This is a genomic window from Pseudomonas sp. NPDC086251 (assembly GCF_044746405.1).
Classification (GTDB): Bacteria; Pseudomonadota; Gammaproteobacteria; order Pseudomonadales; family Pseudomonadaceae; genus Aquipseudomonas.
On record NZ_JBIVBY010000012.1, the window covers coordinates 58941 to 114387 of the forward strand.

Sequence of the window (55447 nt, forward strand, 5' to 3'; positions counted from 1 at the left end):
TTTGGGGGTGGGGGCGTCGCCCCGATGGGTTTTTAAAACAAAAATTTTCTCCCCCCCCCCCCCCCCCCCCCCCCCCCCCCCCCCCGCTCCCACATTAGATCTTGGCGCCCCTTACATCGGAGTTCCCCATGCAACGCATCGACCATCTTTTGCCCTGGAGCCACTTGGGTACCGAACGCACACTTAGCGTGTTTCGTTATGGTGCGGGCGCTCGCAAGGTGTACATCCAGGCCAGCCTGCACGCCGACGAATTGCCAGGCATGCGCACCGCCTGGGAATTGAAGAAGCGCCTGACCGAACTCGAAACCCAAGGCCAGTTGCAAGGCACCATCGAGCTGGTGCCGGTGGCCAATCCCATCGGCCTCGATCAACACTTGCAAGGCAGCCACATGGGGCGCTTTGAACTGGGCAGCGGCAAGAATTTCAACCGCTCGTTCGTCGAACTCAGCGCGCCGGTGGCCGAGTTGATCGGTGATCGCCTGGGCCTCGATGCCGAGGCCAACATTGCGTTGATTCGCCAGACCATGGGCCAGGTGCTCGACGACTTGCCCGCAGCGGTTTCGCAATTGGAGGCCATGCATCGCTTGCTGTTGCGCCACGCCTGCGACGCCGACATCACCCTCGACCTGCACTGCGATTTCGACGCGGCAATTCATATTTATGCCTTGCCGCAGCACTGGCCGCAGTGGCGATCGTTGGCAGCGCGGTTGAAGGCCGGTGTTGCTTTGCTGTGTGAAGATTCCGGCGGCAGCTCGTTCGACGAGTCATGCTCGTCGCCGTGGCTGCGCCTGGCACGGGCCTTCCCCGAGGCGGCGATTCCACCGGCCAACCTGGCAACAACGCTGGAGCTGGGCAGCATGGGCGACACCCGCGTCGATCAGGCCCAGGCCAATTGCGAGGCGATCCTGGGCTTTCTTGCCGAGCAGGGCTTCATCAACGGCACCTGGCCGGCGGCACCGAGCGAATGCTGCGAAGGCATGCCGTTCGAAGGCACCGAATATCTGTTCGCGCCGCATCATGGCGTGGTCAGTTTCCTGCGTGATTCCGGAGAGTGGGTGGAGAAGGGCGATGCGCTGTTTGAAGTGGTCGACCCGTTGAACGATCGGGTCACGACGGTGTGCGCCGGAACCAGCGGTGTGCTGTTTGCCATTGATCGCGGTCGCTACACCCAGCCGGGTACGTGGCAGGCGAAAGTCGCGGGGCGCGAGCCGATTCGGGTTGGCAAACTGATCAACGATTAATCCCGGAATTTTCAGCGCACCTCAGGGCCTCTTCGCGAGCAGGCTCGCTCCCACATTTGAAATGCATTCCCCTGTGGGAGCGAGCCTGCTCGCGATGGCGGCATCCGCAGCAATGCAAATGTCCCTGCCTGTCTCGCAGTGTTAGGCTCTGCCCCGAATCCTGCGCGCCGTGAAGGAAGGTTTATGTTGAAGTTTCTCGCTCTGCTGACGCTGCTGGCATCCGCCGCCGTCCACGCTCAAACCCCGCTGCAAACCGATTTACCGCTTCAGTACCTGGAGCAGACCAATACCCAATCGAACAATCAACCCCTGGTGATTTTCCTCCACGGTTACGGCAGTAACGAGCAGGATCTGTTTGGCATCAAGGATGAACTGCCCGCGTCCTACAACTACCTGTCGGTGCGGGCACCGATGGTGATGGAAGAGGGCAGTTACCAGTGGTTTCGCAAGAAAGGCGAAGGTGCCTATAACGGCGAGACGGATGATTTGAAGAGCAGCGGCCAGGCGCTGCTGGATTTCATCGCACAAGCCGCGAAGAAATATCACACGGACCCGGCCAAGGTTTTCCTGGTGGGTTTCAGCCAGGGCGCGATAATGTCCTACGAGGTCGCCTTGCGTCACCCCGAGGCGGTGGGCGGGATTGCCGCGTTGAGCGGGCGGATTTTGCCGGTGCTCAAGTCCGAGCTCAAACCGGATGAAAAACGCCAGCAACTGGCGATTTTCATTGGTCATGGCACGGCGGACAAACGCTTGCCCTACACCGATGGCACCGACGCCGTCAGCCTGTTGCAGAGCCTGTCACTCAAGCCTGAATTCCACGCCTACCCTGGCGTAGGTCATAGCATCAGCGGCGCCGAGATGCAGGACTTGAGCGCCTGGTTGCAGCGCCTCAATCCCTGAGTCTCACTTGCCGCTGACCAGCTGTTTGATCAAGGTTTCGTGGGCGGCCATGTCGCCGGGGCGGGAAATCACCTGAACCACGGCCATGCGGGTGCCGGACGCCGCCATCAGCGTGGTGTTGAGGGTGACGCCGCCACCCTGCGTGGCGGTGCTGTCGACCTGTCGCAGCCCCAGCCCGGTGCCTTTTTGGGTCAGGCTTTTTTCGCTCAGCTTATTGAAATCCGGAAGCGCCTTGCGTTGCGAGGCGTCGAAGTCGGCCACGGTTTCGTCGAGAAACGTGCCGTCGTTGTCCTTGACGGTGACACCGGGCGGGAGGTTGTTTTCGGCGGCGATCACCACGGTCTTGGTGGTCTCGTTGGTGTACATGGTGCCGGTCGCGCCCGTCGGGCTGGCGGGCAATGGGTTGGCAATGAAGCCCTTGGGCAGGGTGAACTTGAACTTGCCGCCCAGCATCGAGACTTTTTGTGCCGGCGCGGAATCGCTGGAAGTGGCCTTGGCCGCTTGCGCATTCAACGCCCCCAGGCTGGCAGCCACCGTCAGCAACAGGACAATGGCGTTTTTACTCAACAGTGACATTCGAAATCTCCAGGGATGGTCGCGCTTTGAGGGCGATCATCCCATGGAATACGATCTGTAGCAGCTCCCGAACCTGCTATAGGGTTACTGCGCCTGGTTCTGCGGGAACAGGTTGCGACGGGTTTCTTCGTCGAATTCAGCCTTCAGCACCAGTTTCTCTTTCAAACCCTGGGCACGTTGGGCGGCCGGGCGGGCGCTGATTTCATCGAACAGGCGCTTGACGTTGGGGTACGCCGCCAATCCGTTTTCGCCGAGGACGTACGGCGCGTAACTGGCCCAGCCCCACAGCGCCATGTCGGCGATGCTGTAGGTGTCGCCGGCCAGGTACTGATGATCGGCCAGGCGCTGGTCGAGTACGCGGTAGTGGCGTTCGACTTCCTTGAGGTAGCGGTTTTTCGCGTACGGCAGGTCTTCCGGGGCGTGGTGCAGAAAATGCACGGCCTGGCCAGAGAATGGCGACAGGCCGGTGGCGATGAACATCAACCACGACAGCAACTCGGCATTGCCGGCAGTGGAGGTTGGCAGAAAGCGCTGATGGGTTTGCGCCAGGTGCAGCAGGATGGCGTGGGAGTCGAAAACAGTCGCGTCGCCGTCAACCAGAGCCGGCACTTTGGCGTTCGGGTTGATTGCCAAAAAGGCGGGCAGGTGCTGCTCGCCCTTGAAGGTGTCGACGCCGATCAGCTCGTAAGGCGTTTGCAATTCTTCGAGCAGCAGGGCGACTTTCATCGGGTTCGGCGAAGGGTGGAAGAACAACTTCATGGTGTAGGCCTCAGTCAGTGATGGGTGTGAACTGAGGTTGATGTTGGCGGAAACCTGTTCGATTGACGTGCAGACTTGTTGTTCTACTCGTTCGAAACAATCGAACGTGTGATCGGCACTTTGGTGGTGGAGCTCGACGTGGCGATCACGGCACCGGCAATGATCAGCAACGCCGGGATGATCAGGATCGGGCTGGCATGGCTGCGACCAACAGTAATCAGCAGCAACGTGGAAATCAGCGGTGCCAGGTAGGACAGTGCCCCAAGCGTCGCCAGACTGCCGTGCTTGGTGGCGTGGTCCCAGGCAAGAAACGCCAGCCCGACCGGTCCGAGGCCGAGGACAATAATCGCCGTCCATTGACTGAAGTCGGGCCGCACCGTGGTTTCGATCGCGAGGTGGCAGACCAGTCCGGCCACGGCGACCAGGCCACAGACCCCGCCGATGGTGCTGCTGGGCACTTCGCTGAAACGGCGGTTGACCACCGAATAACCCGCCCAGATCAGCGCACAGCCGAACGCGGCGAGATAACCGGCGATGGGCAGCGCGACGGCTGCGCTCGGGGTGTGTTGCTGCATGATAAACGCCGTGCCGGCCAGGCCCAGCAGCGCGCCGAGCATTTGCCGCTTGTGCAGTTTTTCTCCGGCCGAGAACGCCGAAAGCAACACCAGCAACAGCGGCCAAAGGTAGTTGATCAGGCTGGCTTCGGCGGCGGGGGCCGCCTTGAGCGCGAAAAAATACAACGCGTGATAAACGAAAATTCCGACGAACCCCGTCGCCCAAACGCTCCAGGGTTGTCGCCAACTGCTGAAGCCGGCCCATCCGCGTCGGCCCAAAATGATCAGGCTCGCCAGGAAGGCCACGCCGAAGCCCAGCGTCATCAGCTCAAAGGGCGGAATGCCTTCGGTGAGGGTGGTCAGCAATGCCAGGGAAGACCAGAGCAAAATCGCAATCACGCCGACAGCCGTGGCCGATCGGGCGTTTCGGAGCTGAGTCATGTCTGTTCCTTCAGCGTAAAGAGCGGGCGACCATCCTGGCCCGATGACATCAAGCAGCTTAGCGTTTGATTGCCGTACGTCCAGCGTCCGCCACCGGGTTCGCCGGTTTGGCCAGCAATCGCTTGGTCACTCCGAGCATTGCCACCGACACCGCGACGCCGAGGGCGAACGCGCTCAGGCCCATGCCGGGCAATGCCAGCGCCACTACCAGGCAGAACGCCGCGAACGAATACATCCCGGTGGCGGTGGCTCGCAGCAACGCGGCGGTAAACGCCGAACCGCGAGTTTGCTGGGAGAACACCGCCATCACGCTGCCGAGCACCGGGAACACCGCGAGCAGGCCACTCCAGCGATCGCCGACGGTGCTGGCGAGCAAGGTGACCGCGAGGGTGAGCAGGGCGCCGGCGACCATGCGCAGCAGCAGTTTGTCGGACTTCGGCGCCGGGCCTGAAACGATAGGCTGCACCGCGGGAAACAAGTAAGGCGCCGCCAGCAGCGCGATGGAAGCGGCGATCACCGAGAACGTCAGGGACGCGGGAATCAATGACAGAACAACGGCCACCGTGGCCCAGACCAGCAACGAAATGATCAACGCCCATGGCCAGCCGGCCCGTTGTGCGACTTGGGCGTAGGTCACGCAGAAGGCAATCATCGCGAACATTGCCGACAGCGCCGCCGTCGCCGATTGGGCGGCGAACACCTCACCCTGTTCGATGGCGAGGAAGAACAGAATCGGCCCGACCACCACTGGCAAGCCCGATAACCAGCCGGCCACGCTGGGCCCCCAGCGCTTACCGGCCAGGGAAATCAGCAGGAGAAATCCTGGAATGACCAGCAGTTTAAGCATCAGCACGCACGCACCTCCGACCTGAGTGAGGCGGCAACGTTAGCATTGCGCGCGAATGATTGCTCTATGGATGTCGCGATTTTGTATACAAAGCACGCTGGTGGCCTCTATCCCTGTAGGAGCCGAGCTTGCTCGCGAAGACGGCGGCACATCCAACATCAAATGGACTGTCGGACCGTCTTCGCGAGCAAGCTCGGCTCCTACAAGGGGTGTGGGTACACCGGGATCGGCGAAACGTCTAAGCTGGGCCCTCCCACCTGTTGACGGATGTTTTGCGTGAAATTCAGTTTGCCCAGAGTCGCCACCGCGCCGTTCTGTCCGCCGGAAGTGGCCGGCAGTGTTGCCGTCGATCCCCGCGCGTCGTTCTTCCAGCGGCTGCTGCGTTTTGCCGGTCCCGGTTTGCTGGTGTCCATCGGTTACATGGACCCGGGCAACTGGGCGACCGCGATCGAGGCCGGGTCGCGCTTTGGCTACAGCTTATTGTTCGTGGTGTTGCTGGCGAGCCTGGCGGGGATGGTGGTGCAGTGTTTGTGTTCGCGCCTGGGCATCGCCACCGGGCGGGACCTGGCGCAGTTATCGCGTGAGCGCTACAGCCCACGGACCGCGCGGACCCAATGGGTGCTGGCGGAAATCTCGATCATCGCCACCGACCTCGCCGAAGTGCTCGGTTGCGCCCTGGCGTTCCATTTGTTGCTGGGCTGTTCGCTGACCGTCGGCATCGCGCTGACGGCGTTCGACACGCTGCTGGTGCTGGCCCTGCAAAACCGTGGATTCCGCCGACTGGAAGCGATCATGTTGGTGTTGGTGGGCACCATCGGCGCGTGTTTCTTCGTCGAGTTGCTGCTGATCAAACCCTACTGGCCGGACGTTGCCCGGGGTTTCACGCCGTCACTCTCCGCCATCGGCGATGCCGCGCCGCTGTACCTGGCCATCGGGATCCTCGGGGCCACGGTGATGCCGCATAACTTGTACTTGCACACCTCGATCGTGCAAACCCGGATGATCGGCAAGGACCTGGCCAGCCAGCAGGACGCGGTGAAACTGGCGCGCATCGACACCATCGGCTCGCTGGCCCTGGCGCTGCTGGTCAACGCTGCGATCCTGATCCTTGCGGCGGCGGCATTCCACACCAGCGGGCATACCGATGTGGTGGACATTCAGGATGCCTATCACTTGCTCGATCCATTGGTGGGCGGGGCCTTGGCCAGCGTGCTGTTCGGCGTGGCGTTGCTGGCCTCGGGGCAGAGTTCGACCTTCACCGGGACCATCGCCGGGCAAGTGATCATGGAGGGGTTCCTGAACCTGCGGATTCCGTGCTGGCAACGGCGTTTGATTACCCGTGGGCTGGCGCTGATCCCGGCGTTCATTGGGGTTTGGCTGATGGGCGATAACGCGGTGGGCAAGCTGCTGGTGTTGAGTCAGGTGGTGTTGAGCCTGCAGTTGCCGTTTGCCTTGTATCCGTTGATTCGCATGACCAACGATCAGAAGCTGATGGGGCCGTTTGTCAATCGACTGCCGACGCGGGTGTTGGCGTGGGGGTTGTTTGGGGTGATCAGTGGGGCGAATAGTTGGTTGATCCTGCAATTTTTGGGGTGATTGTTCGGACCTCTTCGCGAGCAAGCCCGCTCCCACATTAAACCGAGTTCTCACAGAAGAATGCGGTCGAATGTGGGAGCGGGCTTGCTCGCGAAGAACGATAACGCGGTCTACCTCTTAAACGCATCCACCACAAAATCAACAAACACCCGGGTCTTGGCTGGCATCAACGCCCGGCTCGGGTAGTACAGCGAGATCGGCCCCGCATCGCCATACCAGTCAGGCAGCAGGCGCACCAGTTCGCCGCGCTGGATATTGGCCAGCACATCGGGCAACACCAGCAGCGTCACACCCAACCCGAGAATCGCCGCCTCGCGCATGGCCGCCGGGTCATTGAGGACGATGTGTTCGTTGAGGCTGGCCGGCGCGTCATGGCCCGCCCCGTCGCGCATGATCCACTGGCGGATCCGTCCGGTGCGGGTGCCGCGCATCACGATGCCGTTATGCCGTGACAAATCCTCCGGACGCTCGGGCAACGTGCGTGTGGCCAGGTAGGCCGGGGAAGCCACGGCCACCACATGTGCCGCCGCCAATGTTCGGGAGATGACCCCCGGCGTCAATTCGAAGCCGCCGCCGATGGCTGCATCGTAGCCCTCGGCAATCAAATCCACGGGACGGTTTTCGAAGTGCCATTCAGGTCGAATCAGCGGGTAGCGCGCCAGAAACGCCGGCAGCAGCGGCAGGATATGACCGATGCCAAACGTCGGTGCCAGGCTGACCTTGAGTACCCCGGCCGGTTCGCCACGGTCGCTGGCCACGGCGCTGATTGCCGCTTGCAACGCCTGCAAATTGCCGCCGATGCTGGCCAGGAAGCTTTCGCCGGCTTCGGTCAGTGACAATTTGCGCGTCGAGCGCTGGAACAGCCGCACACCGATGTTGCGTTCCAGCATTGCCACGTTGCGGCTGACCGCCGCGGGCGTCAGTGCCAGCAAGCGAGCGGCAGCGGAGAAGCTTCCGGTTTCGGCACTGCGGACAAAGGATTCGAGGTTGGCGAGGGTTTCCATGGCAAACACCTGCTAGCAATGCTTGAAGATTATTCAAGTCATTACCGGCTAACCAAGACCTAATGGCAAGCGCAGTATTCACTCCAACGACAACCCTCGGAGTGAACAACCATGAGTACTATCGGAATCATCGGCGCCGGCGCAATCGGCGCAGCCTTCGCCAGAGCACTCTCGCGTCAAGGCATTGAAGTGGTCATCGCCAACAGTCGCGGCCCGCAAACCCTGGCGTCGCTGGTCGCCGAACTCGGGCCAAAGGCTCGCGCCGGAACCCGTGAAGAAGCCGCCGCACAGCCGATGGTGCTGGTGGCAGTGAACTGGTCGAAGTTGCCGACCGCACTGGCCGGTCTGCCGGATTTCGGCGGGCGAATCGTCATCGACGCCAACAACTCGATCGAGTCGCCATCATTCAAGGCGGTGGATTTGCAGGGACGGACGTCCAGCGAAGTGTTTGCCGAATGGGTGCCGGGCGCGCGGGTGGTGAAGGCGTTCAATCACCTTCAGGCGCGTTTTCTCGACAGCGATCCGGCGGCAGAGGGCGGGAAGCGAGTGCTGTTCTTGTCCGGCGACGATGCCGACGCGAAAGCGCAAGTGGCCGCACTGATTGATCAGTTGGGGTTCTTCGGGATCGATCTCGGGGACTTGAGCGTTGGAGCGAAGCTGGTGCAGTTTCCAGGCGGTCCTTTGCCGACGCTGAACCTGGTGAAATTCGCCTGACACTTCATTCAGCGCCATAACCCGGTGCGACGTGAATCGGACCGGGTGTGTTGCCAGGCTGCGGCGGTTCTTCGTGGGTCCCCGCGCAGTCTGTTGAACGCGGTGGGCTTACGCCCGTTCGATCGCCAATGCCACGCCCTGACCACCACCGATGCACAGGGTGGCGAGGCCTTTCTTGGCGTCACGCTTGATCATTTCATGCAGCAACGTCACCAGCACCCGGCAACCCGACGCACCGATCGGGTGACCCAAGGCGATGGCGCCGCCATTGACGTTGACCTTGTTCAGGTCCCATTCCAGGTCCTTGGCGACCGCCAGGGATTGTGCGGCGAAGGCTTCGTTGGCTTCGATCAGGTCCAGCTGGTCGATGGACCAGCCGGCCTTGTCCAGGCAACGGCGAGTGGCCGAGACTGGGCCGATGCCCATGATCGCCGGATCGACGCCAGCATTGGCGTAGGCCGCGATTTTCGCCAGTACCGGCAGGCCCAAAGCCTTGGCTTTCTCGGCGCTCATCAGGATCACGGCAGCGGCACCGTCGTTCAGCGACGAGGCGTTACCGGCCGTCACCGAACCGTCCTTCTTGAAGGCCGGTTTCAGTTTGCCCAGCGCTTCGGCAGTGGTGCCGGCCCGCGGCTGTTCGTCGGTGGCGAAGGACAGCGGGTCGCCCTTGCGCTGAGGAATCAGGATCGGCGTGATCTCATCGGCAAAACGCCCGGCTTCGATGGCGGCCGTGGCTTTCTGCTGCGAGGCCGCGGCGAAGGCATCCTGTTGTTCGCGGGTCAGGCTGTACTTGTCCGCCAGGTTCTCAGCGGTGATGCCCATGTGGTAATCGTTGAAGGCATCCCACAGGCCGTCGCTGATCATGGTGTCGACGATTTGCGCGTGACCCATGCGCAGACCGGTGCGGGCGCCCGGCATCACATAGTTGGACAGGCTCATGTTTTCCTGGCCGCCGGCAATGATCACCTCGGCATCGCCGCAGCGAATCGCCTGTGTGGCCAGATGCAAGGCTTTCAGGCCCGAACCGCAGACCTTGTTCAGGGTCATGGCGGGAACGGCGAAGGGCAGGCCGGCCTTGATCGACGCCTGGCGCGCAGGGTTTTGCCCGGCACCGGCGGTCAACACCTGGCCCATGATCACTTCATCGACTTCGGCCGGGTCCAGGCCGGTTTGTGCCAGCAGCTGGCGGATGACCGCAGCGCCCAGGTCGACCGCAGAAACATTGGCCAGGGCACCCTGGAAACTGCCGATCGCGGTGCGCGTGGCGGCAACAATGACGACTTCTTGCATGGAATGATTCCTCACTGGGCAGCGAACTGCATTTCCGGCACGTGATCCGGCACGATCAGTTTACCGGCGGTCTTGGCGACAATCTCTTCGACGCTGACGCCCGGTGCACGTTCTTTCAGGATGAACGCGCCGTTTTCGATTTCAAGATACGCAAGGTCAGTCAGCACGCGCTTGATGCACCCGGCGCCGGTCAGCGGCAGGCTGCATTGCGACAACAGCTTGGACTCACCGTCCTTGGACGCGTGGGTCATGATGACGATGATGTTGTCCGCGCCAGCGACCAGGTCCATCGCGCCGCCCATGCCCTTGACCAGTTTGCCGGGAATCATCCACGAGGCGATGTTGCCTTGCACGTCGACTTCAAAGGCGCCGAGCACGGTCAGGTCTACATGGCCACCGCGGATCATCGCGAAGGACTCGGCCGAGGAAAAAATCGACGCGCCGATACGGGCGGTCACTGTTTGCTTGCCGGCGTTGATCATGTCGGCATCGATGGTGTCTTCAGTCGGGAAAGGACCCATGCCGAGCAGGCCGTTTTCCGACTGCAGCATGACTTCCATGCCTTCCGGGATGTAGTTGGCGACCAGGGTCGGAATGCCGATGCCGAGGTTCACGTAGAAGCCGTCCTGCATTTCGCGGGCGACGCGTTGAGCCATTTGTTCGCGGGAAAGTGCCATTGTTGTTATTCCTTCATTCGGTCCGGGGGCAGGGGATCACTTACGCACGGTGCGCTGTTCGATGCGCTTTTCGAACGTGCCGCAAATGACCCGGTCGACGTAGATGCCAGGGGTGTGGATCTGCGCCGGGTCCAGCTCGCCGGGTTCGACGATTTCTTCGACTTCGACCACGGTGATCTTGCCGGCGGTGGCAGCCAGCGGGTTGAAGTTCTGGGCGGTGTGGCGATAGATGACGTTGCCGAAATGGTCGGCTTTCCAGCCTTTGACGATGGCGAAGTCACCGGTGATGGATTCTTCCATCAGGTACTTGCGACCGTGGAATTCGCGCACTTCCTTGCCTTCGGCAACCGGAGTGCCGACGCCCGTAGCGGTGAAAAAGGCCGGGATGCCGGCACCGCCTGCGCGCATTTTTTCGGCGAGGGTGCCTTGGGGGGTCAGGACAACTTCAATTTCGCCTTTCAACAGCTGTTCTTCGAACAGTTTGTTTTCGCCGACGTAGGAAGCCACCACTTTGCTGATCTGGCGGTCTGTCAGCAGTACGCCGAGGCCGAAACCGTCGACGCCGCAGTTGTTGGACACCACGGTGAGGTCACGTGTGCCTTTGCGCTTGATCTCGGCGATGAGGTTTTCCGGGATCCCGCACAGGCCGAAGCCACCGGCGATCACGGTCATGCCGTCTTCAAGACCTGCCAGAGCTTCCTCGTAGGAACTCACACGCTTGTCGAAACCTGCCATATGCACCTCTTTTATTCTTTGTGGGCGGCTGGCTAGCCGAATGGGATGGAGTGTCTCGCCGGAGTATTCATTTGTTAAGTTGATTTTTAAGGTTGATTGATAGATAAACCTCAACAATAACCCCTGTGGGAGCGAGCCTGCTCGCGATGGCAATTTCAAGGAGGCCATCGCGGGTCAGCCGGGCTCCTGATTACTGGAGCAAATCGTACATGACAGTCAAGCAGATCCGCGCATTCCTGGCCGTGGCCCAGAGCCTGAGTTTTGCCGTGGCCTGCGAGCGGTTGCACCTGTCGCAATCGGCGTTGAGCCTGACCATCAAGGCGCTGGAGGAGGGCTTGGGCGGTCGGCTGTTCACCCGCAATACGCGCAACGTGGCGCTGACGCCTGAGGGTGAGTCGCTGGTGCCCTTGGCGCGCCGACTGATCGCCGATTGGGACAACGCCGAGGATGAACTGCGTCAGCGTTTTACCCTGCAACGCGGCCGCGTGACCCTGGCGGCGATGCCGTCGTTTGCCGGCAACCTGTTGCCACCGATCCTGAGGATTTTCCGTGCGCGTTACCCCAAGGTCAATGTCACGGTGAATGACGTGATCAACGAGCAAGTGCTGGAGATGGTGCGGGATCGGCAGGTTGAGCTGGGAGTGGCGTTTGAGCCGACCCAGAGTTCGTCACTGGAATTCACGCCGCTGTACATGGACCGGTTTGTGGCGGTGGTGCCACACGACTCCAAGTTAGCCGAACTGGACGACATCGACTGGCAGACCTTGCTCAAGGAACCGTTCATCACCTTGCAGCGCCCGTCGACGGTGCGGGTCATGCTCGAAGAGCACTTGCAGGCACGGGGGATGAAATTGCCGGTGGAGTTTGAAAGTCACCAGTTGGCGACGGTCGGCAGAATGGTCGCCAGCGGCCTCGGCGTGAGCGCGGTGCCGGCCCTGTGCGCCGGGCAGATGCGCGAGCTGGGCGCACGCTGCATCACCTTGCGCGACCCGGTGGTGGAGCGGGCGATCGGGGTGCTGACCAAACCCGGGGTTGAGCTGTCGGCGGCGGCGCAGGCGTTGTTCGATATTCTCAAGGAAGAAAACCTTGGTATGCACTGAACACAATCCTGATGTTCAACACAAAACCAATGTGGGAGCGGCGGTGCGACGATTCGACTTGCTCGCGAAAGCGGTGGGTCAGTCAATTAAGTGTCGACTGACCCACCGTCTTCGCGAGCAAGCCCGCTCCCACAGGGTTTTAGGTGATCAGGATGAAAGGTGCTGTGCCAGTAATGGCAGCAACCGTTCGCAGGAGCCTTCGATTTTCAGATCAAGGATGTCATCCGCCCGGGTCTTGCCCAGGTTAATCGCCATCAACGGCTTGCCCTGATCCGCCACTGCCCGGCACAACCGAAACGCCGAATACGCCATCAGCGAAGACCCGACCACCAACAACCCGGCCGCTTTTTCCACCGCCGCCATCGCTTTGGCGGCCGTGGCCTGCGCCACGTTTTCGCCAAAAAACACCACGTCCGGCTTCATCCGTTCGCCCGCGCAATGCGGGCAGTGGGGTACTTGAAAGCGCGCTTCAAAGGCGGCGTCGAGCAAGGTGTCACCATCGGGTGCCTGCACCGCATCAACCCCGGCCAGGTAGGGATTCTGCGTTTCCATCAGGCGCTGGATCGAATCCCGTTCGCTGCGCTGGCCGCAGTCCAGGCACAGCACCCGATGCAGGCTGCCATGCAGTTCGATCACGTCGTGGCTGCCGGCCTGATCGTGCAAGGTGTCGACGTTTTGGGTAATCAGCGCGCTGATCTGCCGCGCACTTTGCAAGCTGGCCAGAGCCTCGTGCGCCACGTTCGGCTGGGCCTGGCGCACTCGCGGCCAGCCAAGCATCGCCCGCGCCCAATAGCGGCGCCGGGATTCAGGCGCCGAGAGGAATTCCTGATACATCATCGGTTGCCGGCCACGCCGCACGCCCTGGTTATCGCGGTAGTCCGGAATGCCCGACGGCGTACTGATGCCGGCGCCGGTCAGGACCACAAACGGTTGATCGGCCATCAGCTGCTGGAGCCGATCGAGTTGTTCGCGTAAGGGGCTGTCGAGCATGTTCAACACTCCGCAAGGCCTTGATGGCTTGCAGGGTAACATTTGCCGCTCACTGGGCACATTCACAACACAGTCCCCTGTAGGAGCTGTCGAGTGAAACGTGGCTGCGATCTTTTGATCTTTTAAAAAGCCAGGATCAAAGGATCGCAGCCTCGTTTCACTCGACAGCTCCTACAATAGCCATCAGCGGTTTGCGGTTATTTACGTGCCTCCAGAATCAGGTTGAACGGTGTTTCCGTGGCCCGGCGGAAACTCTTGAAGCCTGCCTCGGTAAAGACCTTGCGCAACCGTGCCTCGCCCGCTTGGGCGCCGAGCCCGAGGCCGACTTCCTGGGACAGCGAGTTCGGTGTGCAAATGAAGGTCGAAGCGGCATAGAACAACCGGCCTACAGGGGTAACGTTGTCATCGAGCGAATCGTTGGCAAACGGTTCCACCAGCAGCACCGTGCCGTCCGGTTTCAGCGAGTCATAGGCGTGCCGCGCCGCGCCCACCGGGTCGCCCATGTCGTGCAGGCAGTCGAAGTAGCAGACCAGGTCATAATCGTCGCCGGGATAGCTTTTTGCCGTGCCCTGGAAGAACCGCGCACGTCCGGACACACCGCCTTCTTCGGCGCGCTGGGTGGCGACGGTGACGGAAGGTGCGTGGTAATCGAACCCGACAAACCGCGAGTCCGGGAACGCCTGGGCCATGATCACCGTTGAGGCGCCATGGCCGCAGCCGATGTCCGCCACTTTGGCGCCGGCTTGCAGTTTGGCGACGACGCCCTCCAGGGCTGGCAGCCACTCGGCAATCAAATGCGCCTTGTAGCCGGGACGGAAGAAACGTTCCGTGCCGCTGAACATGCACGGATGGTGATCGCCCCAGGCGAGGGCGCCGTTGCCGCGCATGGCGTTGATCAGTTTGTCCTTGTCATGGAAAAACGACGCCACCACGCCGATTCCGCCGGCGATGTAAACCGGCGAATCTTCGATGGCCAACGCCAGGGCTTGCTCTTCGGGCAGGCGGAACTGGCCGTCGCGATGTTCCATGTAACCGGAGGCCGCGTGGGCACTGAGCCATTCGCGCAGCAGGCGGGTGTTGCAGCCGGTTTTGTCGGCGAGTGATTCAGGGGTGATTGGCTGACTGTCGGCCATGGCCCGGTACAGTCCGAGCTCTTCGCCGAGGATGACATTGGCCAGCATCGCCGCGCCGCCCATGTCGTTCACCAGCTTGCCCATGAAATCGTTGAGTCTGGCCTCGTCCATCACGTGTGCTCCTTCAGCAGGATCACGGTCCAGAGGCGTGGTTGACCTGGGTGTTCGCCACTGGGCGGTGGTCGTGGGAATGAACAGGACGCTGTGCACGTCCTGCGTGCATTAAGTTTAGTCCGGGCCCCGCGCACCGCAGCCTGGAGCGACGAAAGCCATCACACCAACCCTTGTAGGAGCGAGGCTTGCCCGCGAAGGCGCAGTATCAGGCAACATCGTTGTCGACTGACACGCCGCCTTCGCGGGCAAGCCTCGCTCCTACAAGGGTTGGTGTTGTGTATCTCACTGTATCTAACCGGCCTTTCGATACAGTCTCGCTCAACACAGGGGCACTGCCGAACACAGACCAGATACAAACCTGCGCTGAACTGTGAAGGCCGTTTTGGCGCCCTGCAATCGGGGCGACCGAGACCCTTTCCAGGCCGTCGCAACAGGCGGCCGTTCGCTTCTGCCACTGTTCCGCGCCTGATGCGGTCAAGGGGACCACAATGACAACGCTGGTGTCTCAACCCACCCTCAACGCCACGCCAGTGAATCGCCTGCGGGTCGATCACTACACCAACGGCATCATCGGCCCGAGCCAGCCGATGCTCGGTCCGTTGGCCGACGGCGGCACGCTGATCACTGGCACGCCGCCGGGCTGCTGGGGGCCGATGATCACGCCGGCCTTCGAGGGCGGCCATGAAGTGACGCAACCGGTGGCCATCGCCGGGGCGGAAGTCGGCGATGCGATCGCCATCAAGATCAAAAGCATGCGCGTAACCTCGCTGGCGACCTCGTCCGGGGTCATGCAATTCGTCGAGGGGCGCTACAACGGCGATCCGTTCGTCTCCAAATTCTGCGCCAAGTGCGGCACCGAACACCCGGCCAGCCATGTCGAAGGTATCGGCGAAGAGTCGATCCGCTGTAACAACTGTGGCGCCGAAGTCAGCGCGTTCCGCTTCAGCCACGGCTACGTGATCGTGTTCGACGCGCAGAATCAGGTCAGCCTGACCGTCAATCAGGACGTCGCCAATCAACTGGCCGGCAATGCCTCCGAAATGTCCGCACTGCCGGAATTCGCCGCCCAGCATTCGATCCTGTCCCTGGCTCGCGCTGACATCCCTGGCGTCGCGGCGCACATGCGCCCGTTCCTTGGCAACATCGGCACCACGCCGTCCCGGGACCTGCCCGATTCGCACAACTGCGCCGATTTCGGCCAGTACCTGATCAATGCGCCACACCGTTTCGGCATGACCCGCGAAGCGCTGCACGCGGCCAAGACCGACGGCCACATGGACACCAACTCGATCCGCGAAGGCTGCGTGCTGATTTGCCCGGTGAAAGTGCCGGGCGCCGGGGTGTACATGGGCGACATGCACGCGCAGCAGGGCAACGGCGAGATCGCCGGGCACGCCACGGATTGCTCCGGGGAAACCGAAGTGGTGGTCGAGGTAGTGAAAAACTTCACGCTGGAAGGCCCGATCCTCCTGCAAAACCTCGATGACCTGCCACCGATGGCGCGCCCGATGAACGCTGAGCAACGGGCCAACGTCCGTGAGCTGGGCGAGCGCTGGGGCCAACACGAGATCGAGCAGAGCGGACCGATCACCTTTATCGGCAGCGGCGAAAACCTCAACGTCGCGGTGGAGAACGGCTTGAAACGTGCGGCTTCGGTCACCGGCCTGCCGTATGACGAAGTGCTCAACCGCGCGACCATCACCGGCTCGATCGACATCAGCCGCTTGCCGGGCACCGTGCGCGTGACCTTCCTGTGCCCGATGAACGTGCTCGATCGCATCGGCATCGGCCATCTGGTGCGTGAAAAATACGACCTGGCGTAACCCTGACGGCGGGTCTGTATCACAGTGTGTACAGGCCCGCCGACGATACAACCGCTGCGATTTTCTGCCGGACCGGAACACAGTCCCGATACACCGCTTCGGTTAACTGTGATTCCGAACTGGCAACCCTGAGATCGACATCATGCAGACCTCTCACACATCAACGAAGGCCACCGTCGGGCTCGGCCTGCGTCGCGGTTTAATGAAAGACCTTCAAGCCGCCCCGGTGGGTGACTTCGATTTTCTGGAAGTCGCGCCGGAGAACTGGATCGGCATCGGCGGCGCCCATGGTCATGCGTTGCGTGCCCTGGCCGAGCGTTATCCGTTGTCCTGTCACGGCCTGTCCCTGTCACTGGGTGGCCCGTCGCCGCTGGACGTCGGGTTTCTGCAAGAGGTGCGGGTTTTCCTCGATCACTACAAGGTGCCGCTGTACAGCGAACACTTGAGCTACTGCAGCGATGACGGTCACCTGTACGACCTGCTGCCGTTGCCGTTTACCGAAGAGGCGGTGCATCACGTTGCCGCGCGCATCCGCCAGGCTCAGGACATTTTGGGTCGGCGTCTGGCGGTGGAAAATGTCTCGTACTATGCCGCGCCTCAGCAGGACATGGACGAACTGACCTTCACCAACGCGGTGCTGCGCGAAGCCGATTGCGACCTGCTGCTGGACGTCAACAATGTCTACGTCAACTCGATCAATCACGGTTTCGATCCGCAGACCTTTCTGGCCGGCATTGACTCGGGCCGGGTGGTTGCCATGCACGTGGCCGGGCACTTTGATGAATCCGATACCTTGAAAATCGACACCCATGGCGCCTCGGTCAAACCGGTGGTCTGGTCGTTGCTCGCGGCGGCTTACGCCCGTTTCGGCGCGCAACCGACGTTGCTGGAGCGGGATTTCAACTTCCCGGCGTTTTCTGAACTGGTGGCCGAATTGCAGACCATTCGCCGCCTGCAAGCCGAGGGGGTGAATCGTGGATAAGCCGAGTCTGTTTCAGCAACAAAACACGATGGGGCTTTACCTGCGCGATCCCGACCACTGCGCGCCGCCGGCCGAGATGGACGTGGCGCGGGCACAGGTGTATCGCGACCTGGTTTTCCTGAACCTGTCGACGCTGCTCAGCGGCACATTTCCGGTGCTGATCAAGATTCTCGGGGATGAACAGTGGCGCACGTTGATGCGGGTTTTTCTGCGCGATTACCGTGCGCACACGCCGAAATTCGGTGAGATCGCCAGTGAGTTCGTCGAGTTCCTGGCGTCCGAGCCGCCGGCGTTGAGTGGGGGGGATTGGCCGCCGTTCATGGTCGAGCTGGCGCATTACGAGTGGGTCGAGATGGCGTTGCAACAGTCTGAGGATGAGCCGTTGGCACCCAGCGATATCCGGCTGATCCTGGAGCGACCGTTGCAGGTATCGCCGCTGGCCTGGCCGTTGGCGTATGCCTGGCCGGTGCAATGGGTGGGGCCGGATCATCGGCCCGAAGCACCTCCAGAACAGCCAACATTGCTGCTGGTTCGTCGGTCCGAAGACTGGAGCGTGAAGTTTTCCGAACTGAGCCCGCTGGCATGGCGGTTGTTGCAGCGGATCGGCGAGTTTCCCGAACTGGACGGACGTGCGCAGCTGGAAGGATTGGCGGTGGAGGCCGGGACCACCGGGTCGCCGGAATTTATCGAGAGCGGGTTAGTGTTGTTGCAGCAGATGCATGGGGAAGGGGTGGTGGGCGTAGTCGCTTGACCAAACACAACCTCCCAAACCCCACAACCCCAATGTGGGAGCGGGCTTGCTCGCGAAGGCGGAGTGTCAGTCGATATCCATGCTGGATGTACCGACCCCTTCGCGAGCAAGCCCGCTCCCACATTTGATCTCTGCCGTGCACAAAACCTTTGTTCACTGAAAATCCACTGTGGGAGCGAGCCTGCTCGCGATGGCGGTGGGTCAGGCGACATCGATGCTGGAAGTGCTGGCCTCATCGCGAGCAGGCTCGCTCCCACACTTGATCGCCGCCGTGCACAAAACCTGTGTTCACTGAAAATCTACTGTGGGAGCGAGCCTGCTCGCGATGCGGTGGGTCAGGCGACATCGATGCTGGAAGTGCTGGCCTCATCGCGAGCAGGCTCGCTCCCACACTTGATCTTTGTCGTGCACAAAATCATTGTGCTTTTTGCGCCGGTAACTTTAGCTCTGCACACAACCCGCCCCCTTCACGATTGCTCAACGTCAACGACCCCCCGATCGCCAACGCCAGTTGCTGTGCAATCGCCAACCCTAACCCGGTGCCGCCGGTGCTGCGGTTGCGTGAGTTTTCTACGCGGTAGAACGGTTCCATGACCTGGGCCAATTCTTCTTCGGCAATGCCTGGGCCGCGGTCCATGACTTTCACCGAGACGCTGCCATTGGCCTGCTTTTCGACCCACAGCTCTGCTGCCCCGGCGAATTTCAGGGCGTTGTCCGTCAGGTTCACCAGTACCCGGCGCAAGGCGTGGGGGCGGGTGTCGACGACAGTAGCGCTTTTGCCGCTCAGCTGAACGTCCTTGCCCATGTCCTGATAGTCGAACACCAGGCTGTCGAGGAACGAGTCCAGGTCGGTGCGGCGGCTTTCTTCGGTGGCGCCGTGGACGCTACGTGCATACGCGACGCCTTCACGCACCAGGTGCTCCATCTCGCCGAGGTCGCTCCAGAGTTTTTCCTTTTCCACGCAGTCATCCATGAATTCGGCACGCAGTTTCATTCGCGTAATCGGCGTTTGCAGGTCATGGGAAATCGCCGCCAACAGTTGCATGCGTTCTTTCAGGTAGGCCGCGATGCGCACCTGCATGGCGTTGAAAGCCTTGGCCGCATGGGCCACTTCGGTCGGGCCTTTTTCGTCCAGCAGCACCGGGTGGGTGTTGGGGTCGAGGGTGTCCACGGCTTCGGCGAGGCGGGTGAGGGGGCGAATGGCGATTCTCACGGCCAGCCAGGTGCAGAGGAGCATCAGTGCCAACTGCCCCAGCAACACGATGGGTAACCACGGCGACAACGGCACCATCGAGGGTCGCACGTCGATGGTCACCGGGCTGCCGTCCGCCAGTTTCAGGTGCACTTGAAAGTGTTTGATCGGCCCGGGGATGTCGGTAAAGGTCATCGGGTAATCCTTGCCGATGGCCTCTTTGATCGACGTCATCGCGATGGGCGCATCACTCATGGCAACCCCCGGCGAGCCTTCGTTCAACAGGTAGCGGTAATTGCGCCGCTCCAGCTGTTGCAGCCAACTCATGCGCTCGTCAGCCGGCAAGCGGTCGAGGATCGCAATGGACGTCGAAACGTCGGTTTCCAGATTGCCGAGCATGGTGTTTTTGGTGCTTTCGTATCGCTCGTAATACTGCGCGCCGAAGGACAGTGCCTGGGCGAGTATCAAGCCGATCAGGAAGATCAGCGACAACCGTGAGGCCAGGGTGCGCGGCCAGCGAATCGAGAGATTCATGAAGGTGCTCCGAGGACTTCCACCGGCAGGGAAAACACATAGCCTTCACTGCGCACGGTCTTGATGTAGGCCGGTTCCCGGGCATCGTCGAGCAGGCGCTGACGCAAACGGCTCACCAGCAAATCGATGGAACGGTCGAACAGATCAGCGTCGCGGCCCTGGGTCAGGTTCAGCAGTTGATCGCGATTGAGCACCCGCTGCGGGTGATCGAGGAACACCCGCAGCAAGCGATATTCCGCGCCGCTCAAGGCCACCATGGTGCCGTCCTCATCCAGTAAGTGCCGGGCCGACGTATCCAGTTGCCAGCGCCCAAAGGCCAACAGGCGACCCGTCTCGGTGACCACCAGGTTGGGCGGCAGCATCCGAGTGCGGCGCAGTACCGCGTTGATCCGCGCCAGCAATTCACGCGCCGCGAACGGCTTGACCAGGTAGTCGTCGGCGCCCATTTCCAGGCCGATGATGCGGTCGGTTTCATCGTTGCGGGCAGTGAGCATCATGACCGGCGTGGCCTTGTGTTTCCCCGCGCGCAACTCGCGGCAGAGCATCAGGCCATCGTCGCCCGGCATCATGATGTCGAGCACGATCAGGTCCACTGGCGTCGATTCAAGGAAGGCGCGCATTTGCCGGCCATCGGCGACCACGGTGGTGCGCAGGCCGTTCTTCTTCAAGTAGTTGCCTACCAGCTCACGGATCTCGCGGTCATCGTCCACGATGAGAATGTGATCAACGTGTTCCATGGGGCCTTGCCTCTGTAAAGGGGGGATGTTGCACAGTCTATCGAGCCTTGGCGCGTTCGCCCGCAGCCCTTTGTATTGCAGTGTATCTGGCTTGTCGGTGGATACATGCAGACGCAAAAACGCGATTTTTCAGCGGTTTTGTATCGCTCTGTATCCCGGCCCCACTTTGATACTTACCGATTTACACGCGCCTGTTCCCGACACATACGGGATACCTCGCGGGCTTCTAATAGGTTCCATCGAGGCAAACCAGACCGCCTCGGCCCACTAAACGATTTGACCTATTGAAGCCTTGAGGAAACCACCATGAACACGAAAGCCATCTACGCCGCTTGCCTGTTTGCCGCACTGAACATCTGCACCTTGGCCGCCCGTGCCGAAGCCGCCGATGTCACCGCTAAAACCTACACCTACGGCACGCACCTGGATATCAAGAAAGTGGTGTCGCTGAAACAGGATGCTTCCTCGTCCTGCGGGGTGGTGGATGCCCAGCTGACCTACCTGGATTCCCAGAACAAAACCCAGGTCCTGGACTACCGCAAAGTGGCTGATAACTGCAACTCGGACAACTGAGTACGTCGACCACCCAATGCCCACCCCCTTTGAAACAGGAACAACATCATGAACAACGTCAGCCGCTATTTGACCGCTATCGCTTTCTCTGTTGCCGGTGCCGCCGCTCACGCCAATGCCGCTGTTGAGCAAAACAGCTGTGGCAGCGCCACCTGCTTCCAACTGACGCCCGTGGCCGAGAAGGGCGCGGGAGCCTTCCTCGCCGAGGATGGTTACAGCCGCACGCCGCAGGGGCAGATGGTTGCAGAGAACGGCGGGAGCCGGACTCCACAGGGCCAGTTGCTGGATAACCAGGCGGTCTGAAGCCCGAACACCGATCTGTAAACACCACAATTCCAGTGTGGGAGCGGGCTTGCTCGCGAAGGCGGAGTGTCAGTCGACATCAAGGTTGGATGTGCTGGCCTCTTCGCGAGCAAGCCCGCTCCCACAGGGTATGCGGTGCAACGTCCCGCTCATATTTTCAAGGTGATCCCATGTTTCTCATCGCTTTCCTGGGCGGCATATTGACCGTCCTCAGCCCTTGCATCCTCCCGGTCGTGCCGTTTCTGTTCGCCGGTGTCGACCGTACGCGGTCATCGATCCTGCTCACCCTCGGCGGCATGGTCCTGACCTTCGCGCTGATTTCCAGCCTGGCCGTGGTCAGCAGCGAGTGGGTCGTGCAAGCCAATAACACCGGTCGCCATGTGGCCCTGATCGTCATGGTGCTGTTCGCCCTGTCGCTGATTTCCGCACGGATCGGCGGCTGGCTGGCACGTCCCTTCGTGCTGCTGGGCAATCGCGTCGACCCCGACACCCGTAAAATGTCCGGCCCGTTGAGCTCGGTCATGGTTGGCGTGGCAACCGGTCTGCTTTGGGCGCCGTGCGCCGGACCGATCCTCGGGGTGATCCTCACTGGCGCCATGCTGCAAGGCGCGAACGCCCAGACCAGTCTGTTGCTGGTGGCGTACGGGCTGGGCAGCGCGTTGTCCCTGGGCACCTTGATCTTCTTCGGTCGCAGCCTGGTCAATCGCTTGAAAGGGTCGATCCCGGTCACCGGCTGGCTGCGTCGTGGTACCGGTGTTGCGGTGCTGGCCGCGGCGGCGGTGATTTCCACCGGCGCCGATAAAACATTGCTGGCCGGAACCTCGTCCGAAGGCGTCAGCAGCGTCGAGAAAAGCGTGTTGGAAACCGTACCGAAAGTGGTCGATTACTTCGTCAGCAAGGTCAGCGCGGACTCGATGGACAACGCCCAAGGCGCCATGCCGTCGCTGGCCGGTGCGGTCGAATGGATCAACTCGCCAGCCCTGACCAACGAGTCGCTGAAAGGCAAAGTTGTGCTGGTGGACTTCTGGACCTTCGACTGCATCAACTGCCAGCACACCTTGCCGTACGTGAAGGACTGGGCGAAGAAATACCAGAAGGATGGCCTGGTCGTGATCGGCGTGCACACCCCTGAATACGGGTTCGAACGCATCATCGCCAACGTCAAGGATCAGGTGAAAAAGCTCGGCATCACCTACCCGGTGGCCATCGACAACAACTACGCGATCTGGCGCAACTTCGACAACCAGTACTGGCCCGCTCACTACCTGATCGATGCCAAGGGCCAGGTGCGTTACACCCACTTTGGTGAAGGCAGCTACGAGACGCAGGAGAAAGTGATTCAGCAGTTGCTGGAAGAAGCCAAGGCCGACGCCAAAGCCCCCGCAGCCGCATGACCGCTCAGATCAATGGCTCACAGGCTGCGCGCCCTGGGCCATTGATTTTTTCTCCTGATTGCGTCGCCACGCCGCCGGTGGCGCCCCGTACTCACGACGAAAGGCGCGGCTGAACGCCGTGTCGGTCTGGTAACCCACCTCTTCGGCAATCCGCATCAAAGAACTGTTACTGCTGCGTAACAGGTTCGCCGCCAGTAACATCCGCCATTGCGTCAGGTACTGCATCGGCGAAATCCCCACCAGTTGCTGAAAACGCTCCGCCAGCACCGACCGTGAAGTGCCGGCCGTACGCGCCAGTTCATCCAGCGTCCAGGCGTGACAGGGTTTTTTGTGCAGCGCGTTCAGGGCGGCGCCGACAATCCGGTCACCCACGCCCGCCAGCCAACCGGTACGACCTTCGCCCTGTTCGTGCATGTACAGGCGCAATACCTCGATGAACAGCACCTCGGCCAACTTGGCCAGCACGCCTTCACCGCCAGGCCTTGGCGACCGGGCTTCGGCCAGCGCATAACGCACCGACGATTCCAGCCAGATACCGGCATTCGAGCCGCGCACATTGACCCTCACCACGGCTGGCAAACCGGTCAGCAACATGCCCGCCAGGCGCGTATCGCACGCCAGATAGCCGCACACCAGCCGCGTGACCGCACCGCCTCCGCCGTAACTCAACTGCCGAGGACGTCGCGCCAGCACCACGTCCAGTCGCGCACCGGTGGCCGGTGGCAGTCCCGGTTTAGAGCTCATGCGGTGCGCGTCGCCCTGGGGAAACACCACCACATCGCCAGCCGTCAGTAACAGCGGGGGATCATTGCCCAGTTCGACGTAACACTCGCCTTCGGTGATCAAGTGGAAAATCACCACCCGCTCGGCGCCGGGCTCCAGGAAGGGCGCTGCCGTGTCAGCGCTGGGCGACTGGTAGCACCAGGGCGCGGTGAACCGGGCGTTGATGAAAATCGCGCCGACCAGGCGGACGACGCGCAGGGTCTGGGACAAGGCATCCATGGTGGTTTTCCCGTGTGGGCGGGGTAGCTTTTGATTGTGAGCCTGTCGCCGCGTCACGCGAAATCTCCGGACGATCGGACAGCCTTGGCCGACGATCGGGCAGGACGCCAACATTGCACGGCGCGATAGTTGGCACACAGGGTCTGCCGATCCTGTCATCAATAACAAGAATGAGAGGTTGCCATGCCTAAGTTCGTCATAGAACGCGAGATTCCGGGTGCTGGAACACTGTCAGAAAGGGATTTGAAAGCCGCGTCGCAAAAGTCCTGCAGGACCTTGCGCGATTTGCCGGAAGTGCAGTGGCAGCAGAGTTATGTCACCGGTGACAAGCTCTACTGCGTGTACATCGCGCCCAACGAAGAGCTGATCAAGGAGCACGCCAGGCTGAGCGGTTTCCCGGCCAACCGTATTTCCCAGGTCACGGCCATCATCGATCCGACCACGGCAGAATAAGCCGGGCTGCGTTCCAACCCGCAACGGAGCGGAATTCATGAGTACACCCATTGATCTGACTGCCTTGAAAAACCGTCAAATGGCCTCTTGGGCCAGCGGCGACTATGCCGTGATCGGCACCACCTTGCAGATCGTCGGCGAGCAACTGGCCGAAGCCTGCGACCTGCTGTGCGATGAACGCGTGCTCGACGTCGCGGCCGGCAATGGTAATGCGACGCTGGCGGCCGCACGCCGTGGTTGCCACGTTACCTCCACCGACTACGTGCCTGCGTTGCTTGAGCGCGGCGAAGACCGGGCCAGGGCAGAACGCCTGGAAGTGACGTTTCAAGTGGCGGACGCCGAAGCACTGCCGTTCGACGACGCCAGTTACGATGCCGTGCTGTCGACCTTCGGTGTGATGTTTACGCCGGACCAGGCCAAAGCCGCCACGGAACTGGCGCGGGTCTGTCGTCCTGGCGGCCGGATCGGCCTGGCCAACTGGACGCCCGAAGGCTTCGTCGGCCAGATGTTCAAGACCCTGGGCCGCCACTTGCCACCGCCACCGGGCGCCCAACCGCCATCACTGTGGGGCACCGAAGCCTGGCTGCACGAGCACTTTGACGAGCGCGACTTTCTGGTGCAGGTGACGCGCAAGACCTTCAACTTCCGCTACCGCTCGGCCGCGCATTTCATCGACACGTTCCGCAACTGGTACGGCCCGCTGCACAAGGCGTTTGCGGCACTGCCTCCCGAAGGCGGCAAGGCGCTGGAGCAAGACCTGACCGAGCTGATCAACCGCATGAACCGGGCGGGCGACAAATCGCTGGTGGTGCCGAGTGAATACCTGGAGGTGGTGATCACCCGGCGTTGACCTGTCAATGCAAAACCCTTGTGGGAGCGGGCTTGCTCGCGAAGACGGTGTACCAGTCGACGGTGATGTTGCCTGACAGTCCGCCATCGCGAGCAGGCTCGCTCCCACACTTGATCGCTGTCGTACCCCCAACCCATGCTCACTGAAAATCCCCTGTAGGAGCAGAGCTTGCTCGCGAAGGCGGTGTATCAGTCGACAATGATGTTGCCTGACAGTCCGCTTTCGCGAGCAAGCCCGCTCCCACACTGGATCGCTGTCGTACCCCAAATCCATGTTCACTGAAAATCCCCTGTAGGAGCAGAGCTTGCTCGCGAAAGCGATGTATCAGTCGACAGTGATGTTGCCTGACAGTCCGCTTTCGCGAGCAAGCCCGCTCCCACACTTGATCGCTGTCGTACCCCAAATCCATGTTCACTGAAAATCCCCTGTAGGAGCAGAGCTTGCTCGCGAAGACGGTGTATCAGTTGGCAGTGATGTTGCCTGACAGTCCGCTTTCGCGAGCAAGCTCGGCTCCTACAGGTTTTGGGCATGATCACTTGTTTCGTCACTCATCCAGCCGCTCGGTGTACACCACCCAGACGCTGCATGGCATTTTGTACAGCAGGTGCTCGACCGTGCTGCCGATCAGCCGGCCCATGCCGCGATGGCCGATGCGGCCCATGACAATCACGTCGACGTCGTAGGCATCGGCGTAGCGGGTCAGGACCTTGGCCGGGTTGCCCATGATCATGTGCCGCTGCTCCGGGGCGATGCCGTTGCGCTCGGCCAGTTCGTGGAACGCGTCTTCCTGGTAGTCGAACACGGTCTTGGCCTTGCCCGAAGAGAAAAACGCCGAACCGTTGTCGAAGCCGAATTCGTCGGCGCTGATGGAGGAAAGGTCATAGGCGTAGACCACATCCAGTTCAGCGTTACAGGAACTCGCCAACTTCGACGCTTCGTGCAGGATCCGGTCGTTGAAGCTTTTGTAGTGGTCATCGCGATGGAACGGGTCGACCGCCGCGACCACTTTGCGCGGCAAGGCGTGCACCGCATGGCTGACGAAGTGCAACGGCACTGGGCACTCTCGCAGCAAATGCACATCGAGCGGGGTAAACATCAGCCGCGACAGCAGCGATTCGTGCTCCAGCGCCTTGATCAGCACGTCCATCGGCTGCTCTTTGAGGTGAATCAGGATTTCCTCCAGCGGGCGTTCGACCCAGGCCACTTCCGTGGTGATCGTCACCCCGATTTTGCGCAAGGGCCGGGCCTGTTCCTCCAGCCACTGGCGGTGGCGCTCGACGTAGCCCAGGCGCATCTGCTCCAGGGCCTTTTCATTGACCAGACTGGCCGTCGCCAGGCCTTCCAGATAGTCGAAGGCGACGATGTGCAGCGCTGCGTCTTCGGCCTTGGCCAGCGCGGCGGCCCGGTCGAAAGCGGGGCTGTGTTCCATCAGGGGCGAGGCGACCAGCATGAAGCGCGATTGCTCAGACATGACAAACCTCCCGTGGGTTAACGAGCCGGTGGCGGTCCCTGTTTAACCGTCAGCAGAGGCCGACTTTGCTGCCCGACGTGCAGTCATTCGACAAGCCTTCAATCCCCTAAGTATTGACCATGATCAACCTCCCGTCCGTCAGTCCGGCGCAGGCTGGTGTTCGTGCTGAACTCAAGCGCACGCGCACACTCAGGAGAACCGCCATGGCAACCATGAAAGCCGCGATATTCGTTGAGAAAAACCGCATTGCTCGACGACAAACCGATCCCCGAGATCGCGAAGAACGATGACTCGGTCTTTGCTCAGCCTCGGTCCGCCAGCATCGATAGGTGCCGCTCCATAACGATCGTGCGTTCGGCTCCGTGGAATTCATCGCGGACTTTGCGAAAACCCAGCTTGCTGTAGAAACCTTCAGCGGTGAGGGAGGAGGGAACGCGCAGTACGGCGATTTTTGCGTCGATAGCGACGGATTCAATCGTTGCCATCAACTGCCTGCCGAGTCCGCCTGCCTGATGGCTGGGGTCGACGAAGACGCTGCGCACCACGTCGCCTTCCAGGCTGGCGGTGGCGACGACACGATGATCGAGGGTCGCGACAAAGACCTGGCGTTGGCTCAACAACGCGAACACGGCCTCGGGAGTAAAGCTTTTCTCCACCTGGGCGATGACTTCGGGCAAATAGTCCTGAGCATTGGACTGGCGCAGCGACCGGATGATGACCTGGCTGATGGCTGCCGCATCCTCTGCGGTTGCGCGTCGAATCTGGCTGTTCATGTGAGACCTCATTCCTTGGTCTGTTGATCGTAAGGTCAGACAGAATGGCAGGTCATGCGAAATTTTGCGCAGTAGGGGATTGGGGGGCCGTCAGGCCGCCTTCGCGAGCAAGCCCGCTCCCACATTTGGACCTTGTTTGTCTGGAGACCTCGGTCAAATGTGGGAGCGGGCTTGCTCGCGAAGAGGCCATCACCTCCAGCATTGATGCTGGCTGACACACCTCCAGCTATACGACCTTGGCGCCTCGAATCTCCAGCAATTCCCGCAATACCGAACGATGGCAGTGCGCCTCCTCCTCGCAATAACAGCCAACGGCCAGCGAGGTTTGGTGGGAGAGGGCGGCCAGCAGATCCAGCAACTGGTGGGGCGCGGGATGATTCATCTCAGCCTTGAACTTGCGCCGAAAGGCCTCCCAGGCTTTCTCATCCGCCGCCGCTTTGGCCTCGGCAACCAATTCGGCACTGGGGGAAAGCAGCGGTTGCCAGACGTCATAAAAATCCCGACTGGCAAACTCGGACTTCGGCACGCCTCGGGGCGGGCGGCGCACCGTGCCTATCCGCAAGCCTTCGTCAGGCTGGCGGGGTGAACCGAGTCGCACGATATGGATAGGCATGTCGGGTTACTTGTGCCGCGACCCGTCGAACCATTCCATTGCCGTGCGCCAGATGCAGATCCCCAGGAAATACGCAGACATCAGCAGCCAAAGCCCCATGACCATCGGGTTGATGACCGGATGGTTGATCACCAGCGACAAGCTGCACAGCAGCCAGATGGCGGTCACGGCAATGTTGATCGGCATGAACTTGCGCACGCGGAACGGGTGCAGGAATTTCATCCGGGTCACGGTCAACAGCGCCAGGCCGATGACGGTGAGCAGGGTGATCCATGGCGACGGGGCGATGATGTAAAGGCACAGGGCTACCACGTTCCAGGCGGCGGGGAAGCCCTGGAAGTAGTTGTCCTTGCTCTTCATGTTGACGTTGCAGAAGCAAAACAGCGACGAGACCAGGATCAGCGACACGGTCAGCAGCAGCGTGTAGTCCGGCAACGGGACGTAGCGATAGATGAACAGTGCCGGGATAAACACGTACGTCAGGTAGTCGATCACCAGGTCGAGGATCGAACCGTCGAAACTCGGCAGCACCGACTGGACATTGACCTTGCGCGCGAGCGCGCCATCCAGCCCGTCGACGATCAGCGCGACGCCCAGCCACAGCAGGCAGTTGGTCGGTTGGTTTTCCAGCAGGGCGAGGGTGGCGAGGAAGGCGGTGACCACGCCGGTCGCGGTAAAACCATGGGCGCCCCATGCTTTGAGCCTGGCGATGTGTAGAGTCGATATCACGGGGGCGTTCTCCAAAAAGTGAAGCAAGCCGGTTATCACCCCTTCAAAGAGGGGTGTCGGCAAACCAAGTCAGGTTGCATGTATCGACCGGATATCCGGGGATAAGGTTCACCGTCTGTAAATCTTAGCTGTGTGGGGGAAAAATACTCTGGATAAATTGGTGATCGCTGTGGACTTGGGTGGGGGGCATATCCGTTGCTGCGGTAACGGCCGCTGACGGTTCCGCTCTTACAGCGGGTCACTTTGAAAAGCGCAAAGTAACCAAACGCTTTTGCCCCTCCATTCGGTGCCTCGCTGTGGCTCGGCATGCCCTCACTCCGGCATTGCTCCGGGGGCCCGCCGCCATCGGCCATCCATGGCCGGGGGGTGCTAACCCGGCATCCATGCCGGGTTGCCCCCTGCGCAACGCCTGCGTTCGGCCTCTGGGAAAGGGGCGGCAGATCTGAAGCCAAAGCAAAGCAACGGCAACGGCAACGGCAAGATCAACAGCATCGCGAGCAGGCCCGCCCGTCCGCGCCTGATCGTTCCCACGCTCCGCGTGGGAATGCCGCCGGGGACGCTCCGCGTCCCGCTGTCGACGCAAGACCCGCGTCCTGCGCACGGGTGACGCAGAGCGTCACGGGATGCATTCCCACGCGGAGCGTGGGAACGATCAGGTTACGGGGAATGCGTGAGCAGATATCAGGCCGGCCCGCAGGCCGCCGTGCTTTTGATCTTGATGCACCGCCCCATCGTGAGGCCGAGCGCAGGTTCTGCGCAGTGGGTAACCCGGCAGGGATGCCGGGTTAGCCGCCCCCGGCCATGGATGGCCGATGGCGGCGGGCCCACGGAGCAGGACCGGAGCGAGGGCATGCCGAGCCTAGACGAGGCACCGAACGAAAGGGGCAAAAGCGCTTGGTTACTTGGCGCTTTTCCAAGTAACCCGCCGTAAGGGCGGAACCAATAGCCGCCATCACCCAAATAATGGATATACACCCCTCACAGCAGCTTGCTCATAAACACCCGACTCGTTCCCTCCGGATCACAAGGCACTTCGCCAAACCGTTGCCACCCACGCTTCTCATAAAACTCAGGCGCCTGAAAACTGAGGGTATAAAGCACCGCCGAACGGCAGCCGCGACGACGTCCTTCGTCCTCATACGCACTGAGCAGGCGCGACCCCAGTCCCGAGCCACGCAGGGATTCCGGTAAATAAAACAGATCAAGAAACAGCATCCCAAGCGACGTCCGCCCAGTCACACCGCCGAGCACCTGATGGGTGACCGGATCACGCACCGTTACCGCCAATGCCTGTCGGTCATTGACACCGGACATCTGCTGATTAAAAGCGCTTAATCCTGCGCTGAGTAGGTGCTCGACCTCTGGTTCGATGACATCGCTGACAACAATCTGATGCGGGTCCATATCTTTTGTTAATCCCGTGGGCAATGAGGGTAGAACACTCGCAGCCGACGGCAATCAAGGTCAAGTGCCACCGACCTCCAGCGCTGTCTCACCCACGTAACAGCCCCGGACTATAAGGCTTCCACGTCAGCCAAACGGTCGTGGCGCAATCGCCTGCGAGGACTATTGTTGCCTGACCGGATCACTCCCATCGATGAGGACGTCGTCATGAACACCAGCGATCTGCTCGAACAACTATTGCGAGCCGGCCAGGGCTCGATGTCGCAACAGGGCGGCGGTGGCGCGCCGGGTCAAGGCGGGCTCGGTGGCCTCGGTGGATTGCTCGGTGGCCTGTTGGGCGGCGGTGCCGGGTCAAGTGCCGGCGGCGGTGGCCTGGGCGGTTTGCTCGGCGGACTGCTGGGCGGCGGCGCGCCCATGGGCGGTTCGACCCGGACCCGCTCGGGCGGCGGCACAAACTACGCAGCGCTGGCTTCACTCGGGATGATGGCATTCCAGGCGTATCAGGCCTGGCAACGCAGTAAGGCGTCGGCGCCGCAAGAGGCACCGCGCACCGTCGACCTGCTGTCCGGCCCGGACGTCGAGGACCACAGCCACGCGATCCTTCGTGCATTGATCGCGGCGGCTAAGGCAGATGGGCGGATCGATGACGCAGAAAAACAGATGATCAGCACTGAAATCGGCCGCCACACTGACGACCCGCAATTGCAGCAATGGCTGGATGACGAAGTGGCCCGGCCACTGGATGCCGCCGATGTGGCGCAGTCGGCAACGGATTCTGGCATGGCGGCGGAAATGTACCTGGCCAGTGTGATGCTGGTGGATGATCAGCAGGATGCCGAACGCAATTATCTGGATGAACTGGCTGCGGCGCTGAGTATTGATCCGGACTTGCAGGTGCATCTGGAGCAGCAGGCCAAGGGCGGCGCGGCCTGATGTACAGCCGTAAAAACCGGGTTGGCTGTCAGGCCGCCTTCGCGAGCAAGCCCGCTCCCACATTTGATCGGTTTGTCCAGACGTACGCGGTCAAATGTGGGAGCGGGCTTGCTCGCGAAGAACGATAACGCGATCAATCCGTAGAAACCCCTACACCAGAAACGTAACGCCATAGCGCTCGGCCACTTCAACGATCCGCGATAGATCCTCGGGCACATTAAGTTGATCCATCGCCGCAAAAAACTGCCCGCCGCGCGGATCAGAGACCACGCCAATCATCTTCGCCGTGGCGCTGATGTTCTTGTAGGCATGAATCGCCCCGCCAGGAATATGCACATACCCCCCGCTCGACACCGTGGTGGATTTGCCTTCCACCGTCACTTCCACCCGACCCTCGATCACATAGAACGCCTCGTCCCAAGGATGAAAGTGCAGGGGTGGGCCGCCACCTTGCACACCTTCCTGAATATGCATTTCAAAGGGCTTGCTCAGATCCCCGCCCGCAAGAATCGTGATGGCCTCACCGACGACATTGACCGGACCGGGGGTTTGTTCGGGCTCGATGACGTGAACCGTGCGCATGATTGCTCTCCGAAGGATGAGTCCACACCCGCTGAGTATATTCACTTGCGTGCAAGCCAAGTGCCGTCCCACTAGTCCGTCTGTCCGGGCGTTTTCAACGTCGATGGAATTTTTCTCCGGGCGTGTCGCTCTGCTGCTGTAGAGACGTGCTGATTGAGCGTCCTGCCACTGGCCACCGATCGAGAGACGCATCCATGACTGCCCTGACACGACTTGAAACCAAGCCTGCCCATGAACACGCGATTCCCGGTGCTGGCAGCCTGAAGCAAACCTACGAGCAGCTGTTGCTGAGCGACGATGCCGAGCATCAGTGCACGCTCGCCCAGACCTTCCTGGAGGCTCAACTTGAGCGCGCCACGGACCTGCCCGAGGAAATGCCACGGGACCTCTCGGCGCTGCACACCTTTGTCGAGCAGCACTGCGCCGAGGTTGCTCGCCAATACGCCGACTACCTGCAACTACGTAAGAACGGCGAGCCCCGGCAGTTCTTCAGCAACAAGGCGCATGCGTTGTTTTTCCTGCAGGCCGTTGCCCCGACCAAACTGGTGGACGGCGCCTGGCTATGTGGCTTGCTACGGCACTGGCGCGATCCGCGTTTCGACGGGCTGATTTGCACCTATCTGGAAGAGTTGGGCGACGGTAATCCGGCGCAGAATCATGTGGTGATCTACCGCAAATTGCTCGCCGAGCATGGCTTGCAGGACGGCGCCGTGATCGCCGATGAACGTTACCTGCAAGGCGCGGTGCAACTGGCGCTGGGTTATTGCAGCGAGGCGTTTTTGCCGGAGGTGATCGGCTATAACCTCGGCTATGAACAACTGCCGCTACACCTGTTGATCAGTGCCTATGAACTCCGCGAACTGGGCATCGATCCCTACTATTTCACCCTGCACGTGACCATCGACAACGCCAGCACCGGCCATGCGCACAAAGCCGTGCAAGCGGTGCAGCAATTGATGCCGCTGGAAGGCGATCGCGAGGAATTTTTGCGCCGGGTGGCGCTGGGTTATCGGCTCAACGACCTGGGGCAGAGCAGCCGCGCGATTATCGAATCGTTCGATCTGTACGACGAAGTGCTGAAGATGCTCGAGCGCAAGCGCCCGTTCGGCCAGCACATGCATTCCGACTACTGCCGCTTCGAAGGCCAGACCGTCAATCAATGGCTGTCGACGCCGGAACAGTTGCCCGGCTTCCTTGTGGCCCTGGAAAACAAGGGCTGGATCAAGCGTCACCAGGACCCGCAAGCCAGTCGCTTCTGGCAATTGATCGAGGGCGACGGCGCGGCCATGTTCGGGGTGTTCAGCCCCTATGAAAAACAGTTGCTGCATGACTGGATCGGCGGAAACTGGAAGCCTGAGCGTTCGACGGCAGCGGCTCCACGCAGTATCAGCACTGCAACGCAACCCACACTGCCTGCCAATGACCCGGATATCGTGAGCCTGCAAGCCGCGCTGGACGGTCTTGCCCCCCACGAGCAGATGCAAGTGCTGATCCCGTGGCTGTCCGCCCAGCGGCATTCCCATCCTGCCGGCCTGATGGCCACGCGACGGTTTATCGAACTCAAGTCCAGCCTTCGATAGGGAGCACGCCATGAACCAGGAAGCACAACTGGGCGCTGCCGATCTGGCCTTGTTGCAACTCGGGCGGCGCTTGCAGGCCGACGGCTACCGTTTTATCACCCCGACACCGCTGACTCACCAGCGGGTCAATGATCGCAACTTCGGGCAAAGCGCGCGGACCTTACGCGAGGTGTTCGGCTGGTCACGGCCGTTCGAACCCGGCCTGTTGTCGGTGGATGAACAGCGCCAGTTACAACAGGCCGGCGTGCTGGAAGAAAGCAACGGACACCTGAAAAGCCGCGTGCGCTGGTCAAGCCTGGACGATCTGCTGTTCGTGCATTCGGGTTACCCCACCGACGCGGCTGACGCGGTGTTCTTCGGCCCGGACACCTACCGTTTTGCCCAGCTGATCCACAGCCATCTGCAACAAAACTTCGCGCCGATCAGGCGCGCTGTGGACATCGGTTGCGGCGCGGGCGTCGGGGCCATTGTCATCGCCCGCGCGCGCCGTGAGGCCGAGGTCCTGGCCGTCGACATCAACCCGGCGGCGCTGCGCCTGACCGCCGTCAACGCCGCACTGGCCGAGGTCGCCAACATCAGCATCGAGGCCAGCGACGTGCTGCAAGACGTCGACGGCAACTTCGACTTGATCGTCGCTAATCCGCCTTACATGGCCGACCCGGCCGAGCGTGCTTACCGCCACGGTGGCGGGGCGCACGGCGAGCAACTGTCGTTGCGCATCGTCGAGCAAGCCCTGTATCGGCTGGCGCCCGGTGGCTCGCTGGTGCTGTACACCGGCGTGGCGATGATCGATGGCTTCGATCCGTTTCTCGCGGCGCTGACCCCGCGCCTGGAGTCGACGATGTTCGGCTGGACCTACCGCGAACTCGATCCCGACGTGTTCGGCGAAGAGCTGTTGACCCCCGGCTATCAGCGGGTGGAACGGATCGCCGTGGTTGCGCTGGTCGTTACGCGCATCGGCCCGGGCATCGGCGGAATCGTTTCGTCGCCAGCAGGTGCGCCATGAACAAGAACCTCGACGATTACAACCGCATGCGCGACTTCTCGGCGACCTCTGAGCCGGCCGCCACGAAACGCACGGGCAAGAAAACCGCGAAAGACCACGCCTTGCAATTCTGCATTCAGAAGCATGACGCCTCGCGCTTGCACTACGACTTTCGCCTGGAACTCGATGGCGCGCTGAAAAGCTGGGCGGTGCCCAAAGGCCCGTCGCTCGACCCCAAGGTCAAGCGCCTGGCGGTGCACGTCGAAGACCATCCGCTGGACTACGCGACCTTCGAAGGCAGCATTCCCGAAGGGCACTACGGCGCCGGCGATGTGATTGTCTGGGACCGTGGCGTGTGGATTCCCCAGGAGGATCCGGCCAAGGCCTACGCCAAGGGCAAGCTGAAATTCGAGCTGCAAGGCGAGAAGCTCGGCGGCCTGTGGAACCTGGTGCGCACGCACATGCCGGGCAAGCAGGAGCAATGGTTTCTGATCAAGCATCAGGACGGTGCGGCCAAACCTGAAAGTGATTACGACGTGGTCGCCGCCGAGCCCGACAGCGTGCTCAGCGATCGGACCATCGTCGCCAAAGCGCCAAAAGCCGCCAAGACTGCAAAACCCAAACCGATCAAAAAGCCGGCAGCCCCGGAGCGCAAAACCGCTCGTAAAGCACCACCGGCGCAGCTCACCGGCGCCCACAAGGCCAAACTCCCGGACCAGCTCAAACCGGAACTGGCGACGCTGGTCGAAAAGGCCCCTGAAGGCGAGTGGAGCTACGAGATCAAATTCGACGGCTACCGCATCATGGCGCGCATCGATCACGGCGAGGTCAAACTCTTCACCCGCAACGGCCACGACTGGACGCACAAACTGCCCAGCCAGGCCGAGGCGCTGGCGGCACTCAACCTCGAATCGGCGTGGCTCGACGGGGAAATGGTGGTCGCCGACGAGCACGGTGTGCCGGATTTCCAGGCCCTGCAAAATGCCTTCGATTCGGGCCGCAGCGGCAACATCGTTTACTACCTGTTCGACTTGCCTTACCTCAATGGCGTCGATTTGCGCGAAGTGCCCGTCGAAGAGCGCAGGGTTGCGTTGGCGACATTGCTCAAACTCAATGAAGACCCGCTGCTGCGCTTCTCCGACGCCTTCGGCGAAGACCCGGAGGCCTTGCTCAATAGCGCCTGCCAGATGCAGATGGAAGGGCTGATCGGCAAACGCCTGGGTTCGCCTTACGTGTCCCGGCGCAGCAGCGACTGGATCAAACTCAAGTGCAAGCATCGGCAGGAATTCGTTGTCGTCGGTTACACCGACCCGAAAGGTTCGCGCAATGCCTTCGGTGCCTTGCTGCTGGGGCTGCATGACCGTGACAGCGGTGAGTTGCGCTATGCCGGCAAGGTCGGCACCGGTTTCAACGAGGTGACGCTCAAGCGCATCTACGAACAATTGAAGCCGTTGAAGGCGAAAAAGCCGTCGGTGGTCAACCCGCCGAGCGGCTTCGACGCCAAGGGTGTGCACTGGCTCAAACCCAGCCTGCTGGCGGAAGTGGCCTTTGCCGAAATGACCAAGGACGGGTCGGTGCGTCATGCGGTGTTCCATGGCCTGCGTGACGACAAACCTGCCGAAGCCATTACCGAGGAGCGTCCGAAAGCCGTGAAAACCTCAGCCGCGAAAAAAACCACTGCCGAAAAACCGGCCACCGCTGCCAAAAAGAAGGCTGCCCCCGCGCCCTCGCAAATCGGCCTGGGCGATGGCAAGGTGCGCATTACCCATCCCGATCGGGTCATCGATGCCACCAGCGGCACCACCAAAGTGCAGCTGGCCGAGTATTACGCCAGCGTCGCCCAATGGATTTTGCCGGAGCTCAAGGATCGTCCGGTGGCACTCGTTCGCGCCCCGGACGGCATCGCTGGTGAATTGTTCTTCCAGAAAAACGCCGAGCGCCTGGCCATTCCGGGGATCACCACGCTGGACAAGGCGCTAACCGGGCAACCGGTGATGATCATCAACAACGCCGAGGCGTTGATCGGCGCGGTGCAGATGAGCACCGTCGAACTGCACACCTGGAACGCGACCTCGGATAACCTCGACAAGCCTGACCGCTTCGTTCTCGACCTCGACCCGGACCCGGCATTGCCGTGGAAAAGCATGATCGAGGCGACGCAACTGACCCTCTCGGTGCTCGATGAGTTGGGGCTCAAGGCGTTCCTCAAGACCAGCGGCGGCAAGGGCATTCACCTGGTGGTGCCGCTGACCCGCAAGCTCGGTTGGGACGAGGTCAAGGACTTCAGCCACGCGATTGTCAGCCACATGGCCAAGTTGCTGCCGGAGCGGTTTTCCGCGGTATCAGGGCCGAAGAACCGGGTCGGGCGGATCTTCATCGATTACCTGCGCAACGGCCTGGGCGCCACCACCATTTGCGCCTACGCCGTGCGCACCCGCGAAGGATTGCCGGTGTCGGTGCCGATCTTTCGGGAGGAGGTGGCCGAGCTCAAGGGTGGCAATCAATGGAACGTGCACAACGTGCATGAACGCCTGGCCGAAGTCGGTGACAAGCCCTGGGCGGACCTGAAAAAAACCCGCCAGACCATCACCGCCGACATGCGACGGCGGGTCGGGATGAAGAAATAAAGGCCCGCACCCGAACATCTGTAGGAGCGAGCTTGCTCGCGATGGACTTGAGGGCGGCGCGTTAATCCAACAAACACGCGTTATCGTTAACGTCCATCGCGAGCAAGCTCGCTCCTACAAGAGCATTACCGGATAAACGCCTGCAAATCGGTGCCTAATTTATCAATCGCCGCTTTGAAATCCTTGGCGGTGATTTTTTGGCTGGCGTTGGACACCTGCGTGCCGAAGACTTTGCGCACCACTTTGGCCACGGTCTGATTGTTACTGGCGTCGACGAATTCGGCTTCGATGAACAACGTAGTGTCCTGGTCGCGATGGCCACTGGCAGCGGAAACACCGCCCACGACGGCGGCCACCGGCACCACTTCATACCATTTCATGCCTTCGTTCTCGGCATTCACCCCGGTGATCGCCGCGCGCATGATCAGGACTTTTGAACCCTTCGGCGCTGATTTTTCGCTCGTGACCACCCGATACTTTTGCCCCAAGGTGCTTTTAGCTTTGTTGGTCATATAGCTTTGTATGTCATCCAGGGTCTGCCGATTAACCCGTTCGTTAGGCTGTGGCGCCGGGTACAGTTCCAGCTTATTGAAGACTACGGTGTTGTAGGCATCGGGATTCCACGACGGGCTGACCCAGCGCATGGCGGTCTCGCCGCTGGTGGTGGTCACTTCCTGCAGGTTGTTGTAATTGGACAGGAAGCCTGAGTACTGATCCTTCTCGGTGACTTTCGAGGTGCAACCGCCTAGCAACAGACCGGCCATTGCAGCGCCGATGAGCAATTTTCGGGACAGGTTCATAGTGATGTGTGCTCCATGGATTAAGTCGTTTTTTTCAGTGGCAGGGCATCAGAATCGCCAAGTCATGTTTCCGGTCACGGCTTGAATCCAGGCATTGTCGAACTGACCGGAAGTTCGCGTGCCTGACGTGGTTTTGGTCTGGTCCACCGGCATGTCGCCCAGCCAGACCATGGCCCAACTGACGTTAATGTCGGTGACCTTGTTCAGAGCATAGGTGGCTCCCGTCGCAATGCGCCAGGATTCGCCCATGGGCACGGTAAAAGTCCGGTTGCCGTCCGAAACGGCGCTGCTGTCGTAGGCCACGCCGACGTTCCACAACAGCTGCGCAGTGGCCTGGTATTGCGCGCCGAGCGCCAGTTGCCAGGTGTCCTTGAAGTGCGCGTCGACCGTGGTTGATTGGGCGCCGACCGCCGTGGTGTCGACCTGCACGGCGATATCGCCGAACTCTGACCAGTCTTGCCAGTTGACCGAGGCGAGCAAGGCCCATTGCGGGTCGAGTTGCTGGAACAGGCTCAGGGTGGCGGTTTGCGGCACTGTCATGTCGAGTTGGGTGTTGAGGCCGTCGAGGCGCTGCAACAGTGGGCCGTCGCCTTTGACGTCCAGCCCGTCTTCGAAGTCCAGATCGACCTTGCTGGTGTAGGCCAGGCCAATGCGCGTGCCGGGTTGCGGCGCGTAGATCACCCCGACATTCGCGCCAAACCCCCAATCGTTGTCTTTGTATTTGAACTGGCCGTCGCTGCGATCGGTGAGGCCGAAGGGCGAGCGGTCGATCGCCGTTTGCGCTTGCAGCATGCCGTACATGGCTTTGACGCCGAGGCCCACCGACCATTGCTCGTTGAAGCGGTAAGCCACGCTGGGCACAAACGACAAACCGGCCAGGCTGGCGTTTTGCGCGAAGTAGCGCCCGGACCAGTCGTTTTCGTAATTGGCCGCCAGGCCAAAGTCGGCGTAGTTGCCGAAGCCGACGCTCCAGTGCTCATCCAGTTCATGGCTGATGAAGAAGCTGCCGCCGGGAATCGGGTCGAGGGCGTTGCCACTGCCGGTGCCCGTGCCGTTGGTGTTGGAATCGCGGTTGAAGGTCAGGTCGCCATAGAGAATCTGCAATCCGCCGGTGATTTGCGTGCCGGGCAGGTCACTCATGCCCGCCGGGTTGCTGGCGATGGTCGAAGGGCCCTGCGCCCGGGCGGCGGCACCGGCGTTGGCCAGGCCGGCGTTATCGGTGCCGATCTCGTAAAGCATGATGCCGCCCGCGTGGGCCTGTTGACAGCACAGCGCAAGCAAGGTCAAGGCGGGCAGGGCGGATGTGTTTATTTGCATGGGGTCACCTCAGCAAATGTCCGTCACAAACGCGGGTGGCCAGCTGGCCACCCGTTTTCGACTGCTTACTTGGCCATGGCCGCCCGGGCTGCTTCGATCTTGGCCTTGACCGCTTCGAGGTTGAAGCTCGCGCCTTTTTGCATCGGTGGGAATTCAACCGCCGTTTCAGCCAGCTTGACCACCTGCTGCTGCACGAACACGAAGCGCCAGAACTGGAACTTGAACCACTCGAAATACTCCAGCGAGCCATTGGCCGCCATGTTTTCCGGCCACCCGGCGCGTTCGAACGGGTCGAGACGCAGGTTGGTCAGGATCGGCATGTCCAGCGTGGTTTTCGCCCCCAACCAGCCACCGGGCTGGTCGATGAAGCGGTACTTGAAGTCATCGATGCGGATCGCCCCGAGGGTGCTTTCGCCAAAGTAGAAAATTTCATGGCGATTCGACGGACCTTTACCGGTGATCATCGGCGTCTGGTCATACCCGTCGAGGTGCACCTTGTACGTGGTGTCGCCCAGTTGCTTGCCCTTGAGCAGTTCGGCACCGATGTTCGGATTGCCCGCCGCCGCAACCAGGGTCGGGAACCAGTCCATGCCGGACATGATGCCGTTGGCGACCTGGTTCGCCGGTACTTTGCCCGGCCAACGAATGATTGCCGGTGCGCGGAAACCACCTTCCATCACCGTGCCTTTGCCCATGGCGAACGGTGTGGTGCCGCCGTCCGGCCAGGTGAAGTTTTCCGCACCGTTGTCGGTGGTGAAGATCACGATGGTGTTGTCATCCATGCCGTCCTTTTTCAGCTTGGCCATGACGTCGCCGACGATGTCATCGAGCTGCGCCATGCCCGCTTCCTGTTCCGACCAGCCGTTTTGCGCATTGCGCATGGCTTCGTACTTGTCGGACAGGTGCGTGACGATGTGCATGCGCGTCGGGTTGAGCCAGAGGAAGAACGGTTTGTTGTCCTGCTTGGCCTTGTCGACAAAGGCGAACGCCTTGTCGCGAATTTCGTCGTCGACGGTTTTCATGCGGTCGGGATAGAGCGTGCCGGCGTCTTCGATTTTCTGTTTGCCGACCTTGCCCCAGCGTGGCATCACGGTTGTATCGTCAGTGGTGGTGGCCCAGCTGTGGACCATGTTGCGCGGCCCGACGGTCGCCAGCAGTTCTTGCGGGTAGTTAGGGTGCGCCGGGTCTTCCATGGCATCGAGGTGATAGAGGTAGCCGAAAAACTCGTCGAACCCGTGCACGGTGGGCAGGAACTCGTTCAAGTCGCCGAGGTGGTTCTTGCCGAACTGCCCGGTGGCGTAGCCCATGGATTTCAGCGTGGTGGCGATGGTCACGGCTTCGGGCGGAATACCGACGGGAGACCCGGCCTGGCCGACCGTGGTCATGCCGGTGCGGATCGGCAGTTCACCGGTAATGAAATTGGCGCGCCCGGCCGTGCAACTGGCCTCGGCGTAATAGTCGGTAAAGCGCATGCCTTCGGCGGCGAGCTGGTCGAGGTTGGGGGTTCGACCGGCCATCATGCCCTGGTTGTAGACGCCGATATTGGACCAGCCAACATCATCGCCCATGATCACCACAATATTCGGTGGTTTATCAGCCGCTTGGGCCATGCCGGGGAGAGCCATTGCCGATAACAGTAGCGATGCAGCGAACGCCGTTAGTAACTTTGTCCGGTTCATGTCGAGCTCCTGCGTACTAGCGTAAGTACCTGAGAGAAGCCCCCGACTACTCTTCGAATGTGTTATCCCCCGCGAGTAGATTAGGTATGAATCGGTAAAAAGCCAGAAAATCCTCGACACTTTTCGGCGCTGTTTCGCCACTGTTACAGCGGCATTTCGAGGGCGGCAAGAAACACTCGCCGCCCTGATGAACCTTACTTGCCAATGCCTGCCAGCAGCGGCGCCATCTGCTCATCGGTCAGTGCCGCGTGGACTTCCATGCTCATGAGGTCGTTCCACTCCAGCACCCATTTCTGAATGAGCAGTAGATCATCGGCCTCTGCAATGCCAAAACCCGCCGAACCGCCTACCGCATGCCAGCGTCCCTTCATGGTGACGCCTTCCGGTGGTTTGCCGCCGGTCTTGAGAAAACGTTCGATCGCGCGGTTACGATTTTCCGAACTGATGGACCAACTCACGATGAATAACATTTGCCACCTCCTGCGACGGATTGGCACCTGTTTGTCTGCGCGCACCTGGCCGGCGCCGGGACCACGGTGACGCGGGTGTTTCCAGTAAGGCATAGCAGCGGCGCGCGGTTTGTGTACGACCGCTGATCCTCTTGGCAGGGCTTTTTCGAGCGTGTATCAACGGCGAAACAGCGCCCGATGTTACGCGTCGCGCAACAGGTCGTTGGCGTTGAGCAGTTCGTAGGCAATCTCCGGGCGCTTCTCCAGTGCGCGGCGAATGGCCGCCGGGATGGAGGCGCGGGTTTTGCGGCAGAGCCCTGGCAACTCACCGATGTTGATGCCGATGCCGCGCATGGTTCGCACTTCGTTGAAGCTGGGGACGATGCTGATGCGGATGCCCAGCTGCTCGTACATCCGCTGTTGCAGGCGCTCGAGGTCACTGAGGCTCTGGAGGTTTTCCAGGCGCTCGATCAGGCGTTTTTCCTCTGCGCGGGTCAGCAGTAGGATGCGCACGTCCGCCCCCGGTGTTTCCAGCAACGGGTCACGCCCGCAATCGCAGGCGCCGGGCGGGCAGGGTTGGCGGATCGGAACAGAGGTCGTCATGGGGTTCAATCATAGAGCGCGGCGATCGAGTTTGCCCATAGGGTTTTGGAATGATGCAGAACCCAATGTGGGAGCGGGCTTGCTCGCGAAGGCGGTGTATCAGTCAACGATGATGTCGAATGACACTCCGCCTTCGCGAGCAAGCCCGCTCCCACATTGGTTTTGTGTGGTGCTGCTTACCTCATTTCAGGACCAGCATGCGGTAAACCCCGGCCTCGGCTTCGATCCCGTGGGTGTCATGGGTGAAACCGGGGAAGGATTTGTCGAAGGCTTCCAGGGCCTTGAGGTATGCCAGCAACGGCCCGTCCGCAGGGCCGGCGTTTTCGCCGGGCATCAGCAAGGGGATTCCCGGAGGATACGGCACGATGCCGGTGGCGGCGATGCGTCCGGCCGCTTCCTCCAGGGTGACCAGCTCGATGTCATTGCGCACCAGTTTCTCGTAGGCCTCCACCGGGCTGAATTCGGCTGTCGGCAGCGTGCCGAACGCCTGGGACATGTTGTACGTGGTCTTGTGTTTTTTCATGGCGGCGAAGATTTCGTCGGCCAGGTCCTTGAGGCCCATGCCGGCGTAACGGGCCTGGTTGGCGGTCAGCAGGTCCGGCAGGCACAGTTCCAGGTCGACGTTGTCGTCGTAGTCGCGCTTGAAGTCGAGCAGGGCGTTGACCAGCGTGCCCCATTTGCCTTTGGTGATGCCGATGGAGAACAGGAACAGGATCGTGAAGTCGGTGGTTTTCTCGACCACGATGCCCTGGCGTCCGAGGTACGCCGTGAGCACGCACGCCGGGATGCCGGTGGCGAGCAGGTTGCCGTCGTCGCCCATGCCGGGGCTGAGCACCGAGACCTTGATCGGGTCCAGCATGCAGTAGCCTTCCTCGATGTCGCCGAACCCGTGCCATACCTCATTCGGGTGCAGGACCCAGCAGTTCGGTTCGGTTTTCAGCAGCACCGGGTCCACTTCGTGGAACGGCACCGTGGCGTTGCCGACCTGCACGGTGGGCGGCTGCCAGCAGGTGAAGAACCAGTCGTTCTTGCTGAGCATCTCGTTGTGCATGCGCGAGATGACCTGGCGGAACGACACCGCTTCTTCAATCGATTCGCTGGTGAGAATCTGCCCGCTCGGCGCTTCCATCATCGCCGAGCTGACGTCGCAGGAGGCCATGATTGCGTAGTTGGGCGAAGTCGAGGCGTGCATCATGAACGACTCGTTGAAACGCCCGTGTTCAATCGGGTTGCGACCGTTGCGCACGTGAATCATCGAGGCCTGGGACAGCGCGGCCAGCAGCTTGTGGGTCGACTGGGTGGCGAACACGGTGGGCTTGGACGCATCGTGGTCGTCCGGGCTGCCGTGCATGGCATGGCGCTCGCGGTACAGCGGATTGAAACGCGCGTAACCGTACCAGGCTTCGTCAAAATGCAGGCGGTCGACGCTCTGGCCCAGCAGCTCTTCGACGCGGGTGACGTTGTAGGTCAGGCCGTCGTAGGTCGAGTTGGTGATGATCGCGTGGATCGGCGTCGGGTCGATCCCGTCCTTGACCAGCGGGTTGTCGGCAATGGCTGCCTTGACGGCTTCGGCGCTGAGAGTTTGCGGCAGGATCGGGCCGATGATGCCGTAGCGGTTGCGCGTCGGCACCAGGTACGTCGGAATGGCCCCGGACAGGGTCATCGCGTGCTCGGCGGACTTGTGGCAATTGCGGTCGCACAGGGCAATCTGATTGCGCGTGACGCTGGCCATCAGGATGACCCGGTTGGAGGTCGACGAGCCGTTGGTCACGTAATACGTGCGGTGCGCGCCGAAGACCTTGGCCGCGTAACGCTCGCCCTGGCCGATCGGGCCACTGTGATCGAGCAGCGAACCGAGTTCACCGACCGAAATCGACAAGTCGGAACGCAGCAGGTTTTCACCGAAAAACTCGTAGAACGCGCGCCCGGCAGTGCTTTTCAGAAATGCCGTGCCGCCCGCGTGTCCAGGGGTGTGCCAGGAATATTCATAGGTGCGGGAGAACTTCACCAGTGCGCCAAACATCGGCGGCAAGGCGGCCTGGCGATAGCGTTCGATGGCCGCCAGAATGCGTCCGCTGAGGAAGCGGCTGGTGTCTTCGGGCAACCAGATGAAGTCGTCGGCGTGCTGCATGACTACCAGCGGAATGCTCGATGCGGTGCTGCGGTCGCTGATGAGGAACACCGGTACGCGGGTGTTGCGCTCGCGCAGGCTGGTCAGCAGTTTGATGCATTCTTCGTGACCTTCGCTGTCGTCCATTTCCCAGCTGAGCAGCACGCATTGGATGGCGGGGTCCGTGCGCAGGATCGACGTGGCGTCGCTGAGGGTTTCCGACGCCAGCACGTGGACGGCGCGTTCTTCCACATCGTGGATCAATTGAGTCAGGGCGCGACCGAAGACGGTGCGTTTATCCGGCGGGCTGCTGACCAGCAAGGTCAGCATCCCGAGCGAGTGTCTATATTCCGTCATGATTAAACCTCCAGAGGGACTTTATTCAAGCTGTTCACCGGCACCGGTTCACGGGTGAGGTGCTGCGCGCTGACGGTCTGCGTCGGTACGCTGTTGTTGTGTGCTTCAAGTGCAATCAGGCGGTTGTTGACGAAGCCGAACAGCGTGTAGCCGAAGATGGTCGCCACGCCGCCGAGCATCAGCGCTTGCTCGCCCGAACTGTAGAGCGCGAGGTAGCTGTAGGCCGCCGCCACCCAGGCAATGATGTTGGTGATCAAGGCCTTGCCCGCCGGCACGTTGGAGACTTTTTGCATGGTCATCAGCGCAGCCATGGACAGGATGTACGGCACCAGGTTGGTGACCACCGCGAGGTTGACCAGGGTGTCGAACTGCTTGCTCAGGTCAGGGCTGATGGTGAGCAGCGCCAGCGCCGTCTGCGCGGCGAGCAGCACCAGCATGCCGACAATCGGTGTACCGGCCTTGTTGGCCTTGGCGAAGATCGACAGGAAATAACCGGTGTCCGCCGAGCTTTTGTACACCTGGGCAATGGTGAACTGCCAACCCAGCAACGAACCGACGCAGGCGAGTACCATCGCGGCCATCACGATATCGCCCACCAGCGGGGTGAACATCTTGGCGAAGACCAGGCCGAACGGTGCGGTGGAGGAGGCCAGTTCCGGGTTATCGACAATGCCGGCGATGACGTTGGTGGAGACGATGTAGATCACCGCCGCGCCGAGGGTGCCGCCGAGGACGGCAATCGGTACGTTCTTCTCCGGGTTTTCCACGGCATCGGTGTTGGCGCACGCCGATTCCAGGCCGAGGAAGGCCCACAAGGTGATCGCCACCGAAGCGCCGGCAGCATCGAACATGCCCATGTTGTGCGGGTTCCAGCCTGCGGCGTAGACGCTGCTGTCGAACCAGAACCAGCCAATGGTCGATACCAGCACCACCGGCGCAATCACTCCCCACACCGTGACGGCACCGATCCGGCCGGTAATCCGCGCACCGCCGAAGTTGGCGAACGTGGTGATCCACAACAGCGCGATGGTCGCCAGGCCCACTTGCAGCGAATCAAGCTTGATGTGGAACAGCTCCTGGATATAACCGACCGCGGTAATACTGATCGCCACGTTGGCAATCAACAGCGACAAGCCATAGGTGTAGTTGGTGATGTAGTTGCCGGCCTTGCCGAAGGTGTATTCGGCATAACCGCCCATGCCGCCGGTCTTGCGACTGAGCATGCCGCAACGCGCGAAGGCATAGGCCAACGCCAGGGAACCGGTGGCCGTGATCAGCCAGGAAAGAATGGAAATACCGCCGACTTCGGCGAGTTTGGTCGGCAACAACACAATGCCTGAGCCCAACATGTTGACGGCGGTCAACATCGTCAGTTGCCCCACCGTCATTTTTTTTGCGACTGACATTCCGTTGCCTCACTGGGTTGCATTGAGAAGTGTTAGCTATAGCAAAGGATTGAAATCTCGCAAGAAATGTCCGTCAGACACCGAGAAAACAAACTATCGCGCACGTAAGGCATTTTGCTGGCCCCGAAGCTTCGTTTTATTGACCAAAATCAATTTATATTCAGTTAGTTAGGGTCGGATGCAAATGCGGAATGTGATGATCACGCTGATGGCCTGCGGGCTGGCGGGCATGTCGGCCTCGGTCCAGGCCAAGGAACTGGTGTCCAATGATCGTTATATGTGCAGCTGGGGGGCGGGGACGGCTGCCAGGGCCCAGGAACTGAAACTGGCTGGCGTCTCGCTGTATGCGGCGCGCCAGAAGCTGCAAGCGTACAAGTTCAGCAAGCCGTGGATGCGCATGATGGCCATGGGCATTACCGAACAGACGTACGACAGCAACTCACGGATCAAGCCGGCGGCGATCCGTGAGAGTTTTTATGAGGATTGCCTGAGGTATAAGTTGGCGCGTAAATGATGGGGTAGTGCCTGGTGCGATTGCGGTGTCTGTCAGGACGTCTTCGCGAGCAAGCCCGCTCCCACATTTTGACCCGGTTCTTTCAGGATAAACGCGGTCGAAATGTGGGAGCGGGCTTGCTCGCGAAGGGGCCATCACAAGCGACACAGTTATCGCTTCAAGCCAACATCGACATCAGCCCACCCTGACGATCCAGCTTGGCCAGATCGTCAAAGCCCCCGACATGCGTCTCACCGATAAAAATCTGCGGCACGCTGCGTCGCCCGCTGCGGCTGATCATTTCCTCAAACTTCCCAGGCTCTTGCTGAACGTTTATTTCCAAGGCCTCTATCCCCTTGCGAGCCAGCAGCGCCTTGGCGTTGCGGCAGTAAGGGCAAGTGTCGGTGGTGTAAAGCGTCACAGTGTTCATAACCGGTACTCCCAAGGTTGAAAGTGGCGTTCAAGCATCGATGGCCGGGAAGTCGATCTCGGTCAGGGCGGCATTGTTCAGGTAGTTGGTCAGCGTCTGTGACGCGACGTGGGCAATCACTTCAATGATCTTGATGTCGTCGATACCGGCTGCTCGCGCCGCTTCAATCTGCTCGTTGCTCAAGTGGCCACGGGTTTCGGTGATCTGCCGGGCGAGGGTGGCAAACGCATTGAGCTGGCCGTGTCGAGCGCTGAGGATGTCTTGCGCCGACAGCCCGGCCTTGCCGGCGAACAGCGTGTGGGCCGCCAGGCAGTAGTCGCAGCCGTTGACCTGGGACGTGGCGAGGGAAATCGCTTCTTTTTCAGTGGCGCTCAACGACGTCTTGCCCAGGGCCACAGACTGTTGCAGGTAGGACGACAGCACGGCGGGTGCACGGGCCAGCGTCTTGAAGACATTCGGCAAAAAGCCGATTTTTTTCTGCACGCCTTCCAGCAGTGGGCGGGTGGCGTCGGTGGCGTGTTCAAGGCTCAGGGTGTTGATGCGGCTCATGGTGACTCTCCGTCGATTGAAGCGCGATGTGCGCTGGGTACGGAGCTCATGCTAGTGAGACAGGCTGGTCTTTAGGGTGCAAATCGTCGAGGATATGCGACAGATCGTCCAAATATGCCCTCGGGAGCCTGTCCATGGATCGCTTGTCCACGTTGCTCACGCATTTCGGCGTCAATGCCGGGACCTTTCACAGCGGGACGTTTTGCGGCACCACCGGCTTTGATGGCGAGCAGGCGAGTGGGCATCTGCATTTGCTCCAGGCCGGCGAACTGGAGCTCAAATTGGCCGATGAGCGCACCCTCCACCTGACCACGCCAACGTTGATCTTTTTCCCTCGGCCGTACCGTCATCGACTGTTTGCCTCGGATGCCACGGACACGCAATTGGTGTGCGCCTCGCTGACCTTTGATGGCGGCGCGGGGAATGCACTGGCTGCCGCGTTGCCCGATTACCTGATCCTGGATCTGGATGAAGTGCCGACCATGGCCGGCACCCTGGATTGGTTGTTCAACGAAGCCTTCGGCGGCATTTGTGGTCGCGAAGCGATGATGGACCGCTTGTTCGAACTGCTGGTGATTCAGCTGCTGCGCCACATTCTGAGCAACCGCGACCAGAGCCCGGGAATGATGGCCGGCCTTGCCGACCCGCGCCTGGCGCGATCCTTGAGCCTGATGCACGACTCACCGAGCAAGGCCTGGACCGTGGCCGAACTCTCGACAGCGGCCAACATGTCGCGCGCCAGTTTTGCCGAATACTTTCGGCAGGTGGTGGGGCAGACGCCGGTCGATTACCTGGTGAGCTGGCGGATCAGCCTGGCGCAGAAACGCTTGCGTGAAGGCAAGTCGATGGCGCTGATCGCCGATGAAGTCGGCTACGAAAGCCCCTCGGCGCTGGCGCGGGCGTTTCGCCGAAAAACCGGGACCAGTCCGCGCGAATGGCTGCAGGAAGGCAAGCACCGATAGCCGGGCTCAATCGTTCATGCCGTCCTCGATGGCGATGCCTTGCGCACGCATGGCCTTGATCAGTTCGGCGCGGGTGCCCGGCAGGTTGAGCATGGTTTCGTGGCGCAGCGCGGCGACTTCCTCGGCGCTGTAGGGCTGATAGTTGGCGGGAGTGCTTTTGCCCGCGAGGCCGTCTTCACGCATCAGCCAGTTGAGCAGGTCAGCCAACTGCGCGTTGTTCAGCGCCGACTGCGACATACCGGGCACACGCACGAGAAACTCACGCCCGCCCGGTACCTTCAGAAAATTGCCGACAAAGCCCGCCATTCGAGGCGTGTCATTGGCGGCGGAGCCCATGCCGTTGCCCAAGTGGCAACCTGCACATTGCAGTTGGTAATTCACGCCAACGCTGTAACCGGCCTCGGCGATGGGTTTTTGCAATTCTTCGTTGCCCGGCGCATGACGCTGGGCCGGATCGGGAATAGCTCGGGCGTACACCAGCGGGGCGGCCATGACGCAGACCAGACCGAGCAACAGCAACCTACGCATGATGGGCACCTCTTATTGATTGACTGGCATTACGGACACACACACCAAAAAAAAACCGCCGATTGCACGAGCAACCGACGGCAAATGCGCGTTAAACGGCGACACCACGGATAATCGAAACGGTGCAGTGGTAGATGTGCGATTTGGCGGCCAGGCACCAGTTCACATCGTTGTTGTTGAACGGGCGATAGGCCGGTTCTTCACTGTCGTTACGGGTGCAGGCGCATTGGGCGCAGCTTTGCTTACCGCAGCAATCGTTGTACGAAATGATGTAGTCCTTGCCGTCAGCCGGGTTGCGGCAGGTGCCGATCCAGGTGACTTGCGAGGCTTCGGTGCCCGGTGGGCAGGACGTCACCGAGCCGCCGCAGCAACTGCACAAGAAGCCATCGATGGAACAGTAGCGCCAGTAGTCGCAGCTGTTCGGATCGCCCGGGTCACCGGCTTTCGGGTTGTCGGCGGCCAGGGCCTTGCTGGTGCGATCCAGCGGCAACAGCAGCGGCAGCGCAGCCCCGGCGACCATCAGCGAGCCCATGCGCGCGAGCAGTTTGCGGCGCGACGTGGTGTCGGCAACGCGGCGCGTCGAGCGCTCAAACAACAGATCCAGCAGTTTCATAAACGTCTCCCTGCCTTAATCAGTGGCTATGGCCGTGGCTGTGGTCGTGATCGTGTGGCTGAGCATTGAGGTATTGCTGCAGCGTGGCGTGCTTGAGGTGTTCAACCTCGAACAGGCTGTCCAGGTGCTCGCGGGAATTGACCAGGCCTTTGGCGCGCAGGGTGCCGGTCTTGTCGATCAGTGCGGCGTAAGGCAGCTTGCCGATCTGATAGGTCATGCCCACTTCCGGCCCGACCACGTAAGTGGCGTCATCCAGTTTGTGCTCACGGATCAGCGCTTGCTGGGCGTCCATGTCGCCATCGCTGATGAACACCACGTCGAGGCGGTCAGCCTGTTCCCTGGCGATGGATTTGATCGCCGGCAGCAGCGACTTGCAGATCGGGCAGGTCGGCGAAAGGAAAAACAGCAGTTGCGATTTCTCAGCGGCATAGCCGAAGTTCACCGGGCGGCCATGACGGTCGCTGGCAGTGACTTGCGGCGCGGCTTCGTTGACGGCCACGCCTTTGTCGACCATCAGCGCACCGGCGGGCGCCAGACGACCATGCAGCACACCGATCTGACGCACCAGGCCCATGACGACAAACGCCACGGCCACCAGCAGTACCCAGAGCAGAACGTTGGAAACAATCAAGCCTTCCATTGGATCACCTACCAATCAATTTGAGCAGAAGAGGGGAGTTCGCCAGCAGGCCATCGGCCGCGGCGTAGATGAGCAACGCGACAGCGGCGGAGGCCAGCGTCACAAAGCCATCAAACACAGTCATGTCTCGGGCAATCGGTGCCACGCTGGCGAGCAGCGCCAACGCCACCAGCACGCTGTTGCGCAGCAGCAGAATCGGCCGCAACGGTTGCGCCTGATCCGGCCCGGCACAGCCGCAGTCGATGTCGCGACGACCGCGCCACAGGTTGATGCCAATGGCCGCGGCGTACAGCGCGATCAGGCTGGCGGCGCTCAACGCGGCCCAGCCACGGCTGAGCGGCACCAGCAAGGCGAAGGCGATGGCCAGTTCCAGCAGCGGGATCAGCCGGGCACTGGGGCGCACCAGTGCATCGGGCAACAGTTGATAGTCAGCCAGTTGCTTGGCGAAGCGCGCCGGCGCGCGCAATTTGTGGGTCGCGGCACTGGCCAGCAACACCGAGATGGCGAGGGCGCTGGCAATGATGAAAATCGGATCTGAGTGCATGGCCGAGCCTCGTTAGTAGCTCATGACCTGAGTCGCGGTTTTCGCGACCTTGGCCATGCTGCCGGTGTGCTGGTTGGTCTTGAGATCGAAAATCTGCAAGCCGCCTTCAACGTCGGCACCCAACAGCAGCGGCTTGTCGTCGCCCGTTGCTTGCAGGCTCCACACCGGTGCCGGTGCTTCCAGGGTGGCGATTTTCTTCTGGGTCTTGAGGTCATACGCCCAGATGAACGTGCTGGGGTCTTCCCACTTCATCGGTTCGTGCGCGTCGTGCATCAGCACGTACAAGCGGTTGAGCTTCGGCGCGACAGCCATCAGCTGCCAGCCGCCCGGTGCCCAGCCGGCTTTCTTTTCGGTGTCGGTGACCAGCGACCAGCTCGGCAGGATCTTCGGCGCGTCGCCGGTAAAGTCCACCGGGCGAACGGTGCCCGTGGTGGTGGTGAAGTAATAGGTGTCACCGACGTTGACCGCGCGCTCCACCAGTTTTTCCGCGTTCGGGTCGAAGAACGGTGTGCGGCTGCGCGCGGTTTCCAGGCCCTGATCGTTGAGGGTCACCACCTGCAGAGTGCCGTCGCCGCACAACGAGGCGAAGCGGCGATTGCCGATCGGGTAGTTGAGCACGCAACCGGGAATGGCGATTTCCGTGGCGACGGTCTTGGCCTGGGTGTCGACCACCGTCACCGACGTCGACGGGGTGAAGTTGTAGACGTAGACGAAGCGGTCATCGCCACTGGTTTTCAGGCCGTAGCGCTGGGTCAGCGACTCGGCGCGCTTGTTCGGAATCAGCACTTCCCAGGCGGGCGACAAACTCGAGCTGTCCCAGGCGGTCAGCACGTCGGTGCGGGTGCCACGGGTGCCACGGGAATACCAGATGTCGGCACTGTAGATCAGCTTGCCGTCATGGCTCAGGGTCGACGGCGCGGCGAAACCGGTCGGCACCATGCCCAGCACGCGTTTCTGGTCGGGGTCGACCACGGTGACCCGGCCCGCGACGAAACTTTCGAATTCGACATCGACGACGAACGCCCGGTGAGCTTCAGCGGGGAACGCCAGGGTGGTCTGGCCGATCGTGTCGGCGGGCAAATCCGCGCGGGCACTGTTCAAGCCGAGTACAAGCAGGCTCAGGCCTAGCGCTGACTGTACGGAGATCCTGTTTGTTCGCATAAGGGGAACTTCCTGAATTGTTGGTAACGCGGATCGCGGGTGCTTTGGCAGATTTTTACAATTCGATTCTGCCTCGCCGGGAAAACCGGAGAATTGCTGTGGCTGCCAAGTGTTTGTGTGTCTGTGCCAGTCTTGAAAAAGGTGGCCGCACACTTCGCAATCGCGGGGAAAAACGCGCACCTGTAGGCGCCAGGCTTGCCGGCGAAGGCGTCCTTTAATACGCCTTCGCCGGCAAGCCTGGCTCCTACAAAAGCGGTTCACATCAGGCGGGATTGGCGAGGGGAAGGGAGAAGGTGAACACGGCACCACAAGGCTCAAGGTTTTGCGCCCAGATATCGCCGCGATGCCGGCCGATGATGTTTTTGCACAGCGCCAGGCCGATGCCGTTGCCGCTGACTTTGGAGGAGAAGAAGCCATCGAAGAGCTTCTCTTGCGCCTGGGCCTGAATGCCGCGACCGCGGTCTTCGATGCGCACCAGCGCCACGTCTTTGTCGCGGCTGGCATGAATGCGCAGCACACGTCGCTCAATGGGCAAATCGGCCATTTCTTCAATCGCGTTGAACGCCAGGTTGAGGATGACCTGGCCGATCAACACCTTCTCGCAACTCACCCATAGCGGCTCGGGACTGGTGACGATTTCCACCCGGATCCGGCTCGGATCGGCACGCAGGCTGATAAAGTAGCGGGTTTCCCGCAGCAGTTCATTGAGGTCGATCCGCTCTTCGGACTGCTCCAGCTTGACCACGTAATCGCGCACGCTTTTGATGATCAGCGACGCATGCTCGATTTGCCGCACAGCGTTTTGCAAACCCCAGGCGACGCCCTGGTCAGTGGATTGATCCTTGCCCAGGCGAATCACCGCGCCTTCGATGAAATTGCGGGTAGCCGCCAGCGGCTGACTCAGCTCATGGGCAATCGCCACGGCCATTTCGCCCATCGCGTTGTAGCGGGCCAGGTACTCGAGTTTTTGCTCGCTCACGCGCCGCGCTTCTTCGGCTTGCACCTGCTCGGTGACATCGCGAAACAGCAACAGATGGCCGATCAGGTCGTCTTCAATCTCGATAAACCGGCACGTCGCGTCATGCCAACGCCACTCACCGTCACGCCGTTGCACCTGGTAATGCACGCTGAACGGTGCGTGCTCAGGCGTTTCGCTGGCCAGTTGTTGCAGCAGGCGCTGGCGCGAAGCGTCGTCGCACCAGGCGAGGAAGTTTTCGCCGGTCAATTCATGTTCCTCGCCCTTTAAAAGGTGCGCGGCAGAATCACTGATAAAGCGGATATCACCCTGCGGCCCGAGCACCGCAACGCCTTCGGCCAGGTCCTGCATAAAGGCCTTGAGGCGGCTTTCGAAACGCTTGAGGTCGCGCTTGACCTTGTCTTCCTTGGAGATGTCGCGGAACTGCACCATCAGCACATCGCGCCCATCCAGGTGCACCAGGGTGGCGACCGCCTCGGACAGAATCTCGACCCCTTGCTTGGAGCGATAACACCACTCGATGGCGCGCTGGCCCGTGCGTGCGGCGCCCTCCAGCCAGCGCAAACCCACCGAACGCCGGTACTTGGGCGCGTCGCGGGTCATGTCCGGGGCTTTCAGCGGCGTGAGTTCTTCCAGGGTAAAGCCCAACGCCTTCAGGGCGGCGCTGTTGGCCCAGAGAATGTCCTTGCTCTGGGCATCGTGAAGAATGATGCACAACGGCATGGCTTCGATAAGGCTGTAGAAATCGTTCGGTTTTGGCAGATACATCGCGCAGCCCTTGGCGGCAGAGGGGTCAACGACCGGTGTCGGTTGAAGTATGGCTTTTTATACCGGCTTGCGCGTGGGGATGCGCTCAGAAGTAACCGGGGGCGGGCTAGGGGATTTCTTTAGCCCGGGGGCTGCACGCCCCAATAGTTGCGAGCCGATGTGGTTTTTACACTGGACCTCAATGTACAGGGCCCCACGCATCCCTCTGTAGGAGCGAGGCTTGCCCGCGAAGAACGATGACGCGGTCGACCTGAGAGACCGCGGTGCCTGGTTCGCGGGCAAGCCTCGCTCCTACGAGTAGCGGTGCATTCGCCCCACTAACAATAAGCAAAACGGAGAAAGCCCATGCTGCGTTCAGCGGTCGCGCAACAAGACGCTCTGCCCGGCGTTGACGACGATGTCGTCGACAGCCCGCTCTTTGCGCAGGTACTGGATGAAGTGCGCCAACGTCGGGACGAATTCGACGCCGGCTCCCACGTGCCTCGGGACATGATCGAACGCTTCAAACAGGTCGGCATCTACCGCGCCGCCACGCCGAAATGCTTTGGCGGTGACGCCCTGGCCCCCGCGCGTTTCCTGCACATGATCGAACGCATCTCCGAAGCCGACGGCTCAGCAGGCTGGGTCGCCAGTTTCGGCAGCGCCGGTGTCTACCTCGCCGCGTTGCCGAAAGAAACCCTCGCCGACCTCTACGCCCACAGCCCTGACCTGGTGTTTGCCGGTGGCTTGTTTCCATTGCAACCCGCCGAAGCTGTAGAGGGCGGTTGGCAGGTCAACGGCACCTGGAAATTCGCCAGCGGCTGCAAGGGCGCCGACTTGCTCGGTGTCGGTATCGGCGCGGCGGGCGGCAAACCGCGCACGGCGGTGTTCCGCGCGGATCAGGTCGACATCGTCGAAAACTGGGACGTGGTCGGCCTCAAAGGCACCGGCAGCCATGACCTGCGCGTGACCGATCAACGCGTCGACGAGCGCTGGACCTTCATTCGCGGCGGTGCCTCGACCATCGATGAGCCGCTGTTCCGTTACCCGTCGATTGCCTACGCCGCGCAAGTGTTGGCGGTGGTCAACCTCGGCCTGGCCCGTGCGGCACTCGATGAAGTCAGCCGCATGGCCGCCGGCAGTGGCATCACCGGCGCACCGAAAATGGCCGATCGCGCCTATGTGCGGATCGAGATTGCCAAAGCCGAAGCGCAACTGAGTGCCGCACGCGGTTTCTTCTATGGCGCGACCGAGCAGGTGTGGCATTCGATCCTCGCCGGCAACCCGGTGACCGCCGAACAAACCAGCCTGTTGCGGTTGTCAGCGATCCACGTTTCCCAGGCCGGTGCCGCTGTAGTGCAAAGCGCCTACAGCCTCGCCGGGACCACCGCGATTTACCTGCGCCATCCGCTGCAACGCTACCTGCGCGACGCGATGGTGGTCACCCAGCACGCCTTCCTCAGCGAAGGGCTGTACGACGGCGCCGGCTCGGTGTTCCTCGGCGTGCCGCCATTTCCTGGCTACCTCTGAACCCTCTATCCAAGGATCAACACCCATGACCCAGACCACCCAAGAACCGTTGCGCGTCGTCTTTTGCATCGGCATCACCCAGAACTTTTTCGACCTGCCCACCGGCGAAGGCTTGAGCGTGTGGAAGGGTTTCAGCCAGATGATGGGCTCGCTCGGCGCCATGCCCGGCATCACCGTGCTGGGCGCAATGGACGATGACCGGCTGATGGTCGGGCCGTCCACCACCTCGCCGTGGACCGTCTACATCATGGCCGACGTCGACTGCCATCAATCGGTGATCGACGCCTGCAACCTGTTCCGCACCACGCCGGTGAACGAGTACAGCCTGTGGCGCTACGCCAAGGTCGAAGCGCGCATCGGTCGTCCGCTGACCATCCCCGACGCGGCCAAGGTGTAAGTCATGAACGAGGCCTTGCTGCAGCGTCTGCAGACGCTTGAAGGGGAGAGCCAGGTGCGCCGCGTGATGGCGCGCTACATGGACCTGTGCGATGTGCCAAGGGCCGCGACTCACGTCCACGAATTGGCTGAGTTGTTCTGCATCGATGCGATCTGGGAAGGCGTCGGCAGCGTCACTGCACAGACCTTTGGCCA

Annotated in this window: 56 protein-coding genes (1 of these 56 running past the window's edge); 22 read left to right on the plus strand and 34 right to left on the minus strand. The window is 61.3% G+C overall.

The annotated features are described in order from the left end of the window. Positions 1-128: 128 nt before the first annotated feature. Both ACIPL2_RS15925 and ACIPL2_RS15930 read left to right on the plus strand, forming a co-directional pair. Positions 129-1241, plus strand: coding sequence for a succinylglutamate desuccinylase/aspartoacylase family protein (locus tag ACIPL2_RS15925; protein ID WP_401357790.1), 1113 nt, complete (start codon positions 129-131; stop codon positions 1239-1241). Positions 1242-1424: 183 nt separating this feature from the next. Continuing rightward, the gene (locus ACIPL2_RS15930; RefSeq protein ID WP_401357792.1) at positions 1425-2141 is read left to right on the plus strand and encodes an alpha/beta hydrolase; all 717 of its coding nucleotides are present in this window, start codon (positions 1425-1427) and stop codon (positions 2139-2141) included. Between the two features lie 3 nt (positions 2142-2144). Here the strand turns inward: ACIPL2_RS15930 and ACIPL2_RS15935 are convergent, their stop codons facing one another. From ACIPL2_RS15935 to ACIPL2_RS15950, 4 genes are all read right to left on the minus strand, one after another. After that, positions 2145-2717 carry a hypothetical protein gene (locus ACIPL2_RS15935; RefSeq protein ID WP_401357793.1) on the minus strand — a complete coding sequence of 191 codons (573 nt, stop codon included), beginning with the start codon at positions 2715-2717 and terminating at the stop codon, positions 2145-2147. 84 nt (positions 2718-2801) lie between these two features. Beyond that, a complete protein-coding gene (locus ACIPL2_RS15940) occupies positions 2802-3476 on the minus strand; it encodes a glutathione S-transferase family protein (protein WP_401357794.1) in 675 nt (224 codons plus the stop codon). Positions 3477-3559: 83 nt separating this feature from the next. Further along, positions 3560-4471, minus strand: a complete 912-nt coding sequence (locus ACIPL2_RS15945) for a DMT family transporter (protein ID WP_401357796.1) — start codon at positions 4469-4471, stop codon at positions 3560-3562. Between the two features lie 58 nt (positions 4472-4529). Next, positions 4530-5324, minus strand: coding sequence for a hypothetical protein (locus ACIPL2_RS15950; protein WP_401357797.1), 795 nt, complete (start codon positions 5322-5324; stop codon positions 4530-4532). 270 nt (positions 5325-5594) lie between these two features. Between ACIPL2_RS15950 and ACIPL2_RS15955 the strand changes: the two genes are divergently transcribed. Then, complete coding sequence (locus ACIPL2_RS15955) at positions 5595-6914, plus strand: Nramp family divalent metal transporter (protein ID WP_401357799.1); 1320 nt, start codon at positions 5595-5597, stop codon at positions 6912-6914. A gap of 110 nt (positions 6915-7024) precedes the next feature. Here ACIPL2_RS15955 and ACIPL2_RS15960 read toward each other — a convergent pair whose 3' ends face one another. Continuing rightward, positions 7025-7918: a LysR family transcriptional regulator gene (locus tag ACIPL2_RS15960; protein ID WP_401357800.1), complete on the minus strand. Its 894-nt coding sequence runs from the start codon at positions 7916-7918 to the stop codon at positions 7025-7027. A gap of 111 nt (positions 7919-8029) precedes the next feature. On the opposite strand from ACIPL2_RS15960, the gene ACIPL2_RS15965 reads away from it, so the two are divergent. Further along, the gene (locus ACIPL2_RS15965; protein ID WP_401357801.1) at positions 8030-8632 is read left to right on the plus strand and encodes an NADPH-dependent F420 reductase; all 603 of its coding nucleotides are present in this window, start codon (positions 8030-8032) and stop codon (positions 8630-8632) included. 108 nt (positions 8633-8740) lie between these two features. On the opposite strand, the gene ACIPL2_RS15970 is transcribed toward ACIPL2_RS15965, so the two are convergent. The 3 genes from ACIPL2_RS15970 to ACIPL2_RS15980 are packed head-to-tail and all read right to left on the minus strand — an operon-like array spanning position 8741 to position 11334. Then, on the minus strand, positions 8741-9922 hold the full coding sequence (locus ACIPL2_RS15970; RefSeq protein ID WP_059402855.1) for an acetyl-CoA C-acetyltransferase: 1182 nt from the start codon (positions 9920-9922) through the stop codon (positions 8741-8743). An 11-nt stretch (positions 9923-9933) separates the two neighbouring features. Further along, positions 9934-10599 carry a CoA transferase subunit B gene (locus tag ACIPL2_RS15975; protein WP_008021761.1) on the minus strand — a complete coding sequence of 222 codons (666 nt, stop codon included), beginning with the start codon at positions 10597-10599 and terminating at the stop codon, positions 9934-9936. A gap of 36 nt (positions 10600-10635) precedes the next feature. Continuing rightward, positions 10636-11334 carry a CoA transferase subunit A gene (locus tag ACIPL2_RS15980; RefSeq protein ID WP_059402853.1) on the minus strand — a complete coding sequence of 233 codons (699 nt, stop codon included), beginning with the start codon at positions 11332-11334 and terminating at the stop codon, positions 10636-10638. Between the two features lie 209 nt (positions 11335-11543). Between ACIPL2_RS15980 and ACIPL2_RS15985 the strand changes: the two genes are divergently transcribed. Continuing rightward, positions 11544-12434: a LysR substrate-binding domain-containing protein gene (locus ACIPL2_RS15985; RefSeq protein ID WP_401357803.1), complete on the plus strand. Its 891-nt coding sequence runs from the start codon at positions 11544-11546 to the stop codon at positions 12432-12434. Between the two features lie 147 nt (positions 12435-12581). Here the strand turns inward: ACIPL2_RS15985 and ACIPL2_RS15990 are convergent, their stop codons facing one another. Both ACIPL2_RS15990 and ACIPL2_RS15995 read right to left on the minus strand, forming a co-directional pair. Further along, positions 12582-13424 carry an NAD-dependent protein deacetylase gene (locus ACIPL2_RS15990; protein ID WP_401357804.1) on the minus strand — a complete coding sequence of 281 codons (843 nt, stop codon included), beginning with the start codon at positions 13422-13424 and terminating at the stop codon, positions 12582-12584. A gap of 197 nt (positions 13425-13621) precedes the next feature. Next, a complete protein-coding gene (locus ACIPL2_RS15995) occupies positions 13622-14668 on the minus strand; it encodes a class I SAM-dependent methyltransferase (protein WP_401357805.1) in 1047 nt (348 codons plus the stop codon). Positions 14669-15159: 491 nt separating this feature from the next. On the opposite strand from ACIPL2_RS15995, the gene ACIPL2_RS16000 reads away from it, so the two are divergent. The 3 genes from ACIPL2_RS16000 (at position 15160) to ACIPL2_RS16010 (ending at position 18227) form a co-directional block, all read left to right on the plus strand. Then, complete coding sequence (locus tag ACIPL2_RS16000) at positions 15160-16494, plus strand: acetamidase/formamidase family protein (RefSeq protein WP_401357806.1); 1335 nt, start codon at positions 15160-15162, stop codon at positions 16492-16494. A 142-nt stretch (positions 16495-16636) separates the two neighbouring features. Then, positions 16637-17476 (plus strand): DUF692 domain-containing protein, encoded by an 840-nt coding sequence (locus ACIPL2_RS16005; RefSeq protein ID WP_401357808.1) that lies wholly within the window; start codon positions 16637-16639, stop codon positions 17474-17476. Continuing rightward, entirely contained in the window at positions 17469-18227 is a 759-nt protein-coding gene (locus tag ACIPL2_RS16010; protein WP_401357809.1) for a DUF2063 domain-containing protein, read from the plus strand. Before ACIPL2_RS16005 ends, ACIPL2_RS16010 begins: the two co-directional genes overlap by 8 nt. Positions 18228-18642: 415 nt before the next feature. Here ACIPL2_RS16010 and ACIPL2_RS16015 read toward each other — a convergent pair whose 3' ends face one another. After that, positions 18643-19953: a sensor histidine kinase gene (locus tag ACIPL2_RS16015; protein WP_401357810.1), complete on the minus strand. Its 1311-nt coding sequence runs from the start codon at positions 19951-19953 to the stop codon at positions 18643-18645. Next, positions 19950-20690, minus strand: coding sequence for a response regulator (locus tag ACIPL2_RS16020; RefSeq protein ID WP_401357811.1), 741 nt, complete (start codon positions 20688-20690; stop codon positions 19950-19952). The genes ACIPL2_RS16015 and ACIPL2_RS16020 overlap by 4 nt, the downstream gene beginning before the upstream one ends. Before the next feature lie 306 nt (positions 20691-20996). Between ACIPL2_RS16020 and ACIPL2_RS16025 the strand changes: the two genes are divergently transcribed. From ACIPL2_RS16025 to ACIPL2_RS16035, 3 genes are all read left to right on the plus strand, one after another. Next, complete coding sequence (locus tag ACIPL2_RS16025) at positions 20997-21263, plus strand: DUF2790 domain-containing protein (protein ID WP_059402844.1); 267 nt, start codon at positions 20997-20999, stop codon at positions 21261-21263. Positions 21264-21311: 48 nt separating this feature from the next. Continuing rightward, entirely contained in the window at positions 21312-21566 is a 255-nt protein-coding gene (locus tag ACIPL2_RS16030) for a hypothetical protein (RefSeq protein WP_401357813.1), read from the plus strand. Between the two features lie 170 nt (positions 21567-21736). After that, on the plus strand, positions 21737-22960 hold the full coding sequence (locus ACIPL2_RS16035) for a cytochrome c biogenesis protein DipZ (RefSeq protein WP_401357814.1): 1224 nt from the start codon (positions 21737-21739) through the stop codon (positions 22958-22960). Between the two features lie 9 nt (positions 22961-22969). Here the strand turns inward: ACIPL2_RS16035 and ACIPL2_RS16040 are convergent, their stop codons facing one another. After that, positions 22970-23962 carry an AraC family transcriptional regulator gene (locus tag ACIPL2_RS16040; RefSeq protein WP_401357815.1) on the minus strand — a complete coding sequence of 331 codons (993 nt, stop codon included), beginning with the start codon at positions 23960-23962 and terminating at the stop codon, positions 22970-22972. Positions 23963-24145: 183 nt separating this feature from the next. On the opposite strand from ACIPL2_RS16040, the gene ACIPL2_RS16045 reads away from it, so the two are divergent. Both ACIPL2_RS16045 and ACIPL2_RS16050 read left to right on the plus strand, forming a co-directional pair. After that, entirely contained in the window at positions 24146-24415 is a 270-nt protein-coding gene (locus tag ACIPL2_RS16045; RefSeq protein WP_401357816.1) for a DUF4242 domain-containing protein, read from the plus strand. Positions 24416-24452: 37 nt separating this feature from the next. Next, positions 24453-25265 carry a class I SAM-dependent methyltransferase gene (locus tag ACIPL2_RS16050; protein ID WP_401357817.1) on the plus strand — a complete coding sequence of 271 codons (813 nt, stop codon included), beginning with the start codon at positions 24453-24455 and terminating at the stop codon, positions 25263-25265. Positions 25266-25809: 544 nt separating this feature from the next. On the opposite strand, the gene ACIPL2_RS16055 is transcribed toward ACIPL2_RS16050, so the two are convergent. From ACIPL2_RS16055 to ACIPL2_RS16075, 5 genes are all read right to left on the minus strand, one after another. Continuing rightward, entirely contained in the window at positions 25810-26736 is a 927-nt protein-coding gene (locus tag ACIPL2_RS16055; protein WP_401357818.1) for a universal stress protein, read from the minus strand. A 302-nt stretch (positions 26737-27038) separates the two neighbouring features. Further along, a complete protein-coding gene (locus tag ACIPL2_RS16060) occupies positions 27039-27509 on the minus strand; it encodes a GNAT family N-acetyltransferase (protein WP_401357820.1) in 471 nt (156 codons plus the stop codon). 226 nt (positions 27510-27735) lie between these two features. Further along, positions 27736-28122 (minus strand): DUF488 domain-containing protein, encoded by a 387-nt coding sequence (locus tag ACIPL2_RS16065; protein ID WP_401357822.1) that lies wholly within the window; start codon positions 28120-28122, stop codon positions 27736-27738. 6 nt (positions 28123-28128) lie between these two features. Continuing rightward, a complete protein-coding gene (gene pcsA, locus ACIPL2_RS16070; protein ID WP_401357824.1) occupies positions 28129-28851 on the minus strand; it encodes a phosphatidylcholine synthase in 723 nt (240 codons plus the stop codon). A gap of 978 nt (positions 28852-29829) precedes the next feature. Next, the gene (locus tag ACIPL2_RS16075) at positions 29830-30255 is read right to left on the minus strand and encodes a GNAT family N-acetyltransferase (RefSeq protein ID WP_401357826.1); all 426 of its coding nucleotides are present in this window, start codon (positions 30253-30255) and stop codon (positions 29830-29832) included. A gap of 207 nt (positions 30256-30462) precedes the next feature. Between ACIPL2_RS16075 and ACIPL2_RS16080 the strand changes: the two genes are divergently transcribed. Continuing rightward, entirely contained in the window at positions 30463-31188 is a 726-nt protein-coding gene (locus ACIPL2_RS16080; RefSeq protein WP_401357827.1) for a tellurite resistance TerB family protein, read from the plus strand. Positions 31189-31338: 150 nt separating this feature from the next. Here ACIPL2_RS16080 and ACIPL2_RS16085 read toward each other — a convergent pair whose 3' ends face one another. Next, positions 31339-31770, minus strand: a complete 432-nt coding sequence (locus tag ACIPL2_RS16085) for a cupin domain-containing protein (RefSeq protein WP_401357828.1) — start codon at positions 31768-31770, stop codon at positions 31339-31341. Positions 31771-31964: 194 nt separating this feature from the next. Here ACIPL2_RS16085 and ACIPL2_RS16090 point away from each other — a divergent pair, with 194 nt between their 5' ends. Genes ACIPL2_RS16090 through ligD form a run of 3 tightly spaced genes read left to right on the plus strand, consistent with a single transcriptional unit; the run spans position 31965 to position 36962 of the window. Next, positions 31965-33350 carry an iron-containing redox enzyme family protein gene (locus ACIPL2_RS16090; protein ID WP_401357829.1) on the plus strand — a complete coding sequence of 462 codons (1386 nt, stop codon included), beginning with the start codon at positions 31965-31967 and terminating at the stop codon, positions 33348-33350. 10 nt (positions 33351-33360) lie between these two features. Then, on the plus strand, positions 33361-34356 hold the full coding sequence (locus tag ACIPL2_RS16095) for a methyltransferase (RefSeq protein ID WP_401357830.1): 996 nt from the start codon (positions 33361-33363) through the stop codon (positions 34354-34356). Then, on the plus strand, positions 34353-36962 hold the full coding sequence (gene ligD / locus ACIPL2_RS16100) for a DNA ligase D (protein ID WP_401357831.1): 2610 nt from the start codon (positions 34353-34355) through the stop codon (positions 36960-36962). Before ACIPL2_RS16095 ends, ligD begins: the two co-directional genes overlap by 4 nt. Before the next feature lie 125 nt (positions 36963-37087). On the opposite strand, the gene ACIPL2_RS16105 is transcribed toward ligD, so the two are convergent. The 7 genes from ACIPL2_RS16105 to potE form a co-directional block, all read right to left on the minus strand. Then, the gene (locus ACIPL2_RS16105; protein WP_401357832.1) at positions 37088-37762 is read right to left on the minus strand and encodes a DUF3313 domain-containing protein; all 675 of its coding nucleotides are present in this window, start codon (positions 37760-37762) and stop codon (positions 37088-37090) included. 48 nt (positions 37763-37810) lie between these two features. Then, positions 37811-39079: an OmpP1/FadL family transporter gene (locus ACIPL2_RS16110; RefSeq protein ID WP_401357834.1), complete on the minus strand. Its 1269-nt coding sequence runs from the start codon at positions 39077-39079 to the stop codon at positions 37811-37813. 65 nt (positions 39080-39144) lie between these two features. Next, positions 39145-40758 carry an arylsulfatase gene (locus ACIPL2_RS16115; protein ID WP_401357835.1) on the minus strand — a complete coding sequence of 538 codons (1614 nt, stop codon included), beginning with the start codon at positions 40756-40758 and terminating at the stop codon, positions 39145-39147. Between the two features lie 194 nt (positions 40759-40952). Next, positions 40953-41228: a DUF3303 domain-containing protein gene (locus tag ACIPL2_RS16120; RefSeq protein WP_401357836.1), complete on the minus strand. Its 276-nt coding sequence runs from the start codon at positions 41226-41228 to the stop codon at positions 40953-40955. Between the two features lie 180 nt (positions 41229-41408). Beyond that, entirely contained in the window at positions 41409-41810 is a 402-nt protein-coding gene (locus ACIPL2_RS16125) for a hypothetical protein (RefSeq protein WP_401357837.1), read from the minus strand. A gap of 181 nt (positions 41811-41991) precedes the next feature. Next, positions 41992-44277: an Orn/Lys/Arg decarboxylase N-terminal domain-containing protein gene (locus tag ACIPL2_RS16130; protein WP_401357838.1), complete on the minus strand. Its 2286-nt coding sequence runs from the start codon at positions 44275-44277 to the stop codon at positions 41992-41994. A gap of 2 nt (positions 44278-44279) precedes the next feature. After that, positions 44280-45683: a putrescine-ornithine antiporter gene (potE, locus tag ACIPL2_RS16135; RefSeq protein ID WP_401357840.1), complete on the minus strand. Its 1404-nt coding sequence runs from the start codon at positions 45681-45683 to the stop codon at positions 44280-44282. A gap of 184 nt (positions 45684-45867) precedes the next feature. On the opposite strand from potE, the gene ACIPL2_RS16140 reads away from it, so the two are divergent. Continuing rightward, positions 45868-46197: a hypothetical protein gene (locus tag ACIPL2_RS16140; protein WP_401357841.1), complete on the plus strand. Its 330-nt coding sequence runs from the start codon at positions 45868-45870 to the stop codon at positions 46195-46197. Positions 46198-46354: 157 nt separating this feature from the next. On the opposite strand, the gene grxC is transcribed toward ACIPL2_RS16140, so the two are convergent. Both grxC and ACIPL2_RS16150 read right to left on the minus strand, forming a co-directional pair. Beyond that, a complete protein-coding gene (grxC, locus tag ACIPL2_RS16145; protein WP_401357842.1) occupies positions 46355-46606 on the minus strand; it encodes a glutaredoxin 3 in 252 nt (83 codons plus the stop codon). 30 nt (positions 46607-46636) lie between these two features. Further along, positions 46637-47155, minus strand: coding sequence for a carboxymuconolactone decarboxylase family protein (locus tag ACIPL2_RS16150; protein WP_401357844.1), 519 nt, complete (start codon positions 47153-47155; stop codon positions 46637-46639). Between the two features lie 134 nt (positions 47156-47289). On the opposite strand from ACIPL2_RS16150, the gene ACIPL2_RS16155 reads away from it, so the two are divergent. Further along, positions 47290-48117 (plus strand): cupin domain-containing protein, encoded by an 828-nt coding sequence (locus ACIPL2_RS16155; protein WP_401357845.1) that lies wholly within the window; start codon positions 47290-47292, stop codon positions 48115-48117. A 6-nt stretch (positions 48118-48123) separates the two neighbouring features. Here the strand turns inward: ACIPL2_RS16155 and ACIPL2_RS16160 are convergent, their stop codons facing one another. The 6 genes from ACIPL2_RS16160 to ACIPL2_RS16185 all read right to left on the minus strand — a co-directional run bounded on the left by ACIPL2_RS16160 (position 48124) and on the right by ACIPL2_RS16185 (position 53347). Then, positions 48124-48645, minus strand: coding sequence for a cytochrome C (locus ACIPL2_RS16160; protein ID WP_401357846.1), 522 nt, complete (start codon positions 48643-48645; stop codon positions 48124-48126). 91 nt (positions 48646-48736) lie between these two features. After that, positions 48737-49258 carry a methylamine dehydrogenase light chain gene (locus ACIPL2_RS16165; RefSeq protein WP_008079640.1) on the minus strand — a complete coding sequence of 174 codons (522 nt, stop codon included), beginning with the start codon at positions 49256-49258 and terminating at the stop codon, positions 48737-48739. Between the two features lie 19 nt (positions 49259-49277). Then, on the minus strand, positions 49278-49898 hold the full coding sequence (mauD, locus tag ACIPL2_RS16170) for a methylamine dehydrogenase accessory protein MauD (RefSeq protein WP_401357848.1): 621 nt from the start codon (positions 49896-49898) through the stop codon (positions 49278-49280). Between the two features lie 4 nt (positions 49899-49902). Next, the gene (locus ACIPL2_RS16175) at positions 49903-50442 is read right to left on the minus strand and encodes a MauE/DoxX family redox-associated membrane protein (protein ID WP_401357849.1); all 540 of its coding nucleotides are present in this window, start codon (positions 50440-50442) and stop codon (positions 49903-49905) included. Between the two features lie 12 nt (positions 50443-50454). Further along, positions 50455-51603 carry an amine dehydrogenase large subunit gene (locus ACIPL2_RS16180; RefSeq protein WP_401357850.1) on the minus strand — a complete coding sequence of 383 codons (1149 nt, stop codon included), beginning with the start codon at positions 51601-51603 and terminating at the stop codon, positions 50455-50457. A gap of 262 nt (positions 51604-51865) precedes the next feature. Then, a complete protein-coding gene (locus ACIPL2_RS16185) occupies positions 51866-53347 on the minus strand; it encodes an ATP-binding protein (protein WP_401357852.1) in 1482 nt (493 codons plus the stop codon). 345 nt (positions 53348-53692) lie between these two features. On the opposite strand from ACIPL2_RS16185, the gene ACIPL2_RS16190 reads away from it, so the two are divergent. The 3 genes in view from ACIPL2_RS16190 to ACIPL2_RS16200 are tightly spaced (at most 25 nt apart) and all read left to right on the plus strand, a layout consistent with a single transcriptional unit that may run on beyond the window. Next, a complete protein-coding gene (locus ACIPL2_RS16190) occupies positions 53693-54856 on the plus strand; it encodes an acyl-CoA dehydrogenase family protein (RefSeq protein ID WP_401357853.1) in 1164 nt (387 codons plus the stop codon). Between the two features lie 25 nt (positions 54857-54881). After that, the gene (locus tag ACIPL2_RS16195) at positions 54882-55253 is read left to right on the plus strand and encodes a hypothetical protein (RefSeq protein WP_007945348.1); all 372 of its coding nucleotides are present in this window, start codon (positions 54882-54884) and stop codon (positions 55251-55253) included. Between the two features lie 3 nt (positions 55254-55256). Then, positions 55257-55447 carry the 5' end (the start) of a nuclear transport factor 2 family protein gene (locus tag ACIPL2_RS16200; RefSeq protein WP_401357854.1) on the plus strand. The gene runs 280 nt beyond the window's last position, so only the first 191 of its 471 coding nucleotides appear in the window; it begins with the start codon at positions 55257-55259; its stop codon lies off the right edge, out of view.

Coding starts and splice junctions, on each gene's coding strand:
- ACIPL2_RS15925 (WP_401357790.1), top strand. CDS start 129: ATGCAACGCATCGACCATCTTTTGCCCTGGAGCCACTTGGGTACCGAA.
- ACIPL2_RS15930 (WP_401357792.1), top strand. CDS start 1,425: ATGTTGAAGTTTCTCGCTCTGCTGACGCTGCTGGCATCCGCCGCCGTC.
- ACIPL2_RS15935 (WP_401357793.1), bottom strand. CDS start 2,717: ATGTCACTGTTGAGTAAAAACGCCATTGTCCTGTTGCTGACGGTGGCT.
- ACIPL2_RS15940 (WP_401357794.1), bottom strand. CDS start 3,476: ATGAAGTTGTTCTTCCACCCTTCGCCGAACCCGATGAAAGTCGCCCTG.
- ACIPL2_RS15945 (WP_401357796.1), bottom strand. CDS start 4,471: ATGACTCAGCTCCGAAACGCCCGATCGGCCACGGCTGTCGGCGTGATT.
- ACIPL2_RS15960 (WP_401357800.1), bottom strand. CDS start 7,918: ATGGAAACCCTCGCCAACCTCGAATCCTTTGTCCGCAGTGCCGAAACC.
- ACIPL2_RS15965 (WP_401357801.1), top strand. CDS start 8,030: ATGAGTACTATCGGAATCATCGGCGCCGGCGCAATCGGCGCAGCCTTC.
- ACIPL2_RS15970 (WP_059402855.1), bottom strand. CDS start 9,922: ATGCAAGAAGTCGTCATTGTTGCCGCCACGCGCACCGCGATCGGCAGT.
- ACIPL2_RS15975 (WP_008021761.1), bottom strand. CDS start 10,599: ATGGCACTTTCCCGCGAACAAATGGCTCAACGCGTCGCCCGCGAAATG.
- ACIPL2_RS15980 (WP_059402853.1), bottom strand. CDS start 11,334: ATGGCAGGTTTCGACAAGCGTGTGAGTTCCTACGAGGAAGCTCTGGCA.
- ACIPL2_RS15985 (WP_401357803.1), top strand. CDS start 11,544: ATGACAGTCAAGCAGATCCGCGCATTCCTGGCCGTGGCCCAGAGCCTG.
- ACIPL2_RS15990 (WP_401357804.1), bottom strand. CDS start 13,424: ATGCTCGACAGCCCCTTACGCGAACAACTCGATCGGCTCCAGCAGCTG.
- ACIPL2_RS15995 (WP_401357805.1), bottom strand. CDS start 14,668: ATGGACGAGGCCAGACTCAACGATTTCATGGGCAAGCTGGTGAACGAC.
- ACIPL2_RS16000 (WP_401357806.1), top strand. CDS start 15,160: ATGACAACGCTGGTGTCTCAACCCACCCTCAACGCCACGCCAGTGAAT.
- ACIPL2_RS16005 (WP_401357808.1), top strand. CDS start 16,637: ATGCAGACCTCTCACACATCAACGAAGGCCACCGTCGGGCTCGGCCTG.
- ACIPL2_RS16015 (WP_401357810.1), bottom strand. CDS start 19,953: ATGAATCTCTCGATTCGCTGGCCGCGCACCCTGGCCTCACGGTTGTCG.
- ACIPL2_RS16020 (WP_401357811.1), bottom strand. CDS start 20,690: ATGGAACACGTTGATCACATTCTCATCGTGGACGATGACCGCGAGATC.
- ACIPL2_RS16025 (WP_059402844.1), top strand. CDS start 20,997: ATGAACACGAAAGCCATCTACGCCGCTTGCCTGTTTGCCGCACTGAAC.
- ACIPL2_RS16030 (WP_401357813.1), top strand. CDS start 21,312: ATGAACAACGTCAGCCGCTATTTGACCGCTATCGCTTTCTCTGTTGCC.
- ACIPL2_RS16035 (WP_401357814.1), top strand. CDS start 21,737: ATGTTTCTCATCGCTTTCCTGGGCGGCATATTGACCGTCCTCAGCCCT.
- ACIPL2_RS16040 (WP_401357815.1), bottom strand. CDS start 23,962: ATGGATGCCTTGTCCCAGACCCTGCGCGTCGTCCGCCTGGTCGGCGCG.
- ACIPL2_RS16045 (WP_401357816.1), top strand. CDS start 24,146: ATGCCTAAGTTCGTCATAGAACGCGAGATTCCGGGTGCTGGAACACTG.
- ACIPL2_RS16050 (WP_401357817.1), top strand. CDS start 24,453: ATGAGTACACCCATTGATCTGACTGCCTTGAAAAACCGTCAAATGGCC.
- ACIPL2_RS16055 (WP_401357818.1), bottom strand. CDS start 26,736: ATGTCTGAGCAATCGCGCTTCATGCTGGTCGCCTCGCCCCTGATGGAA.
- ACIPL2_RS16060 (WP_401357820.1), bottom strand. CDS start 27,509: ATGAACAGCCAGATTCGACGCGCAACCGCAGAGGATGCGGCAGCCATC.
- ACIPL2_RS16065 (WP_401357822.1), bottom strand. CDS start 28,122: ATGCCTATCCATATCGTGCGACTCGGTTCACCCCGCCAGCCTGACGAA.
- ACIPL2_RS16075 (WP_401357826.1), bottom strand. CDS start 30,255: ATGGACCCGCATCAGATTGTTGTCAGCGATGTCATCGAACCAGAGGTC.
- ACIPL2_RS16080 (WP_401357827.1), top strand. CDS start 30,463: ATGAACACCAGCGATCTGCTCGAACAACTATTGCGAGCCGGCCAGGGC.
- ACIPL2_RS16085 (WP_401357828.1), bottom strand. CDS start 31,770: ATGCGCACGGTTCACGTCATCGAGCCCGAACAAACCCCCGGTCCGGTC.
- ACIPL2_RS16090 (WP_401357829.1), top strand. CDS start 31,965: ATGACTGCCCTGACACGACTTGAAACCAAGCCTGCCCATGAACACGCG.
- ACIPL2_RS16095 (WP_401357830.1), top strand. CDS start 33,361: ATGAACCAGGAAGCACAACTGGGCGCTGCCGATCTGGCCTTGTTGCAA.
- ligD (WP_401357831.1), top strand. CDS start 34,353: ATGAACAAGAACCTCGACGATTACAACCGCATGCGCGACTTCTCGGCG.
- ACIPL2_RS16105 (WP_401357832.1), bottom strand. CDS start 37,762: ATGAACCTGTCCCGAAAATTGCTCATCGGCGCTGCAATGGCCGGTCTG.
- ACIPL2_RS16110 (WP_401357834.1), bottom strand. CDS start 39,079: ATGCAAATAAACACATCCGCCCTGCCCGCCTTGACCTTGCTTGCGCTG.
- ACIPL2_RS16115 (WP_401357835.1), bottom strand. CDS start 40,758: ATGAACCGGACAAAGTTACTAACGGCGTTCGCTGCATCGCTACTGTTA.
- ACIPL2_RS16120 (WP_401357836.1), bottom strand. CDS start 41,228: ATGTTATTCATCGTGAGTTGGTCCATCAGTTCGGAAAATCGTAACCGC.
- ACIPL2_RS16125 (WP_401357837.1), bottom strand. CDS start 41,810: ATGACGACCTCTGTTCCGATCCGCCAACCCTGCCCGCCCGGCGCCTGC.
- ACIPL2_RS16130 (WP_401357838.1), bottom strand. CDS start 44,277: ATGACGGAATATAGACACTCGCTCGGGATGCTGACCTTGCTGGTCAGC.
- potE (WP_401357840.1), bottom strand. CDS start 45,683: ATGTCAGTCGCAAAAAAAATGACGGTGGGGCAACTGACGATGTTGACC.
- ACIPL2_RS16140 (WP_401357841.1), top strand. CDS start 45,868: ATGCGGAATGTGATGATCACGCTGATGGCCTGCGGGCTGGCGGGCATG.
- grxC (WP_401357842.1), bottom strand. CDS start 46,606: ATGAACACTGTGACGCTTTACACCACCGACACTTGCCCTTACTGCCGC.
- ACIPL2_RS16150 (WP_401357844.1), bottom strand. CDS start 47,155: ATGAGCCGCATCAACACCCTGAGCCTTGAACACGCCACCGACGCCACC.
- ACIPL2_RS16155 (WP_401357845.1), top strand. CDS start 47,290: ATGGATCGCTTGTCCACGTTGCTCACGCATTTCGGCGTCAATGCCGGG.
- ACIPL2_RS16160 (WP_401357846.1), bottom strand. CDS start 48,645: ATGCGTAGGTTGCTGTTGCTCGGTCTGGTCTGCGTCATGGCCGCCCCG.
- ACIPL2_RS16165 (WP_008079640.1), bottom strand. CDS start 49,258: ATGAAACTGCTGGATCTGTTGTTTGAGCGCTCGACGCGCCGCGTTGCC.
- mauD (WP_401357848.1), bottom strand. CDS start 49,898: ATGGAAGGCTTGATTGTTTCCAACGTTCTGCTCTGGGTACTGCTGGTG.
- ACIPL2_RS16175 (WP_401357849.1), bottom strand. CDS start 50,442: ATGCACTCAGATCCGATTTTCATCATTGCCAGCGCCCTCGCCATCTCG.
- ACIPL2_RS16180 (WP_401357850.1), bottom strand. CDS start 51,603: ATGCGAACAAACAGGATCTCCGTACAGTCAGCGCTAGGCCTGAGCCTG.
- ACIPL2_RS16185 (WP_401357852.1), bottom strand. CDS start 53,347: ATGTATCTGCCAAAACCGAACGATTTCTACAGCCTTATCGAAGCCATG.
- ACIPL2_RS16190 (WP_401357853.1), top strand. CDS start 53,693: ATGCTGCGTTCAGCGGTCGCGCAACAAGACGCTCTGCCCGGCGTTGAC.
- ACIPL2_RS16195 (WP_007945348.1), top strand. CDS start 54,882: ATGACCCAGACCACCCAAGAACCGTTGCGCGTCGTCTTTTGCATCGGC.